General features: G+C 65.1%; 54 protein-coding genes (1 of these 54 only partly in view). 22 read left to right on the top strand and 32 right to left on the bottom strand.

Annotated elements, in window-relative coordinates:
* From ACP7BV_RS12585 to paaA, 11 genes are all read right to left on the bottom strand, one after another.
* Positions 1–283 carry the start of a phenylacetic acid degradation protein PaaY gene (locus ACP7BV_RS12585; RefSeq protein WP_426104168.1) on the bottom strand. It extends 314 nt beyond the left edge of the window, so only the first 283 of its 597 coding nucleotides appear in the window; it begins with the start codon at positions 281–283; the stop codon falls past the left edge of the window.
* 105 nt (positions 284–388) lie between these two features.
* On the bottom strand, positions 389–1,594 hold the full coding sequence (pcaF, locus tag ACP7BV_RS12580) for a 3-oxoadipyl-CoA thiolase (protein WP_426104305.1): 1,206 nt from the start codon (positions 1,592–1,594) through the stop codon (positions 389–391).
* Positions 1,595–1,611: 17 nt separating this feature from the next.
* On the bottom strand, positions 1,612–2,928 hold the full coding sequence (paaK, locus tag ACP7BV_RS12575; RefSeq protein ID WP_426104167.1) for a phenylacetate--CoA ligase PaaK: 1,317 nt from the start codon (positions 2,926–2,928) through the stop codon (positions 1,612–1,614).
* Positions 2,929–2,944: 16 nt separating this feature from the next.
* Positions 2,945–3,406, bottom strand: a complete 462-nt coding sequence (gene paaI, locus ACP7BV_RS12570) for a hydroxyphenylacetyl-CoA thioesterase PaaI (RefSeq protein ID WP_426104166.1) — start codon at positions 3,404–3,406, stop codon at positions 2,945–2,947.
* A complete protein-coding gene (gene paaH / locus ACP7BV_RS12565; RefSeq protein ID WP_426104165.1) occupies positions 3,399–4,955 on the bottom strand; it encodes a 3-hydroxyacyl-CoA dehydrogenase PaaH in 1,557 nt (518 codons plus the stop codon). Before paaH ends, paaI begins: the two co-directional genes overlap by 8 nt.
* 2 nt (positions 4,956–4,957) lie before the next feature.
* Complete coding sequence (gene paaG / locus ACP7BV_RS12560) at positions 4,958–5,749, bottom strand: 2-(1,2-epoxy-1,2-dihydrophenyl)acetyl-CoA isomerase PaaG (protein WP_426104164.1); 792 nt, start codon at positions 5,747–5,749, stop codon at positions 4,958–4,960.
* Positions 5,750–5,762: 13 nt separating this feature from the next.
* Complete coding sequence (paaE, locus tag ACP7BV_RS12555; RefSeq protein WP_426104163.1) at positions 5,763–6,839, bottom strand: 1,2-phenylacetyl-CoA epoxidase subunit PaaE; 1,077 nt, start codon at positions 6,837–6,839, stop codon at positions 5,763–5,765.
* A 10-nt stretch (positions 6,840–6,849) separates the two neighbouring features.
* Complete coding sequence (gene paaD / locus ACP7BV_RS12550) at positions 6,850–7,368, bottom strand: 1,2-phenylacetyl-CoA epoxidase subunit PaaD (RefSeq protein WP_426104162.1); 519 nt, start codon at positions 7,366–7,368, stop codon at positions 6,850–6,852.
* On the bottom strand, positions 7,368–8,123 hold the full coding sequence (gene paaC, locus ACP7BV_RS12545; protein ID WP_426104161.1) for a 1,2-phenylacetyl-CoA epoxidase subunit PaaC: 756 nt from the start codon (positions 8,121–8,123) through the stop codon (positions 7,368–7,370). The genes paaD and paaC overlap by 1 nt, the downstream gene beginning before the upstream one ends.
* A gap of 8 nt (positions 8,124–8,131) precedes the next feature.
* Positions 8,132–8,416 (bottom strand): 1,2-phenylacetyl-CoA epoxidase subunit PaaB, encoded by a 285-nt coding sequence (gene paaB, locus ACP7BV_RS12540; RefSeq protein WP_176652393.1) that lies wholly within the window; start codon positions 8,414–8,416, stop codon positions 8,132–8,134.
* Positions 8,417–8,549: 133 nt separating this feature from the next.
* Positions 8,550–9,536, bottom strand: a complete 987-nt coding sequence (gene paaA, locus ACP7BV_RS12535; protein WP_426104160.1) for a 1,2-phenylacetyl-CoA epoxidase subunit PaaA — start codon at positions 9,534–9,536, stop codon at positions 8,550–8,552.
* Between the two features lie 106 nt (positions 9,537–9,642).
* On the opposite strand from paaA, the gene paaX reads away from it, so the two are divergent.
* Positions 9,643–10,566 carry a phenylacetic acid degradation operon negative regulatory protein PaaX gene (paaX, locus tag ACP7BV_RS12530; protein ID WP_426104159.1) on the top strand — a complete coding sequence of 308 codons (924 nt, stop codon included), beginning with the start codon at positions 9,643–9,645 and terminating at the stop codon, positions 10,564–10,566.
* A gap of 91 nt (positions 10,567–10,657) precedes the next feature.
* Here the strand turns inward: paaX and ACP7BV_RS12525 are convergent, their stop codons facing one another.
* The 3 genes from ACP7BV_RS12525 to ACP7BV_RS12515 all read right to left on the bottom strand — a co-directional run bounded on the left by ACP7BV_RS12525 (position 10,658) and on the right by ACP7BV_RS12515 (position 12,903).
* Positions 10,658–11,401, bottom strand: a complete 744-nt coding sequence (locus tag ACP7BV_RS12525; protein ID WP_426104158.1) for a hypothetical protein — start codon at positions 11,399–11,401, stop codon at positions 10,658–10,660.
* Between the two features lie 40 nt (positions 11,402–11,441).
* Positions 11,442–11,687 (bottom strand): DUF2442 domain-containing protein, encoded by a 246-nt coding sequence (locus tag ACP7BV_RS12520; RefSeq protein WP_426104157.1) that lies wholly within the window; start codon positions 11,685–11,687, stop codon positions 11,442–11,444.
* A gap of 130 nt (positions 11,688–11,817) precedes the next feature.
* Positions 11,818–12,903 carry a TRAP transporter substrate-binding protein gene (locus tag ACP7BV_RS12515; protein WP_426104156.1) on the bottom strand — a complete coding sequence of 362 codons (1,086 nt, stop codon included), beginning with the start codon at positions 12,901–12,903 and terminating at the stop codon, positions 11,818–11,820.
* 272 nt (positions 12,904–13,175) lie between these two features.
* Here ACP7BV_RS12515 and ACP7BV_RS12510 point away from each other — a divergent pair, with 272 nt between their 5' ends.
* A complete protein-coding gene (locus ACP7BV_RS12510; protein WP_426104155.1) occupies positions 13,176–14,306 on the top strand; it encodes a M14 family metallopeptidase in 1,131 nt (376 codons plus the stop codon).
* Positions 14,307–14,355: 49 nt separating this feature from the next.
* Positions 14,356–16,470 (top strand): hybrid sensor histidine kinase/response regulator, encoded by a 2,115-nt coding sequence (locus ACP7BV_RS12505; protein ID WP_426104154.1) that lies wholly within the window; start codon positions 14,356–14,358, stop codon positions 16,468–16,470.
* 160 nt (positions 16,471–16,630) lie between these two features.
* Here ACP7BV_RS12505 and ACP7BV_RS12500 read toward each other — a convergent pair whose 3' ends face one another.
* Entirely contained in the window at positions 16,631–17,716 is a 1,086-nt protein-coding gene (locus tag ACP7BV_RS12500; RefSeq protein ID WP_426104153.1) for a TRAP transporter substrate-binding protein, read from the bottom strand.
* 69 nt (positions 17,717–17,785) lie between these two features.
* A complete protein-coding gene (gene pmbA / locus ACP7BV_RS12495) occupies positions 17,786–19,138 on the bottom strand; it encodes a metalloprotease PmbA (protein WP_426104152.1) in 1,353 nt (450 codons plus the stop codon).
* A gap of 91 nt (positions 19,139–19,229) precedes the next feature.
* On the opposite strand from pmbA, the gene yjgA reads away from it, so the two are divergent.
* The 8 genes from yjgA to ACP7BV_RS12455 all read left to right on the top strand — a co-directional run bounded on the left by yjgA (position 19,230) and on the right by ACP7BV_RS12455 (position 25,411).
* Positions 19,230–19,847, top strand: coding sequence for a ribosome biogenesis factor YjgA (gene yjgA, locus ACP7BV_RS12490; protein WP_426104151.1), 618 nt, complete (start codon positions 19,230–19,232; stop codon positions 19,845–19,847).
* Positions 19,840–20,490, top strand: coding sequence for a molybdopterin adenylyltransferase (gene mog / locus ACP7BV_RS12485; RefSeq protein ID WP_426104150.1), 651 nt, complete (start codon positions 19,840–19,842; stop codon positions 20,488–20,490). Before yjgA ends, mog begins: the two co-directional genes overlap by 8 nt.
* A 5-nt stretch (positions 20,491–20,495) precedes the next feature.
* Complete coding sequence (locus ACP7BV_RS12480; protein ID WP_426104149.1) at positions 20,496–21,167, top strand: alpha/beta hydrolase; 672 nt, start codon at positions 20,496–20,498, stop codon at positions 21,165–21,167.
* Between the two features lie 124 nt (positions 21,168–21,291).
* Positions 21,292–21,585: a hypothetical protein gene (locus tag ACP7BV_RS12475; protein WP_426104148.1), complete on the top strand. Its 294-nt coding sequence runs from the start codon at positions 21,292–21,294 to the stop codon at positions 21,583–21,585.
* A 7-nt stretch (positions 21,586–21,592) separates the two neighbouring features.
* The gene (locus ACP7BV_RS12470; protein ID WP_426104147.1) at positions 21,593–22,711 is read left to right on the top strand and encodes a saccharopine dehydrogenase family protein; all 1,119 of its coding nucleotides are present in this window, start codon (positions 21,593–21,595) and stop codon (positions 22,709–22,711) included.
* Position 22,712: 1 nt separating this feature from the next.
* Complete coding sequence (locus tag ACP7BV_RS12465) at positions 22,713–22,910, top strand: hypothetical protein (protein ID WP_426104146.1); 198 nt, start codon at positions 22,713–22,715, stop codon at positions 22,908–22,910.
* A 294-nt stretch (positions 22,911–23,204) separates the two neighbouring features.
* On the top strand, positions 23,205–24,557 hold the full coding sequence (locus tag ACP7BV_RS12460; protein WP_426104145.1) for an aspartate aminotransferase family protein: 1,353 nt from the start codon (positions 23,205–23,207) through the stop codon (positions 24,555–24,557).
* A gap of 164 nt (positions 24,558–24,721) precedes the next feature.
* On the top strand, positions 24,722–25,411 hold the full coding sequence (locus tag ACP7BV_RS12455) for a hypothetical protein (RefSeq protein WP_426104144.1): 690 nt from the start codon (positions 24,722–24,724) through the stop codon (positions 25,409–25,411).
* A 324-nt stretch (positions 25,412–25,735) separates the two neighbouring features.
* On the opposite strand, the gene ACP7BV_RS12450 is transcribed toward ACP7BV_RS12455, so the two are convergent.
* From ACP7BV_RS12450 to ACP7BV_RS12440, 3 genes are all read right to left on the bottom strand, one after another.
* A complete protein-coding gene (locus ACP7BV_RS12450) occupies positions 25,736–26,587 on the bottom strand; it encodes a fumarylacetoacetate hydrolase family protein (protein WP_426104143.1) in 852 nt (283 codons plus the stop codon).
* Between the two features lie 86 nt (positions 26,588–26,673).
* On the bottom strand, positions 26,674–28,011 hold the full coding sequence (locus ACP7BV_RS12445; protein ID WP_426104142.1) for a PQQ-dependent sugar dehydrogenase: 1,338 nt from the start codon (positions 28,009–28,011) through the stop codon (positions 26,674–26,676).
* An 82-nt stretch (positions 28,012–28,093) separates the two neighbouring features.
* Positions 28,094–29,446 (bottom strand): MFS transporter, encoded by a 1,353-nt coding sequence (locus ACP7BV_RS12440; protein WP_426104141.1) that lies wholly within the window; start codon positions 29,444–29,446, stop codon positions 28,094–28,096.
* Positions 29,447–29,672: 226 nt separating this feature from the next.
* Here ACP7BV_RS12440 and ACP7BV_RS12435 point away from each other — a divergent pair, with 226 nt between their 5' ends.
* Genes ACP7BV_RS12435 through ACP7BV_RS12425 form a run of 3 tightly spaced genes read left to right on the top strand, consistent with a single transcriptional unit; the run spans position 29,673 to position 32,350 of the window.
* Complete coding sequence (locus ACP7BV_RS12435) at positions 29,673–30,131, top strand: cache domain-containing protein (protein ID WP_426104140.1); 459 nt, start codon at positions 29,673–29,675, stop codon at positions 30,129–30,131.
* Positions 30,132–30,134: 3 nt separating this feature from the next.
* Positions 30,135–30,572 carry a cache domain-containing protein gene (locus ACP7BV_RS12430; protein WP_426104139.1) on the top strand — a complete coding sequence of 146 codons (438 nt, stop codon included), beginning with the start codon at positions 30,135–30,137 and terminating at the stop codon, positions 30,570–30,572.
* 56 nt (positions 30,573–30,628) lie between these two features.
* Positions 30,629–32,350, top strand: coding sequence for a methyl-accepting chemotaxis protein (locus ACP7BV_RS12425; RefSeq protein WP_426104138.1), 1,722 nt, complete (start codon positions 30,629–30,631; stop codon positions 32,348–32,350).
* 9 nt (positions 32,351–32,359) lie between these two features.
* Here the strand turns inward: ACP7BV_RS12425 and ACP7BV_RS12420 are convergent, their stop codons facing one another.
* Complete coding sequence (locus ACP7BV_RS12420) at positions 32,360–32,932, bottom strand: DNA-3-methyladenine glycosylase (RefSeq protein WP_426104137.1); 573 nt, start codon at positions 32,930–32,932, stop codon at positions 32,360–32,362.
* Positions 32,933–33,077: 145 nt separating this feature from the next.
* Here ACP7BV_RS12420 and ACP7BV_RS12415 point away from each other — a divergent pair, with 145 nt between their 5' ends.
* Both ACP7BV_RS12415 and ACP7BV_RS12410 read left to right on the top strand, forming a co-directional pair.
* On the top strand, positions 33,078–33,941 hold the full coding sequence (locus ACP7BV_RS12415; protein WP_426104136.1) for an HDOD domain-containing protein: 864 nt from the start codon (positions 33,078–33,080) through the stop codon (positions 33,939–33,941).
* Positions 33,942–34,006: 65 nt separating this feature from the next.
* Positions 34,007–34,906, top strand: a complete 900-nt coding sequence (locus ACP7BV_RS12410) for a tetratricopeptide repeat protein (protein WP_426104135.1) — start codon at positions 34,007–34,009, stop codon at positions 34,904–34,906.
* A 28-nt stretch (positions 34,907–34,934) separates the two neighbouring features.
* On the opposite strand, the gene ACP7BV_RS12405 is transcribed toward ACP7BV_RS12410, so the two are convergent.
* Together ACP7BV_RS12405 and ACP7BV_RS12400 are read right to left on the bottom strand one after the other, a co-directional pair.
* Positions 34,935–35,588 carry a glycine zipper 2TM domain-containing protein gene (locus ACP7BV_RS12405; RefSeq protein ID WP_426104134.1) on the bottom strand — a complete coding sequence of 218 codons (654 nt, stop codon included), beginning with the start codon at positions 35,586–35,588 and terminating at the stop codon, positions 34,935–34,937.
* Between the two features lie 129 nt (positions 35,589–35,717).
* Positions 35,718–36,206, bottom strand: a complete 489-nt coding sequence (locus ACP7BV_RS12400; RefSeq protein WP_426104133.1) for a DNA-deoxyinosine glycosylase — start codon at positions 36,204–36,206, stop codon at positions 35,718–35,720.
* 91 nt (positions 36,207–36,297) lie between these two features.
* Here ACP7BV_RS12400 and ACP7BV_RS12395 point away from each other — a divergent pair, with 91 nt between their 5' ends.
* Entirely contained in the window at positions 36,298–36,744 is a 447-nt protein-coding gene (locus tag ACP7BV_RS12395) for a DUF962 domain-containing protein (protein WP_426104132.1), read from the top strand.
* Positions 36,745–36,753: 9 nt separating this feature from the next.
* Here ACP7BV_RS12395 and ACP7BV_RS12390 read toward each other — a convergent pair whose 3' ends face one another.
* Positions 36,754–36,888, bottom strand: coding sequence for a hypothetical protein (locus ACP7BV_RS12390; protein ID WP_426104131.1), 135 nt, complete (start codon positions 36,886–36,888; stop codon positions 36,754–36,756).
* 153 nt (positions 36,889–37,041) lie between these two features.
* On the opposite strand from ACP7BV_RS12390, the gene ACP7BV_RS12385 reads away from it, so the two are divergent.
* Positions 37,042–37,980, top strand: coding sequence for a DMT family transporter (locus ACP7BV_RS12385; RefSeq protein WP_426104130.1), 939 nt, complete (start codon positions 37,042–37,044; stop codon positions 37,978–37,980).
* The gene (locus tag ACP7BV_RS12380) at positions 37,977–38,465 is read left to right on the top strand and encodes a GNAT family N-acetyltransferase (protein ID WP_426104129.1); all 489 of its coding nucleotides are present in this window, start codon (positions 37,977–37,979) and stop codon (positions 38,463–38,465) included. The genes ACP7BV_RS12385 and ACP7BV_RS12380 overlap by 4 nt, the downstream gene beginning before the upstream one ends.
* A 152-nt stretch (positions 38,466–38,617) precedes the next feature.
* On the opposite strand, the gene ACP7BV_RS12375 is transcribed toward ACP7BV_RS12380, so the two are convergent.
* The 8 genes from ACP7BV_RS12375 to ACP7BV_RS12340 form a co-directional block, all read right to left on the bottom strand.
* A complete protein-coding gene (locus tag ACP7BV_RS12375) occupies positions 38,618–40,093 on the bottom strand; it encodes a glycine betaine ABC transporter substrate-binding protein (protein ID WP_426104128.1) in 1,476 nt (491 codons plus the stop codon).
* Positions 40,094–40,110: 17 nt separating this feature from the next.
* The gene (gene hutI, locus ACP7BV_RS12370; protein WP_426104127.1) at positions 40,111–41,349 is read right to left on the bottom strand and encodes an imidazolonepropionase; all 1,239 of its coding nucleotides are present in this window, start codon (positions 41,347–41,349) and stop codon (positions 40,111–40,113) included.
* Positions 41,350–41,352: 3 nt separating this feature from the next.
* On the bottom strand, positions 41,353–41,937 hold the full coding sequence (locus ACP7BV_RS12365; protein WP_426104126.1) for a HutD/Ves family protein: 585 nt from the start codon (positions 41,935–41,937) through the stop codon (positions 41,353–41,355).
* Positions 41,934–43,316: a formimidoylglutamate deiminase gene (locus ACP7BV_RS12360; RefSeq protein ID WP_426104125.1), complete on the bottom strand. Its 1,383-nt coding sequence runs from the start codon at positions 43,314–43,316 to the stop codon at positions 41,934–41,936. The genes ACP7BV_RS12365 and ACP7BV_RS12360 overlap by 4 nt, the downstream gene beginning before the upstream one ends.
* Positions 43,313–44,101 carry an N-formylglutamate deformylase gene (gene hutG, locus ACP7BV_RS12355; protein WP_426104124.1) on the bottom strand — a complete coding sequence of 263 codons (789 nt, stop codon included), beginning with the start codon at positions 44,099–44,101 and terminating at the stop codon, positions 43,313–43,315. The genes ACP7BV_RS12360 and hutG overlap by 4 nt, the downstream gene beginning before the upstream one ends.
* 40 nt (positions 44,102–44,141) lie before the next feature.
* Positions 44,142–45,704 (bottom strand): histidine ammonia-lyase, encoded by a 1,563-nt coding sequence (hutH, locus tag ACP7BV_RS12350; protein WP_426104123.1) that lies wholly within the window; start codon positions 45,702–45,704, stop codon positions 44,142–44,144.
* Positions 45,701–47,416, bottom strand: a complete 1,716-nt coding sequence (gene hutU / locus ACP7BV_RS12345; protein WP_426104122.1) for a urocanate hydratase — start codon at positions 47,414–47,416, stop codon at positions 45,701–45,703. Before hutU ends, hutH begins: the two co-directional genes overlap by 4 nt.
* A gap of 103 nt (positions 47,417–47,519) precedes the next feature.
* On the bottom strand, positions 47,520–49,193 hold the full coding sequence (locus ACP7BV_RS12340; protein ID WP_426104121.1) for an amidohydrolase: 1,674 nt from the start codon (positions 49,191–49,193) through the stop codon (positions 47,520–47,522).
* A 193-nt stretch (positions 49,194–49,386) separates the two neighbouring features.
* Between ACP7BV_RS12340 and ACP7BV_RS12335 the strand changes: the two genes are divergently transcribed.
* A complete protein-coding gene (locus ACP7BV_RS12335; protein ID WP_426104120.1) occupies positions 49,387–50,070 on the top strand; it encodes a transposase in 684 nt (227 codons plus the stop codon).
* A 164-nt stretch (positions 50,071–50,234) separates the two neighbouring features.
* Here the strand turns inward: ACP7BV_RS12335 and ada are convergent, their stop codons facing one another.
* Complete coding sequence (gene ada / locus ACP7BV_RS12330; protein ID WP_426104119.1) at positions 50,235–51,326, bottom strand: bifunctional DNA-binding transcriptional regulator/O6-methylguanine-DNA methyltransferase Ada; 1,092 nt, start codon at positions 51,324–51,326, stop codon at positions 50,235–50,237.
* Between the two features lie 135 nt (positions 51,327–51,461).
* On the opposite strand from ada, the gene hutC reads away from it, so the two are divergent.
* Positions 51,462–52,184, top strand: a complete 723-nt coding sequence (gene hutC / locus ACP7BV_RS12325; RefSeq protein WP_426104118.1) for a histidine utilization repressor — start codon at positions 51,462–51,464, stop codon at positions 52,182–52,184.
* A 141-nt stretch (positions 52,185–52,325) separates the two neighbouring features.
* Positions 52,326–56,222, top strand: coding sequence for a PAS domain S-box protein (locus tag ACP7BV_RS12320; protein WP_426104117.1), 3,897 nt, complete (start codon positions 52,326–52,328; stop codon positions 56,220–56,222).
* Positions 56,223–56,589 lie beyond the last annotated feature (367 nt).

The following is a 56,589-nucleotide window of genomic DNA, read 5'->3' as shown; positions in this document are numbered from 1 at the left end:
TGCGCAGGATGCGGCAGCCATGCAGGATGGCGCCGTGACCGATATGGCCGTCCACGCCGACCACGGTGTCGTCGCCCGGGAAGCCGTGCATGACACAGCTGTCTTGCAGGTTGGCGCCTTCTTCCATGATCAGGCGGCCGAAGTCGCCGCGCAGGGACGCGAGCGGGCCGACGTAGCAGCGCGGGCCGACGATCACGTCGCCGATCAGGACTGCGGACGGGTGGATGTAGGCGGTGGGGTGGACTACTGGCCGCACGCCGTTGATTTCGTAAACTTTAACCATAGTAGGTACCGATCCATCCACACGTAGGGCGGAAAAGCGGAGCGCATTCCGCCACTGTGGCAAGCATGGCGGAATGCGCTCCGCTTTTCCGCCCTACGGACACGACTACACTCTTTCGACGATCAAGGCGATGCCTTGGCCGACGCCGATGCACATGGTGCACAGGGCATACCGTCCGCCCGTGCGGTGCAGCTGATTGACCGCCGCCATCACCAGCCGCGCACCCGAGGCACCGAGCGGGTGGCCGATCGCAATCGCACCGCCATTCGGGTTCACATGCGCGGCATCGTCGGCCAGCCCCAGATCGCGCGTCACCGCCAGCCCTTGGGCCGCAAACGCTTCGTTCAATTCAATCACATCCATCTGGCCAATCGTTAGCGCGGTCATCGCCAGCACCTTCCGGCTCGCCGGCGACGGCCCAAAACCCATGATCCGCGGCGCGAGACCGGCAGTTGCCATCCCGACGATGCGCGCACGCGGCGTCAAGCCAAACCGCCCCGCCGCATCGCTCGACGCAATCAGCATCGCACAGGCGCCATCATTCAAGCCTGACGCATTGCCCGCCGTGACCGTGCCATCCGGCGCCACCACGCCCTTGAGCCTGGCGAGCATCTCGAGACTGGTGTCGGGCCTTGCATGTTCGTCCGTATCGAACAGGCGCGACTCGCCCTTTTTCTGGTGAACCGTCACGCCCACGATCTCTTCCTTGAACACGCCCGCCGCATGCGCCGCGGCCCAGCGCTGCTGGCTGCGCAGCGCGAACGCGTCCTGGTCGGCGCGGCTGATGCCAAATTCCTTTGCTACGTTCTCGGCCGTCTCGGGCATTGAATCAATGCCGTACTTGGCCTTCATGAGCGGGTTGACAAAACGCCAGCCGAGCGTGGTGTCTTCGATCTTGGCGGCGCGCGTAAAGGCGCTGTCGGCCTTGCCCATCACGAACGGCGCGCGCGTCATGCTCTCGACGCCGCCGGCGATGATCAGCTGTGCTTCACCGGCCTTGATGGCGCGCGCGCCGATGCCCACAGCATCCAGGCTCGAGCCGCACAGGCGGTTGATGGTATTGGCCGGCACCTCGGGCGGCAAGCCGGCCAACAGCGCCGCCATACGGCCGATATTGCGGTTGTCTTCGCCGGCCTGGTTGGCGCAGCCGTAGTACAGATCGTCAACGGCTTGCCAGTCCACGTGCGGATTGCGCGCGATCAGGGCGGCGATCGGCAGCGCGGCCAGGTCGTCGGCGCGCACGCCCGACAGGGAGCCGCCGTAGCGGCCGAAAGGGGTGCGGATGGCGTCGCAAATAAAGGCGTCGTACATATTGGTCATGGCTGCTTTCAGGTTAATGTCGGGCGCTGGTCGATCACGCGCCTGGCCTTGCCGGTCAGCGTGCGTTCGATGCCTTCCGGGCCGACCAGCGTGACGCGCGTGGTCACGCCCACGTAGGTCTTGATATGGTGTTCAAGCTCGCGCGCCAGTGCCGCCATGGCGTCCTGCGACAGTGATGGGTCGCGCAGTTCGGCCTTGACGGCGAGCGTATCGAGGTGCCCTTCGCGCGCGACAATGAGCTGGTAGTGCGGCGCCAGAAGGGGCAGTTTGAGGATCAGTTCCTCGATCTGGCTGGGGAAGACATTCACGCCGCGGATGATCAGCATGTCGTCCGAGCGGCCGGTGATTTTGCCCATGCGGCGCATGGCGCGCGAGGTGGGCGGCAGCAAGCGCGTGAGGTCGCGCGTGCGGTAGCGGATGACCGGCAGCGCTTCCTTGGTCAGCGAGGTGAATACCAGCTCGCCTTCTGCGCCGTCGGGCAGCACGTCGCCGGTAATCGGATCGATCACCTCGGGGTAAAAATGGTCTTCCCAGACCACCGGGCCGTCCTTGCTTTCGATGCATTCGCTGGCCACGCCCGGGCCCATCACCTCGGACAGGCCGTAGATGTCGACGGCGTCGATGCCGGCGCGCTGTTCAATCTCGCGGCGCATCGCTTCGGTCCACGGCTCGGCCCCGAAGATGCCCACTTTCAGCGACGACTTGGCAGCATCCAGGCCCTGGCGCGTGAATTCCTCGACGATGTTGAGCATGTACGAGGGCGTGACCATGATGATCTCGGGCTTGAAGTCGCAGATCAGCTGCACCTGCTTTTCAGTCTGCCCGCCGGACATGGGGATGACGGTGCAGCCCAGGCGCTCGGCGCCATAATGGGCGCCCAGCCCGCCGGTGAACAGGCCGTAGCCGTAGGCGACGTGCACCATGTCGCCGGCCCGCCCGCCGGCCGCGCGGATCGAACGCGCCACCACGCCGGCCCAGGTGTCGATATCGTTTTGCGTGTAGCCGACCACGGTCGCCTTGCCGGTGGTGCCGGACGAGGCGTGAATGCGCACCACTTTCTCGCGCGGTACCGCGAACATGCCGAACGGGTAATTGTCGCGCAGGGTCTTTTTGTCGGTGAACGGGAATTTGGCGAGGTCGGCCAGCGAGCGCAGATCGTCCGGATGCACCCCCGCCGCGTCGAACGCCGCTTTGTAATGCGCCACGTTGTCGTAGGCGTGCCTGAGCGACCATTTCAGGCGCTGCAGCTGCAAAGCTTGCAGCTCGTCGGCGCTGGCAGTTTCGATCGGCTCCAGGTCGCCCGGTGCAGGTATGCGTTGAACCATGTTGTTGTCCCCAGCGTTAGCCGGCCACCATGCCGGCGACGCGATGCGATTTGCCGCGCAGCAGGGCGATGGTGCGTCCCTCCTGGTTGCTCACCTTGACGTCATACACGCCGGTCTTGCCGGCCAGCGCCTGCTCCACCGCTTCGGCGGTCAGCAGGTCGCCAAGGCGGCCAGGCGCCAGGTAGTCGATGGTGCAGCCTGCGCCAACCGTATTATGGTTATGCGAATTGCAGGCGAACGCAAAGGCGCTGTCGGCCAGCATGAAGATGTAGCCGCCGTGGCAGGTGGCGTGCCCGTTGAGCATGTCCGCGCGCACCGGCATGGTCATGCGCGCGTAGCCGGGGCGAATTTCGGACAGCTGCATGCCCAGCGCACCACTGGCATTATCGCGCTCGAACATGGTCTTGCCGGCCAGTTCGGCCAGCGCCAGAGCCTGAGCCTGAGCCTGAGCCTGAGCCAGCGTTGGCAGCTCATCCATGAAAGCGCGTTCCATTGGCCAGCTTGCGGCGCAGCAGCGGCGAGACGCGGTAGCGCTCTTCGCCGTAAGTGGCGGCCAGGTTCGACAGCACCGTCACCACGTGCGCGATGCCCACGCTGTCGGCCCACGCGAGCGGCCCGCGCGGATAGTTCACGCCTTTTTGCATGGCGATATCGACCGCGGCGGCCGAGCACACGCCCTGGTTGACGGCGTCGGCAGCTTCATTGGCGAGCATGGCAACCGTGCGCATGACGGCCATGCCCGGCACGTCGTCAAGGCGGGTGACGTGCAGGCCGGCCGCCTGGAACAGGCCGACGACGGCGCCATAGGCCGCGTCGCTGCACTGGTCCGAACGGGCCAGCGCAATGCGGGTGGCGCCGGCCGGGTCGCACTGCAGGTCGTACAGCACGGTGTCGGGATGGTTGTTGGCGTTGGCGCGTTCGGTCGCCGTGCGCCCGTCGGTCAGGAACACGGCGGCGCCGTTGCAATGAAAGCCCGGTGCTTCGTGCTGGCCGGCGCCCGGCAAGGGTTTGCGGTGCGCCACGCTAAAGCCGGCAGCGCGCAGACGCTGTTCGACCGGTTCGGTGACGGCGTTTTTCACGCCCGGTTCAATGCTCACGCCAACCGCCTCCGGCTTGGGCTGTGGCGCTTCAAGGCTGGCTGCCGCTTTCACCGCCTCGTCGCCGTACTGGTAAAAACCGCGGCCCGATTTGCGGCCCAAAAAGCCGGCGTTGACCATTTCTTGCTGCAGCACCGACGGCATGAAGCGCGGGTCGCCAAAGTACGCGTTAAAGACCGACTGCGTCACTGAAAAATTGACGTCATGGCCGATCAGGTCCATCAGTTCGAACGGGCCCATGCGAAAGCCACCCGCGTCGCGCAGCACGGCGTCGAGCGTGGCGGGGTCCGCGGCCTGTTCGGACAGCAGGCGCAGCGCCTCGGCGTAGAACGGACGGGCGACGCGGTTGACGATGAAGCCCGGCGTCGACTTGGCGTGCACGGGATTCTTTCCCCAGGCGGCAGCGGTGGCGAAGACGGTGCCAGCGACGACCGGCGATGTGGCCAGGCCGCTGATCACTTCGACCAGCGCCATCAGCGGCACCGGGTTGAAAAAGTGCATGCCCACCAGCCGCTCGGGGCGGCGCAGTTTGGCGCCGATCGCGGTCACGGAAATGGACGAGGTATTGGTGGCCAGGATGCAGTCGTCGGACACCACGTTTTCAAGGTCGGCAAACAGCATGCGCTTGACGTCCAGGTTTTCCACGATCGCTTCGATGACGAGCGCGCAGCCGGCCACCTCGTGCAGGTCGGCCACGCAGTGCAGGCGCGCATTCGCCGCTTGCGCGTCGGCGCCGCCCATGCGGCCTTTTTCCACCAGCTTGGCGTAGACCTTGCCGATGTCAAGAATGGCTTTTTGCACCGCCTCGGGACGGGTGTCGAACAGCTTGACCTCGTAGCCTGCGGCCGCGACCACCTGCGCGATGCCCGCGCCCATCGCGCCGCTGCCGATGACGGCAACCACGCTGCCTTTTTCCAGTGCCGTCGCCATGCTCACTCTCCCTTGAAATTTGGCGGGCGCTTGCCCATGAAGGCGGCTACGCCTTCCTTGTAGTCGGCCGTGTAGCCAAGTTCGCGCATCATCAAGCCTTCAAGCTGGAGCTGTTCGGGCAGCGTGTTGGCCGAACTGGCCAGCAGCGCCTGCTTGGTGTAGGCCAGGCCCTTGGTGGGTGCCGTCGAAAAGTGCACGGCCATGGCCATGGCCTGGTCCATCAGCGCTTCGTCGGGCACGCACTTCCAGATCAGGCCCCACTGCTCGGCCCTCTCGGCGGTGATTTTCTCGCCCAGCAGCGCCATGCCCATCGCGCGCGCATGGCCAACCAGGCGCGGAAGGTGCCAGGTGCCGCCGGTGTCGGGGATCAGGCCAAGTTTACAAAATACTTCGACAAAGCTGGCCGATTTACCGGCCAACACGATGTCGCAGGCCAGCGCCAGGTTGGCGCCGGCGCCGGCCGCCACGCCATTGACGGCGCAGATGACCGGCATCGGCAAGGCCTTCAAGGCCAGCACCAGCGGCGCGTACCAGGTTTCCACCGATTCGCCCAGGTCCACGCCCTCGGAACCCGGCTCGACGGCGCGATCGGACAAGTCCTGGCCGGCGCAAAAGCCGCGCCCGGCGCCGGTCAGCAGCAGCACGCGCGCGGTGGGCGACGTCTTGACCGCCACCAGCGCGGTGCGCACTTCCATGTGCATGGCCTGGGTGAAGCTGTTCAGTTTATCGGGGCGGTTCAGCGTGAGCACCGCGATGCCATTGTTCAGCGTGAATTTGATGTGTTCGAAGTTCATGGCTGTGCCCTTTTTATTCTGCTTGATCGAAGTCGACGACCACCTTGTCGGTGACCGGGAAGGCCTGGCAGCTGAGGACGAAACCACGGGCGATCTCGTAGTCTTCAAGCGCGTAGTTGGCGTCCATATCGACTTTGCCGTCGATCAGCTTGCAGCGGCAAGTAGAGCATACGCCGCCTTTGCAAGAATAGCGCATGTCGATGCCGGCGCGCAGGCCCGCGTCGAGAATCGATTCCTTGTCCTTGTCCATGGTGAAGCTGGTGTGGCTGCCATCCATGATGACGGTTACTTCCGTCTCGTGGCGCGCGCCGGCGTCCAGCGTGCGCGCCTGGTGCTGGTGCTTGGGAATGCTGGCGGCGAACAGTTCAATCTTGACGTGCTCCTTGGGCATGCCGGCTTCCTGCAAGGCGGCCGAGACGCCGTGCATCATGTCTTCAGGGCCGCAGATGAAGGCGACGTCGATGTCCTCCACGCGTATCCAGTGAGCGATGAACTGCTCGCACTTTTCCTTGGTGATGCGCCCGTTGAACAGCGCGATATCCTGCTGCTCGCGGCTCATGACGTAGGCCAGTGTCAAGCGCCCCATGTAGGTGTCCTTCAAGTCGGACAGCTCGTCCTTGAAGATCACCGCCGACGAGGCGCGGTTCCCGTAAAACAGCGTGAACCGGCTGTCAGGTTCGGCCAGCAGGGTGGTCTTGATGATCGACAGGATCGGCGTGATGCCGCTGCCGGCCGCAAAGGCGAGGTAGTGGCGCGCATTGTCGGCGTTCAGGGGCACGTTGAAGTGGCCCATGGGCGGCATGACGTCGAGCGTCATGCCGCTCTTTAGGTTATCGTTGGCCCAGCTGGAGAACAGGCCGCCTTGCGTGCGCTTGATGGCCACCCGCAGCAAGCCCTCCTGGACGGCCGAGCAGATCGAGTAGGAGCGGCGCACGTCTTCGCCGTCGATCAGCGCGCGCAGCGTCAAGTGCTGGCCCTGCTGGTAGAGAAAGCTTGGCGCCAGTTCGGGCGGCACGGCAAAGGTGACGACGATGGCGTCGCGCGTTTCGTGGCGCACCTGGGCGATGCGCAAGGGATGGAATTTGCTCATTGGGCTCGTCTTAATGGCACTTGAAGTAATCGAAGGGTTCGCGGCAATCCAGGCACTTGTACAGGGCCTTGCAGGGCGTGGAGCCGAACTGGCTGGTGAGCTGCGTGTGGGTGGACCCGCAATTGGGACAGGCAACGATCAACAGCGGCTCGGCGCGGCGCTTGACGCCTGCGTGCAAGCCGCTGATGTCGACCACTTGCTGGGCCGGCGGCGCAATGCCATAGCCTTTGAGGGCGGCCTTGCCGGCGTCGCTCATCCAGTCCGTGGTCCAGGCGGGCGAGAGCTGGTTGACCAGCCTGACGTTATGGACGCCGTGACCGTGCAGCGCTTCCTGCACCGATTCGGCGATCACCTGCATGGCCGGGCAGCCGGAGTAGGTGGGCGTGATCGTGACGACGCAGGCGTCGCCCTCGAAAGCGACGGCGCGCACGATGCCCAGGTCGACCACGGAGATGACCGGTATCTCCGGATCGGCCACGGCGGCCAGCCAGGTCCAGACCTGTTCGATGCTGGCGCTCTGCGCGTGCATTACCACTGTGCGCCGGGATAGGCGCGCTGCAGGAACTGCATTTCGGCCAGGATGAAGCCCAGGTGCTCGCTGTGGCGGCCGGTTTTGCCGCCGCGCTGCATCCAGGCTGCGGGGTCGGGCATGCTCAAGGTGGCTTCGGCCAGGATCTCGGACACGTGTTCGAGGAAGCTGGCGCGCAAGCCGTCAGCGGCGGGGGCCACGCCCAGCGCGACCATCGCTTCATCGACGGCGTCGTACAGGAACACTTCGCCGCTGTACATCCACAGGGCGTTCACGGCGGCCTGGGTCTTGACGTGGCTGTCGGGGGTGCCGTCGCCCATGCGCACCATCAGGTCGCCGCTGCGGCGCAGGTGGTAGGTCACTTCCTTGATCGACTTTTCGGCGATGTCGGCGATGCGCGGGTCGGTGGAGGCGGTCAAGCCTTGCATCAGGAAATAGTGCCAGGTGTCGAAGTAGAACTGGCGCACCATGGTGTCGGCGTAGTTACCATTCGGCTGCTCGACGATCAGGCAGTTGCGCAGGTCGTGGGCGTCGCGCAGGAAGCTCAGAGCGTCTTCATCGCGGCCGCGCCCTTCGAGTTCACCCGCGTAGGTGAGCCACATGCGCGTTTGCCCGAGCAGGTCGAGCGCGACGTTGGTCAGGGCCATGTCTTCTTCCAGCGCCGGGCCTTTGCCGCACAGCTTGGAGAGCTGCTGGGACAGGATCAGGGCGTTGTCGCCCTGGCGCAGCAGGTAGTCGAATTTTGGATCGGTCACGGCCGCGCTCACAGGTTCTTGACTTCTTCCGGCATCGGGAAGAAGGTCGGGTGGCGGTAGACTTTGCTGTTGGACGGCTCGAACAGCGCGCCTTTGTCGGATGGGCTGGAGGCGACGATGTCGGCCGCGCGCACGACCCAGATTGAGACGCCTTCGTTGCGGCGGGTGTAGACGTCGCGCGCGTTATTGACGGCCATTTCGGCGTCCGGGGCGTGCAGGCTGCCTACGTGTTTGTGGGCCAGGCCGTGCTGGCTGCGGATGAAGACTTCCCACAGGGGCCATTCTTTGCTCATTTTTTGTTCTCCGGTGTTTTGTTCTTGGCGGATCATGGCGGAATGCGCGCAACGCGCTTTTCCGCCCTACGATGCTGCGTCAGCTCCAATCGTAGGGCGGAAAAGCGCGTAGCGCGCATTCCGCCAATCTCAATTACGCGGCGGCGCGTACCGCTTTTTTGTCGGCGTACGCAACGAGCGCATCGCGAAACCATGCGCCGTCGTCATAGGCTTTGACACGCGTGGCCAAGCGCTCGCGGTTGCACGGCCCGTTCCCTTTCAAGACATTCTGGAACTCGCTCCAGTCAATCTCGCCAAACTCGTAATGCCCCGTCTCGGCATTGAACTTGAGGTCGGGATCGGGCACGGTCAAGCCCAAAAACTCGGCCTGCGGCACGGTCTGGTCCACCATGCGCTGGCGCAGTTCGTCGTTTGAGAACAGCTTGATGCGCCACTGCGCCGACTGCGCGCTGTTGACCGATTCGGCGTCGGACGGGCCGAACATCATCAGCGACGGCCACCACCAGCGGTTCAGCGTATCTTGCGCCATCGCCTTTTGCTCGGGCGTGCCTTTGGCAAGGCTCAGCATGATGTCGTAGCCCTGGCGCGCGTGGAACGATTCTTCCTTGCAGACGCGGATCATGGCGCGCGCGTACGGGCCGTACGAGCAGCGGCACAGCGGGATCTGGTTGATGATGGCCGAGCCATCGACCAGCCAGCCCACGGCGCCCATGTCGGCCCAGGACAGCGTGGGATAATTGAAGATGCTCGAGTACTTGGCCTTGCCGGAGTGGAGCGCGGCGAGCAGTTCGTCGCGCGAGACGCCCAGCGTTTCGGCCGCGCTGTACAGGTACAGGCCGTGGCCGGCTTCGTCCTGGATCTTGGCCAGCAAAATGGACTTGCGCTTGAGCGTGGGCGCGCGCGTGACCCAGTTCCCTTCGGGCAGCTGGCCGACGATCTCGGAGTGCGCGTGCTGGGAAATCTGGCGGATCAGCGTCTTGCGGTAAGCGTCGGGCATCCAGTCCTTCGCTTCGATCTTGATGCCGGCGTCGATGCGGGCCTGGAAGGCCAGCTCCTGCTCGCCCATGTCCTCGGCCGTCTGGACTTTTGTCAGGCCGGTTTCCACCAATTGTGCGTACATGGTTGTTGCTCCCGTTGCTAAGACTGGGAAACCATAATACGATACAAAAAACCCGAAGTATACCACTTTTTGTGGATCATATTGTTTTTCACGGTAAGATTCGCGTATGAAACTATTGACCCCGACCGAATGGATAGCCCAGTTCCTGGCCACCGACCCGCCGCGTTCCAAGTCGCTGGTGATGACGATCTTCGGCGACACCATCGCGCCCCATGGCGGCACCATCTGGCTGGGCAGCCTGATCGAGCTGCTGGCGAGCGTGGGCGTGTCGGACCGCTTGCTGCGCACCAGCGTGTTTCGCCTGGCGCAGGAGGGCTGGCTGGTGGCCAACCGCGACGGGCGCCGCAGTTCGTATGCGATCTTGCCGCAGGCGCTGCCGCGCTTTGAACGGGCCAACAGACGCATTTACGCGCCGCTGGCCACGCACTGGGACGGCAGCTGGACCATGCTGCTAGCGACCGGCAACAGTATCGACGCCCCTACCCGCGTCACGCTCAAGAAAGAGCTGGCGTGGGAAGGCTACGCGCAGATCGCGCCGGGCATGTTCGGCCATCCCGTGGCCAGGGCCGACGTGATCGCCGAACTGCTGCAGCGCCATGGCGTGCAGGGCAAGTTGCTGGTGCTGCGCGCCGGTGAACTGCCGGGCGTGGCGGGCCGTCCGCTGCGCGAGCTGGCCGCCGAGGGTTGGGATTTGTCGGCCGTGGTGCAGGGTTATCGCGGTTTCATCGACCAGTTTTCGGCCCTGCTGGCGCTGCTGGAAGCAAGCGCGCCGCTAGCGCCGGAGCAAGCCTTCGTGATCCGCACGCTGCTCATTCACGCTTACCGCCGGGTGCAGCTGCATGATCCAATGCTGCCGATTGAACTGCTGCCCGATCCGTGGCCGGGTTCAGCGGCATATGAACTGGCGCGCGCGCTGTACCGGATGACGCAGGCCGCAGCCGAGCAGCATGTGCTGGCCGCGCTGCGGCGCGAAGACGCGCAGGCGAGCGCCGCGGACGCTGCGTTTTACCAGCGCTTCGGGGGACTGTAAGCGGATTTGGGCTTGCTTGTGCTTACTTGTGCTTACTTGTGCTTACTTGTGCTTACTTCGATTACCTGCGGCTACCTGCGGCTACCTGCGGCTACCTGCGCAAGGGCGGCGGATTCTGGTTCAGGCGCCCGATCGTGTCCCACATGGTTTCCACGGCCGGGCCGTGCTCGGCATAAAACGCCTTGGTGACGACCAGAAAATAGGCCTGCTCGTACACGGGCAGCGCCAGCATTTCGATCTTGCCGGCGAATTCGGGCAGCGCCAGCAAGCGTTCGCCCTCATCCCAGACGCCGACTGCGGCGTCGCCCCGGCCGGCCAGCAGCTTGGACAGGTTGGCGTGCAGCGAGCGGCCCTGCTCATCCATCGGTGCGCCAATCTTGCGCAGCACGTCGATCATGGCCAGGCTGCCCGAGGGCACCAGCACCGGGCGCACCAAGCCCCCAACACGGCGCCCGTTCCAGGTGACCGGCCCGCCGCTGCGCTGGTACAGCATGATGCGCGCACGCATGGTGGCGCGCGCGGCATCGGGCACGCCGTGGCGCATCGGGTAGCGGGCATACGGCAGTACGTTGGGAATATAGGGCGTCATGGGAAACGCATGAACGACGTTCACTTCGGCTTCGGCGCGGCAGCGCGCCAGCGGCACGGCGTAAAATTCGAGCTCGAAACCGGCCGCACGGGCGCCCGCTTCGACCAGCTTGCCGACACTGCCGCCGCCGTCGGGCAGCAGGTAGGGTGCGTGCGGATGCACGTCGGTGCACACGCGCAGCTTTGCGGCCAGGCACAGGCCAGGACACAGCAAAACAATGGTAAAGAACAGCGAAAACGGCGACACGCTCACTCCCATGGAGGATGTGCCGCCATTCTACAGCTGTTTAGCAATCGTAGTGAAAGGTGCTGTCGGGAGACGAGAGCGGGTTGCGCAGCGATTCGAGCGTGAAGTCGACGTCCAGTTCAGGCCAGTGAATGCGGGTCGAGCTGACGTATTTGACGCGGCAGATTTGCGGGACGGTCGCGTGTTCGAAACAGGGAAACTCGACGAACGGCAAATACAATTCTTCATCGCCGCACTTGATCCAGAAGCCATGGCTGTTAATGCTGGTGACTTTTGCCGATTTCAAGAAAATGCCTAACATGTAAACCCCTCCAAAGCGAAACCCGACCACGCGGCGCGTACCGGTTACAAAAATTAACAGCTACGCCAGTGTGTGGTTTGACATAGAACAAACAACAAACAAACAAACTGAGCAGTTACTTGCGTCCGCTGGAGATCAGGTAATTTTGCATCTGTGCTTCGGAGACCGATGCCCACATGTTCTGGTCCTGGCGAAACCGCTTCCACGGCACGTAGATCTTGTTAAATTTGGCGTTCTTCGACGCCTCTTCCTCCATCACCTGGTTCGAAAACCGGTAGGCCGCATCCATGATGGGCTTGGAAAAATAATTCAGCTTGGCGCCGGCCTTGAGCAGGCGCGCGAGCGCTGCCGGATTCTTGGCGTCGTACTCGGCCTGCATGACGACGTGGGCTTCGTAGCTGGCCGCTTCAATGGCCGCCTTGTATTGCTTGGGCAGCTTTTCCCATTCCTTGATATTGACGTAGAACGACAGCTGCGGCCCCGCTTCCCACCAGCCCGGCGTGTAGTAATACGGCGCCACCTTGGCCAGGCCCAGCTTTTCATCGTCGTACGGGCCCACCCATTCGGCCGCGTCGATCGTGCCTTTTTCGAGCGCCGGGTAGACGTCGGCGCCGGCGATTTGCTGCGGCACCGCGCCCATGCGCTCCATCACGCGCCCAGCCAGGCCGGCGATGCGGATTTTGAGCCCCTTGACGTCGTCGAGCGTCTTGACGGGTTTGCGGTACCAGCCGCCCATCTGGGTTCCGGTATTGCCGCCCAGGAAATTGACGATGCCGTAGCCGCGGAAAAACTCACGCATCAGCTCACGCCCACCACCCTGGTTGAACCACGCTGTTTGCTGGCGCGACGTCAGCCCGAACGGCATGGCCGTATCAAACGAAAAACTGGCGTCCTTGCCGTAGTAATAGTAAGACGCGGTATGGCCCATTTCGACCGTGCCGGCCTGCACGGCGTCCATCACTTGCAGGCCCGGGACGATTTCGCCGCCGGCGAACACGCGGATCTGGAAGCGCCCACCGGTCAGCAGCGCCACGCGCCGGGTGAAGGTGTCGGCCGCGCCGAAAATCGTGTCCAGCGTTTTAGGAAAACTGGACGCCAAACGCCACTGGATGGTCGGCAGCGCCTGCGCCAGCGCCGGTGCGGCAACCACGCCCACGCCTGCCCCGGCGGCCGCCTTGGTAAGGAAAGAACGACGCTGCATCTGACCTCCAGCCAATGTTGTTAAATTTTCGTATTTACTAAAGGTGACAATTGTACCGTTAGTGAACAGGAAAGCGTACGCCTTATTTACTGCAACATTTATTGTCGAAAACCAATTGACACTTACCCAAGGGCGCAGCCCCCTGCGTCATCGAACTGTCACATGTTTGTCGGCACAAACTGTTGTTTTAATGTGCAAACGACAGCATCAAAGGCTATGATAATGCCTCGGCCATGCCGCATTTCCCCTTCCATCGACCCCAAGGACACACAATGTCTATCAAGATCAGCAGCCAGTTCGACGCCGGCGCCATCGACGTCGTCAGCGCCATCAGCGCCGGCGCCATCGACCTGAACATCCGCAAGGATTCGCACGCCGACATCACCCAGTGGTTTTATTTCCGCCTGCAAGGCGCGCAGGGCGAGGCGTGCACAATCCGCTTCCTGAACGCGGGCAAGACGGCCTATCCGGACGGCTGGAACGATTACCAGGCCATGGCCAGTTACGACCGCGTGAGCTGGTTCCGGGTCCCGACCAGCTTTGACGGCGAAGTCATGACGATTACCCACACGCCGGAAATGGACAGCGTCTACTACGCCTATTTCGAGCCGTATTCCTGGGAGCGCCACCTTGAACTGCTGGACCGCGCGCAACTCTCCGAGCAGGTGCGCATGCTCGACCTGGGCAGCACAGTCGACGGGCGCGACATCAATGCGCTGGTCATCGGCAACCCGCAGGCGGCGAAAAAAGTGTGGGTCATCGCGCGCCAGCACCCGGGCGAAACGATGGCCGAATGGTTCGTCGAAGGCATGCTCGACGCCCTGCTCGACCCGGCCGACGGCTATGGCCGCCAGTGCCTCAAGGAGGCGGTGTTTTACGTGGTGCCGAACATGAATCCGGACGGCTCGGTGCGCGGCAACCTGCGCACCAACGCCGCCGGCGCCAACCTGAACCGCGAGTGGAACACGCCGAGCATGGCGCGCAGCCCGGAAGTATTCGTGGTCAAGAACAAGATGCTCGAGACGGGTTGCGACCTGTTTCTCGACGTGCACGGCGACGAAGGCTTGCCGTATGTGTTTGTGGCCGGCAGCGCCGCCCTGCCCACCTTCACGTCCGAGCAGGCGGCGGCGGAAAAGCTGTTTTCCGACCTGTTCAAGGTCGCCAGTCCGGACTTCCAGGACCAGCACGGCTATGGCGACGCGCCCTACACGCCCGAAACCCTCACCATGGGCTCGCCGCACATCACGCACGCATTTGGCTGCCTGTCGCTCACGCTCGAGCTGCCGTTCAAGGACAACGCCAACGACCCGGATCCGCACTGCGGCTGGGATGGCGCGCGCAGCGCACGCCTGGGCGCGTCGGTATTGCAAGCCATCGTGCAGTTCCTTAAGGCAAACAAGTAATCGTAGGAAACGTACTGCGGCGAAAAGCTTATTCATGAGAAAATATTTCATGACCAATTTTTCGCACCAGTACAGCAACTTTGACGGCCCCGGCGCGGTGCGCGCCTGCTTGCGCAGCATCGACTGGCAAGCCTGCCCGCTTGGGCCGCCGGCAGCGTGGCCGAGCGAACTGTCGGCCGTCGTCAACCTCATGCTCAATTCGCGCTTTCCTATGTTTGTCGCGTGGGGGCCCGAACTGATTTTCCTCTACAACGACGACTACGCCACCATCATGGGCGACAAGCACCCGGGTGGCCTGGGCCAGCGTTTCGAGCAGGTGTGGGGCGAGATCTGGCCAGTCATCGCGCCGATTGCCGCCGACGCCATGGCCGGGCGCTCCAGCTACTTTGAAGACTTGCCGCTGATGATCAAGCGCGACGCCAGCGTGCAGCGTGCCTGGTTCACGTTCTCGTATTCGCCCGTGGCAGGTTCCGGCGGCGGGGTCGGAGGGATCTATTGCGCGGTGGTGGAAACGACCGCCAATGTCGAAGCGCGCCAGGTGCAAGCGTTCCAGCTGCACCTGTCCGACACCTTGCGCGCGCTCACCTCGAGCGAGGCGATTGTCGCTGCAGCCAGCGAAAGCCTGGGCCGCGCCACCCAGGTCGCGCGCGTGCTGTATGCCGAAGTGGACGACGAGCGCGGCACCTTTTATATCCGGCGCGACTGGCTGGCCAAGGGCGCGCTCAGCGTGGCGGGCGAAATCCGCCGGCTTGACGACTTCGGCCCGCAGGTGATCGCGCGCCTGCGCGCGGGCCACCCGATTGCCGTGGCCGACGTGTTCACCGATGTTTTCACCGCGCCTTTCGCCAGCGCCTATCGGGCGATGGGCGTTGGCGCCATGGTCTCGGTGCCGCTGGTCAAAGGGGGCAAACTGATTGCGATTTTGTCGATGCACAGCGACGTTGCGCGCGCCTGGCACGACAGCGACGTGCGGATGGCGCAAGAGATGGCCGAGCGCACTTGGTCGGCGGTTGAAAGCGCGCAGGCGCAAGGCCAACTGCGCGAGTCGAACCAGCGCAAGGATGAATTTTTGGCGATGCTCGCACACGAATTGCGCAACCCGCTCGCGCCCATTTCGGCCGCCGCCGAACTGATGGAACGCTCGCCCCAGGACGCGGAGCGCGTGCGCCGCACCAGCGCCGTGATCAGCCGCCAGGTGCGCCACATGACGGGGCTGGTAGACGACTTGCTCGACGTGTCGCGCGTGACGCGCGGCCAAGTCACGCTCAACCAGGCGCCGCAAGACATGAAGAACGTGGTGGCCAGCGCCGTGGAGCAGGTGCGCCCCTTGATCGGCGCGCGCAACCACCGGCTCACGCTGGAGCTGCCGCCGGAGACGGCGCAGGTGCTGGGCGACGAGACGCGGCTGGTCCAGGTGATCACCAATTTACTCAACAACGCGGCCAAGTACACGCCCGAGGGCGGCCACGTGCGCCTGACGATGGCGACCGAGCCGTCGCAGGTGATCGTGCGCGTCATCGACGACGGCATTGGCATTGCGCCCGAGCTGCAAACGCGCGTGTTCGACCTGTTCGCGCAGGCCGAGCGCACCTCCGACCGGTCGCAGGGCGGGTTGGGACTGGGACTGGCGCTGGTCAAGAGCCTGGTCGCGCTGCACGGCGGGCAGGTCAGCTGTTTTTCGGAAGGCGCCAACTGCGGCAGCAGTTTTTCGCTGCGCCTGCCGCGCTTTGAGGCCTTGCCCGAGCCGGTCGAGCGGCGCAAGCATCCGCGGCTGGAAGCGGCCGACGCGAATGAACGCATCATGATTGTTGACGACAATGCGGACGCGGCCACGATGCTGGGCATGCTGCTTGAAGCGTCGGGGCATGAGGTGATGGTGGAGAACAGGTCGCTGGCGGGACTGAAGCTGGCCACCGAGGCGCTGCCGGCGATCTGCATTCTCGACATCGGGCTGCCGGATATGGACGGTTATGAATTGGCGCGCCGTTTGCGCGAAGTGCGCGGGCTGGAGCGCGCGTTGCTGATCGCGGTGACCGGGTATGGTCAGGAAAGCGACCGCCAGCGCGCGTTCGCGGCGGGGTTCGATCATCACATGGTCAAGCCGGTCGATGCGCAAAAGCTGCTGCGCATCGTGGCCGGGCACAGTGTGTTGGCGGGAGTGTAGAAGGGGCAGCCGCGCCTCCACTACATCGTGATAGCAAAATGACCGGGTAGGTCGGAAAAGGGCGAAGCCCGCATTCCGACAAGCGCCGCCGAGACGCATGGCGGAATGCGGCCTACGGCCTTTTCCGCCCTACGTGACGAGGATCGCGGCGAGGTAAGGCTTATTTGCGGCCGGCGCTGATCAGGTATTGCTGCATGGTGGCTTCAGACACCGACGCCCACATGTTCTGATCTTGGCGGAAACGCTGCCACGGTTCGTACACTTTCTTGAACTTGGCGTTCTTGGCCGCTTCTTCAGCCATCACGTCGATTGCCGCCTTGTGGCAGCCAGCCATGATGTCTTTCGAGAACGTGCGCAGCTTGACGCCGTTTTTCAGCAGCCGCGCCAGCGCCGCCGGGTTCTTGGCGTCGTATTCAGCCTGCATCACGACGTGCGCTTCGTAGGTCGCCACTTCCAGCGCCGCCTGGTATTCCTTCGGCAGTTTTTCCCATTCCTTTACGCCCACGTAAAACGAGAAACTCGCGCCGGCTTCCCACCAGCCCGGCGCGTAGTAGTACGGCGCCACCTTGTACAGGCCCAGCTTTTCATCGTCGTACGGGCCGACCCACTCGGCCGCGTCGATGGTGCCTTTTTCCAGCGCCGGATAGATGTCGCCGCCCGCCAGCTGCTGCGGCACCAGGCCCAAACGTTCCATGACCTTGCCGGCAAAGCCGCCCACGCGCATCTTGGTGCCCTTCAGGTCGGCCACGGTCTTGATCTCCTTGCGGAACCAGCCACCCATCTGCGTGCCGGAATTGCCGCCCAAGAAGTTGACGATGCCGTAGCCCTTGAAAAAGTCGCGCATCAATTCCTTGCCGCCGCCCTGCTCGTACCACGCGGTATGCTGGCGCGACGTGAGGCCGAACGGCACCGCGCAATCGAAGGCGAACGTGGCGTCCTTGCCGAAATAGTAGTACGACGCGCTGTGGCCCATTTCCACCGTACCGGCCTGCACCGCATCCATCACTTGCAAGCCGGGGACGATTTCGCCCGCAGCGAACACACGGATGTTGAACTTGCCGCCGGTCAGTTGCGAGACGCGCTTGGTGAGCGTGTCCGACGCGCCGAAGATGGTGTCCAGCGTTTTGGGAAAGCTGCTGGCCAGGCGCCAGTTGATGGTGGGATTGGCTTGCGCAATGCTGGGGGCGGCGATGATGCCGGCCGAGGCGCCGACGGCAGCCTTGGTGATGAAGGAACGGCGTTGCATGTAGAAGTCTCCGTGTTGTTGTGGTTGCCCGGCCTAGTGTATGTTTGACTGGGCAACCATGCAACGTTTTTAACTCCCGCCGACCACCATCTTTTCGATCAGGATGGAACCGGTGACCTTGCTACCGCGCGTCAAAACGTCGTTGCCGACCGCAACGATCTGCTGGAACATGTCTTTCATGTTGCCGGCGATGGTGATTTCCTCGACCGGATACTGGATTTCGCCATTCTCGACCCAAAAGCCGGAGGCGCCGCGCGAGTAGTCGCCGGTGACGTAGTTGGTGCCCTGCCCCATCAGTTCGGTCACCAGCAGGCCGCGGCCCATCTTGCGCAGCATGCCGGCGAAGTCGTCGCTGCGTTTGGTGGCGGATGAGGACAGCGTGAGGCCATGCGCGCCGCCAGCGTTGCCGGTGGTTTGCATGCCCAGCTTGCGCGCCGAGTACGACGACAGGAAGTAACCTTGCACTACGCCGTCCTGGACCACATTGCGGCGCACGGTGCGCACGCCTTCTTCGTCAAACGGGGCGGCGCCCACGCCGCCAACAACATGCGGGTCTTCCAGGATCTGGATGTGGGGCGCAAAGGCGGCCGTGCCGAGCGAATCGAGCAGGAAGCTGGACTTGCGGTACAGCGAGCCGCCCGAGACCGCCTGCACAAAAGCGCCCAGCAAGCCGGTGGCCAGCGGCGCTTCGAACAGTACCGGGCAGGTGCGGGTGTCAAGTTTGCGCGCATTCAGGCGCGCCAGCGCGCGCTCGGCGGCATAGCGGCCCACGTGCTCCGGGTCGGCCATGTTGCGCGCGTCGCGCACCGAGGTGTACCAGTCGTCGCGCTGCATTTTTGCGCCCTTGCCGGCAATGGGCGCGACCGACAGGGTGTGGCGCGAGAACGGATAGCCGCCGATGAAGCCGCGCGAATTGGCCGCCACAAAATGGGACTGCTGCGCGTGCACGCTGGCGCCTTCGGAATTGGTGATGCGTTTGTCCACGCCAAAGGCGGCAGCTTCGGCGCGCTGGGCCAGCGCCACCGCCTGCTCGGTCGTCACTTGCCAGGGGTAGCACAGGCGCAGGTCGCGCGGGGCCATCTCGAGCATGTCGGCGTCGGCCAGGCCGGCGCAGTCGTCTTCGGCCGTGAAGCGGGCAATGTTGTAGGCCGCCTCCACTGTGGCGCGCAGGGCAGCGGTGGAAAAGTCGGAGGTGCTGGCATTGCCGCGCTTTTGGCCGCTGTAGACCGTCACGCCCATGCCCTTGTCCTTGTTTTGCTCGATCGTCTCGATCTGACCCTTGCGCACCGAGACCGACAGGCCGCTGCCTTCGCTGATTTCGACCGCGCAATCGGTGCCGCCGATCTGCCTGGCAAAGGCCAGCACGTCGCGCGCCAGCTCTCTGAGCTGATCCTGGGTATGGATGAAAACGGATTCGGTCATGGGTGTTTTCTTCGACTGTGCGGTTAAAAGGGTATGATAGCAGTCGTTTACAGTTTTCACCGGTCGGCCTTGCGCCTATCGGATCTATATCATGCCAAATCCTAATCGCGGTGCCTGCGGGTTCCAATCCTCCGAATTCGAACAAGAGTACGAGCGGCCTTCCAAGTCCGAACTCAAGCGCCAGATGAGCGACTTGCAAAAGCTGGGCGAAGAGCTGGTCGCCGAAGCGCGCGACCGCGTCAAGCGCGTACCGATGCCGGAGGACGTGCGCGATGCGATTCTGATGTGCCAGACGATTACCAATCACGAGGGCCGCCGGCGCCAGATGCAGTTCGTCGGCAAAAAAATGCGCACCCTCGACGAAGCTGAAATTGCCGTCATCCAGCAGACCATCGACAGCTGGAAAGGCATGTCCAAGGCCGACACCGCCGCCCTGCATGCGCTCGAGCGCCGCCGCGACAAGCTGCTGGCCGACGACAAGGCGCTCACCGTCTTGCTGGCCGAGCATCCGGAACTGGACGTGCAGCACCTGCGCACGCTGATCCGCAATGCACGCAAGGAGCAGGCCGAGAACAAGCCGCCCAAGGCCTATCGCGAAATTTACCAGATCCTCAAGGACCTGGCCAAGAAGGGCAAGGCCGGCGCAGCATCTGCGGCCGCAACCGACGCCGACGCCGAGCTTGACGATGACGAGTCCGGCGATGCCTGATTTGGCCGGCGGCGTGACGGCCGAACCGGTGGCCGAACTGGTGATCGGCCTGGTGTCGGTCTCGGACCGCGCCAGCGCCGGCGTCTATCAAGACCAGGGCTTGCCGGCGCTGGCCGACTGGCTGGCCGCCGCCCTCGCCTCGCCCTACCGCATCGAACAGCGCTTGATTGCCGACGAGCGCGCGCAGATCGAAGCGACGCTGATCGAACTGGTGGACGTGGCCCGGTGCGACCTGGTCTTGACCACCGGCGGCACCGGACCTTCGCGGCGCGACGTGACGCCCGAGGCGACGCTGGCCGTGGGGACGCGCGACATGCCCGGCTTCGGCGAGCAGATGCGCCAGATCAGCCTGCAGTTCGTGCCGACCGCGATCCTGTCGCGCCAGACGGCGGTGATCCGCGAGATCGACGGCCACGCGGCGCTGATCATGAATCTGCCCGGGCAGCCCAAGGCCATCAAGGAAACGCTTGAAGGTTCGAAGGACGCCGACGGCAAGCAAATCGTACCGGGCATTTTTGCCGCCGTGCCGTATTGCGTGGACCTGATCGGCGGTCCGTACATCGACACCCATGCTGCCGTGTGCAAGGCGTTCCGGCCCAAGTCGGCGCTGAAAGCGCAGATAAGCGCGCAGTCTACCAATTGAAAAACATGAGCCAACTACTCGACAATATTGAAGTGGAAAGCGCGCCCAATCCGACGGTCGCGATCATCTGGATGCACGGCCTGGGCGCCGATGGCAACGACTTCGTGCCGTTCGTCAAAGAGCTCGACCTGGCCGGTCTGCCGGCGATCCGTTTCGTGTTCCCGCATGCGCAGACCATGCCCGTGACGGTCAATGGCGGCTATGTGATGCGCGCCTGGTACGACATCATGGGGCAGGATCTGGTCAAGCGCGAAGATGAAAAGGGGCTGCGCGCGTCGCAATTGCAGGTCGAGGCGCTGATTGCGCGCGAGAAGGAACGCGGCATTCCAGCGGGCCGGATTATCCTGGCCGGGTTCTCGCAAGGTTGTGCGATGGCCTTGCAGACCGGCTTGCGCCACCCTGAAAAACTGGCCGGACTGATGTGCCTGTCGGGGTATGTGCCGCTCGCGGCCAACCTGTCCAATGAGCGGCATGACGCCAGCGTGGCCACCCCGATCTTCATGGTGCACGGCGTGCAGGATGGTGTGATTCCGATTGCCCGCGCCGAGCAGTCGCGCGACTTGCTCAAAGCGCTTGGCTACCAGGTCGAGTGGCACGAATACATGATGCAGCACTCGCTGTGCCAGGAAGAAGTCGACGATATCGGCGCCTGGCTTAAAAAAGTATTGTTGGCCTGATTAAAAACGTAGGGCGGAAAAGCGATCGCGCATTCCGCCATGCCGGCGTTACGAAGGCGCACCCGTCGGCGGAATGCGCTTCGCTTTTCCGCCCTACGATGAACACTTACACTGAAAGCAGCAAATGAAAAAAACCGGAATGGCAAAGAGCGACGCCAAAAAATTGATGGGCAAGATGGCAGCTCCCGGCGCCGCCGTATTTGGCAACGCGGGCAACGCCGGCAACGCCGGCAACGCCGACAACGCCGTCGTCGACCGCAAGGAATTGCGCGAGCGCGAACGCGCCCTGGGCCTGGTCCCATTTGCCGTCAAGCTCAATGCAGACCTGGTCAAGCAGCTGCAGGAACACGCCAAAACGGCCGGCGTCGACTTGAACGAAGCCGTTGCCAGCCTGCTCGTCAAAGGCCTGGCCTCGTAAGCCGCGCTTGAAAACCATCGTCCTTGGCGGCTATGGGAACTTTGGCAGCCGCATCTGCCGCGCGCTGGCCAACTGGCCGGGGATCGAGCTGGTCGTCGCCGGGCGCAGCGGCGTCAAGGCGGCCGCGCTGGCCGCCGAATGCGACGCCGCTTCGGCCGTCATCGACATCACCGACGAACACCTCGGGCGCACACTGACCGCGCTCGGCGCCGAGCTCGTCATCCATACCGCAGGTCCGTTCCAGGAACAAGGCTACGCCGTGGCGCTGGCCAGCGCTGCGGCGGGCGCCCATTACATTGACCTGGCCGACGGACGGCGTTTCGTGTGCGATTTTGCGGCCACGCTGGACCCATGGTTCCGGCGCCAGGGCCGCAAGGCCGTCACCGGCGCCAGCACCGTGCCCGCCCTGTCGTCGGCGGTCATCGATCACCTCACCCAGGGCTGGCGCAGCGTCAGCGAGATTGACTACTGCATCGCGCCGGCGCAAACGGCGCCGCGCGGGATCGCCACGATGGCCGGCGTGCTCAGTTACTGCGGTGCGCCAATCGAAGTCTGGCACGGCGGGCGATGGGAGACGCAGTACGGGTGGTGCGCACCGAGCCGGGTGCAGTTCGCGCGTCTCAAGCCGCGCATCGGGGCGCTGTGCGACATTCCGGACCTTGAGCTGTTCCCTGCGTATTACAAGGGCGTGCAGTCGGTGATGTTTCGGGCCGCGCTGGAAGTGGGCGTCAGCCAGCGGGCTCTAGCAGTCATCGGGGCCTTGCGGCGCTGGGGGGTGATTTCCCGGCCTGAAGGCCTGGCTGGCTTCATGGACCGCGCCGCCGATCTGCTGGACCCGTTCGGCAGCGCGCTGGGCGGCATGGTGGTGCGCGTGCGCGGGGTCGATGGCGCGGGCGTGGCCGCTTCCCTGGCATGGCACATTGCGGCCGACGACGACAACGGTCCCGAGATCCCGTGCATGCCGGCGATCCTGCTGGCGCGCCGGCTGGCGGCGGGGGCGCCGTTCGAGGCGGGTGCGTTCACCAGCATCAGCCAGCTGACGCTGGCCGAGTTTGAACCGGAGTTTGCAAAATGGAATATGGTGAGCGAGATTGTCGCCAATAACGATGCATTGAAAGGGGAATGAGATGGCCAAGAAAGAAGAACTGGACGAAGAAACACTGGCATTGATTCACTGGTGTATTGAGGTGGAAGGTTTTCTGGTGAAGGGCGGCGCCACGGTCAAGCAGGCGCAGGATCATATTGAAGAGCAGGTCGAGTGGTTTACCGACCAGTTTTATGATGGGTTGACGCCTGAGGAAGCGGCCAAGGAAGCGCTGGCTTAGCAGCGTCGTCCTCGCGGACGGCTTGGCACTGCGAAGGGCTGTACACCGTAGGCCGTAGGTCGGAAAAGCGCAGCGCATTCCGACATTGCCAGCGTCAATGTGACGCATGCAGTGTCGGAATGCGCTGCGCTTTTCCGACCTACGGGGTAGCTGACTTTTTTTCGATTGCCGGCAGATGGGGCGGCCCTTATAGGACTCCTCATCGATTATTTGCTTTCCACACGGGAAATATCAAAAGTCCCCGGTCCTTCTCAGATTATTGTCAACTGTCAATAATTTCGAGCGAGGAACGTCATGAGCCGCATCATGCACCGCAGGCTGGGGGACAAGCCGCCGGTCGCCATCAGCGCGCAGGGAATGCTGGTGCGCGACAGTCTCGGCAACACCTATATCGACGCTTGCGGCGGCGCGGCCGTCTCCACGCTCGGCCACGGCCACCCCGATATCCTGACCGCGATCCACCGCCAGATCGACCGCAACGCCTACGCCCATTCCGCCTTTTTCACTACCGACGTGGCCGAGGAACTGGCCGAGCGCCTGGTAGCGGGCGCCCCCGAGGGCTTGAGCGAAGTCTACCTGGTCTCCGGCGGCTCCGAGGCGATGGAGACCGCCCTCAAGCTGGCGCGCCAGTATTTTGTCGAGAGCGGTGCCAGCGAGCGCACCGTGTTCATCGCGCGCCGCCAGAGCTACCATGGCAATACGCTGGGCGCGCTGGCCGTGGGCGACAGCGCCTGGAGCCGCCACCAGTTCGCGCCGCTGCTGATGGACGTGCCGCGCGTGGCCCCGTGCTACGAATACCGCGACCGCGCCGAAGGCCAGTCGCGCGAGGATTACACGCTCGCGCTGCTGCAGGAACTCGAAGCGGCGATCCTGGCGGCCGGGCCGGGAAAGGTGATCGGCTTTTGCGCCGAGCCGGTGGTTGGCGCCACCGGCGGGGCGATCGCGCCCACGGCCGGCTACTTTCGCGGTGTGCGCACGCTGTGCGACAAGTACGGCATTTTGCTGATCGCCGACGAGGTCATGTGCGGCATGGGCCGCACCGGCACCATGCACGCGCTCGAACAAGATGGCATCTCGCCCGACATCGCCGTCATCGGCAATGGCCTGGGCGCCGGCTACCAGCCGATCGGCGCGGTGCTGGCACGCGGCGCGCTGGTCGAGCGTTTGCGCAGCGGCAGCGGCGTGTTCCAGAACGGCCACGCCTACACCGGCCATCCGGTGGCTGCGGCGGCGGCGCTGGCCGTGCAAAAGGTGATCGAACGCGACGACCTGCTGGCGGCCGTACGCCAGCGCGGCGAGGCGCTGCGCCGCATGCTGCGCGACGCCTTTGGCAGCCACGAGTACGTAGGCGATATTCGCGGCCGCGGCCTGTTCATGGCGCTCGAACTGGTGCGCGACCGGGTGTCGCAAGCGCCTTTCGATCCCGCGCTCAAGGTGCACGCGCTGATCAAAAAGCAGGCCATGGCGCGCGGCTTGATGGTGTATCCGGGCGGCGGCACGATCGATGGTCTGCATGGCGACCACGTCTTGATCGCGCCGCCTTTTATCGCCACCGATGCCGACCTGTCGGAGATCGTGTCGCGCCTCGCCGACGCGATCAACGCGGCGTTGCCGGGAGCTAAGCTTAAGCCGCAGCCGGGGTGGTAGCGTGCTCTGCGGCCCCCGCCGGCGGTGAGTCGACTACAATGCCTGTTCTTGTCGCGTGTGTGCATTCATCGCATTCGTCGCATTCGTCGCACTCGTCGCGTTCGTCGCCTGCAAGGCCCTTGCATGATCGAGCGCGATTGTCGACAAGACGAAAGCGCCCATTGATGTATCCCAAAGAGTATTTTGTTGAGCAATTCGCCGACCTCGACACCGAGGCCTTGCTTTTCAAACTGTCCGGTGACTTAGCCGATAACGCACGCGACGCCGTCGTGACATTGCTGGGACAACGCGGCATCACGGCAGGCCAGCTCGACGCCCGAACCAAGGCGACGCAAAAGGCCAACATCCGGCGTCCCCGGGGCACGATCGAGTGCGATTATTGCAGTAACAGTGCAAAGAAAAAACCACTTTTCGACCAGGGGCAACGGTTTTGCTCGGCAGACTGCCTGCATGCCGCGCGCATCAGCGAAGCGGCAGTCGACCTCAGCGCGGGGCAGATCGGCGCGCTGGCAATGCGCTCTGGTGCCTGCCCCGACTGCGGCTCATCCGAAAGCGTGATTGAAATTCGTTATCATTACCGCGTGGTGTCCGCCCTTTACTTCACCAGCTATCAACGGAAAAGCCGCTTTTGCTGCGTTGCCTGCGGGCGCAAACAGAATTTCAAGTCTTTCCTGTTTACCTTTTTCTTGGGGTGGTGGGGCGTGCCCTTCGGGCTGATCATGACGCCAACGTATTTGATCGCCAACCTTGGCGAGCTGTGGGAGCAGCGTTCGGGAGGAGAACCGTCCGAAGACCTTGTAAGGCTTGCCAAGTTCCAACTTGCGGAAAAAGCCTACCGCTTGAATTACCGCTGATCACGCCGCCCGTTCGCGCCCGAAAAATCACCGCGCCAATCTGGCGGCCCTGGCCTTGCATACGCGACAGTTCCTAATGCCAAGCTGTTGCAGCAGCAGCATGGCAGCGCCGCCGCAATCGCTCGTGCGTTTTGTCGAATCCAATGTCTCGTTTTGTCGCATCCGTCCCATGCAACGTCTTGTTTTCGCGTGCAGCGCAAAACGCGACAAGGCGACCGGCAAACTCGACAAAATGCGACATCAAACGAGACAAAACGCCCGAGGGCGCGCACAGGGCACTCCACCCCGGACACGCCCAACTTGCGGCTAATCTATTTTATATATTCAAGCCTTGCTGTACGCCAGCACCTCGGCCTGCTGCTCGCCCAGGCCGGCAATTCCCAGCCGCAGCTTGTCGCCTTTTTTCAGGAAGCGCTTGGGCGTGCGCGCATCGCCCACGCCCGGCGGGGTGCCGGTGGCGATGATGTCGCCCGGCTCGAGCGTCATGAAGCGCGACACATAGCTGACAATCTGCGCGACTGAAAAAATCATCGTCTCGGTGCAACCGGTCTGCATGCGCTTGCCGTTCAATTCCAGGTACAGGTCCAGGCGCTGGACGTCGATGACTTCGTCGCGGGTGACCAGCCACGGGCCGACCGGGCCGAAGGTGTCGCACCCCTTGCCCTTGTCCCATTGCGGGCCGCGCTCCTTCTGGTACTGCCGCTCCGAGACATCGTTGACGACGCAGTACCCGGCCACATACGCAAGCGCGTCTTCTTCGCTGACGTACTGCGCGCGCGTGCCGATCACCACCCCGAGTTCGACTTCCCAGTCGGTTTTTTTCGACCCCTGCGGCAGCATGACCGGGTCGTCCGGCCCGTTCAGGCACGTGATGGCCTTCATGAAGATGATCGGTTCGGTCGGAATCGGCGCGCCCGTCTCGGCCGCGTGATCGGCGTAATTGAGGCCGATGCCGATGAACTTGCGCACGCCCGCCACCGGCACGCCGAGGCGGGGATTGCCGCGCACCAGCGGCAGCGTCTTGTAGTCGACCTTGGCGAGCTTGCGCAGCGCCTTCTCCGACAGTAGCGATGGATCGATATCGGCGACGATGCCCGACAAGTCGCGCAGGCGACCTTCTTCGTCGAGCATGCCGGGTTTTTCTTTGCCAGGGCGGCCGTAGCGGACCAGTTTCATTGTGGGGTTTCCAATCGCGGTGCGTGAATATACTGTCGTGTACACATGGGCACTACCGTGCACGACCGCGATTGTAGCGTACCGGTCTACCTGGCGGGCGTGACGCGCCACACCGCGTTGCCCACGTCGTCGGCCACCAGCAGCGCGCCCGCCTTGTCGACTGCCACGCCGACCGGGCGTCCGTAGGCATCTCCAGCCTGGTTGACAAAGCCGGCCAGCAGCTCGATCGGCGCACCATTCGGCTTGCCGTTGGCGAACGGGACGAACACCACGTTGTAGCCATTGAGCGGCGTGCGGTTCCACGAGCCGTGCTGGCCGACAAAGGCGCCGCCGGCGAACTGCGGCGGGAACAGCGTGCCCTCGTAGAACACCATGCCCAGCGGCGCCACGTGGGTGCCCAGCGCGTAGTCGGGCGCGACGGCCTTGGCCACCAGGTCGGGGCGCGGCGGCTTGACGCGCTCGTCGACATGGTTGCCGTAGTAGGAGTACGGCCAGCCGTAGAAAGCACCGTCGCGCACCGACGTCAGGTAGTCGGGCACCAGGTCGCTGCCCAGTTCATCGCGTTCGTTCACCACTGTCCACAAGGCCCCGCTTTGCGGCTGCCAGCCCATGCCATTGGGGTTGCGCAGGCCGGACGCGAACAGGCGCGTGGCCTTGCTGGCCAGGTCGATTTCGACAATGGCGGCGCGCCCCTGTTCCTTGTCGATGCCGTTTTCGGCGACATTACTATTCGAGCCGACGGTGGCGTACAGCTTGGCGCCGTCCTTGCTGGCGATGATGTTCTTGGTCCAGTGGTGATTGAGCGTGCCGCCCGGCAGCGGGGCCACCGGCACCGGCACGGCGGAGATCGCGGTCTGCCCGGGCGTGTACGGGAACGCGACGACGGCGTCGGTGTTGGCCACATACAGCGTGGAGCCGACCAGCGCCATGCCGAACGGCGAATTGAGTCCCTTGATGAATTCAGTCTTCACTTCGGCCACGCCGTCATGGTCGGCGTCGCGCAGCAGTACGATGCGGTTCGGGCTGGGCACCGCCGCTCCCGCTTTTTTCATGACCTTTCCCATCACCCAGCCCTTGATGCCCTTGCCTTCGTCGGGGCGCGGCGGCGCGTTCGTTTCGGCCACCAGCACGTCGCCGTTGGGCAGTACGTACAGCCAGCGCGGATGGGTCAGGCCAGTGGCGAAAGCGGCCACCGCAAAGCCGCTGGCCGCGCGCGGCGTGACGCCGGCAGGCCAACCCTTGGCGGGCGCGATATCGACCGTGGGAATGAGGCTTTTAACGGGCTGGGGCAGCGCCGGCGCGGGCCCGGTGCTGGCCACCGGCGGCAGCATTGCCTTGTCGGCGCAGCCGGCCAGCGCCAGCAGAACAGACGACATCAGCAGCAGCGGGACTGGACGGGTGCGCAAGGTGAAAACGGTAGACATTGAAAACTCTCCTGGTAGGCATCTCTGCGGAGAATTCTAGACCATTTGCGCATTCGGCAACGCCGCCTACGGCGCGCCATCTTTACGCCGTACTTTGTTCGCGCCCGCGTCCTGCCAGCCCGGCAGGCATGCAGGGCAAGGCCTCGTCCGCGCAGGCCAGGTCCGCCAGCGGCTGCAGTTGCTGGCGAAAGCGGCGCAGGGCGAACAGCACCAGTCCTGGCACCTGCAGCGCAATCAGCACCACAAAGGCGGCCCGGTATGCCTGCGCCGGATAGTGGCCCAGCGCGTCCGGCGTCCAGCAGTTGAGGATCTGGCCAAAGCCGCCCTGCACCACGCAGGCGCCGGCGAAAATGAGCATGTTCAGGCAGGCGGAGGCGCGGCTGCTCAGCGCCGCCGGCATGCTTTGCGCGACCAGCGTGTATTCAATGCCGGTGATGGTGCCGATCAGCGCGAACAGCACCGCCAGCAGCGGAAAGCTGGGCGCAAAGCCGATCGCCATCGCCCCTTGCAGCAGCAAAAACAGGCCGACCCCGATGGCGGCCACGTCATGCGGGCCGATGCCGCGCCGCCCGGCCCATTCGGTGATGATGCCCACCCCGATGGCGCCGAAAATCACGGCCGCCATGGTCAGGTACAGCAGGAAGGCAACCGAGGAATTGGACATGTGGCCAACGTCGGCCAGCCAGCGTCCGATCCACAGTCCCTGCAAGCCCAGGAAGATCGTATGCGAGGCCAGCACCAGCGCGATCACCCGGCGAAAACTCGGATGGCGCCATACTTCGGCCAGCGCGCGCCCGGTTGGCAGCGCGGCCTGCGCCGGTTTGACGAAGGTGCGCGGCGTGACAAACCAGATCAGCAGCGCGACGGCGGCGGTGACGGCAGCGAGCAGCGTAAACAGCGCGCGCCAGTCGGTGTAGTCGAGCACCAGGCGCACCGGCAGCGTGGCCGAAGCCGCGCCCAGCCCGCCGGCCGCCATCAGGTAGCCGTGTAGCGAAGGCAGCTTGCTCGGCGGCAGCCACGGCGCGATCCCCTTGACCCCGGCCAGCAGCGTGCCGCCCACCCCGAAGCCCATGATGAAACGCGCCACCATCAGGTCTATGTAGGAGCGGCCATGCGCGAACATCAAGGTGCCGCAGGCGGCCAATAGCAGCAGCACCAGCAGCGTCTTGCGCGAGCCGTGGCGGTCGATGGCGGCGCCCACCGGCAACTGCGCCAGCACCACGGCAAAGTAAAAGGCGCTGGTCAGCATGCCCAGCTCGGCCGTGCCCAGACCAAGCGAATCGACCAGGTAGGGCGCCAGCACGGCGTTGGCGTTGCGCAGCAGCAGCGACAGGAAGTGGCCCAGCGCGAACGGCAGGAACACGTAGAAAAAGATGCCGAGGCCGGCGGGGCCGGCGCCTTTGTGCGACTCGGGAAACGCGGTGGGATCGGTCACGGTGAACTCCTGGGAAGTAGCGCCCTGGGGCGGTTTTTGAACAACGGGAAACCGACGTTGTGAATAGGGACGTTACTAGCTTTCAGGAAATTCTAATTGCTTGGAATCAACGTAAGTAGTAGCCGCAGTGCTCTTGCGTAACCGCAAGTTGCGTACAAGCAGCAAGCGTACATTGGGAATGCACCTGAGCAATATTGGGCCACATAAACTTACAAAGGACACTCACATGAAACAGCTCGTTCACTTTAGCGCCGCCTGCCTCTTGCTCGCGTCAAGCCTGGCCGGCGCCACCACCGATCCGACCCCGCGCGACGCTGTCGCGATGGTCGAAAAAGGCGCCGCCATGGTCAAGATCAAGGGCAAGGATGAAGTGATCCGGCGCATCGCAGCCAAGGACCCGACCTTCATCAACGGCTCGCTTTACCTGTACGTGCGCGACCTGAAAACCGGCGTCGTGCTGGCCCATCCGATCAACCGCACCATCGTTGGCAAGGACTTGACCGACGTGCCCGACACCAACGGCAAAACCTACCGGCGCGAAATCCTGCAGGTCGCCGCCAAGCAAGGCAAGGGCTGGGTCGACTACACGTACAAAAATCCCGAGACCGGCAAGATCGAGCCAAAAACCACCTACTTGCTGCGCGTGGACGACATCGTCCTCGAAGCCGGTATCTACAAGAAATAAGCCATGAAAACCCTGATCCTGGCCGCGATGCTCAGCCTGGCTGCGGCCGCCAGCATGGGCGCGAGCGCCCCGCCCGGCGCCGCGTCCCGCGCCAATCCGGCCTTCAAGGAGGAAGAGGCGCGCCTGTTGACCAAGCGCGCCGCCGTCATCGTCGACGCCATGGGCAAGGAAGAAATGATGATGCGCATTCACTCGGCCGATCCGGCCAAGGTGAAAGGCACGCTGGCGGTGACGATGCGCGACCTGTACACCGGCGTCGTGCTGGCCCACCCGCGCGGACCCAAGTTCACCGGCAGCGACAATGCCGGCCTTGACCCGGCCACGCGCTTTCATCCGCGCGACGTGATTGAGCTTGCCAAGTCCAGCGGCAAGGGGCGCGTGGGCGACACCTGGGTCGAGCGGGTCGGCGACGTGGTCCTCGAGGCCGGGATTCAGGACTGAGCACGCACTGACCACCCACGGACCACGGACCGGCCACGCAGCACCAGGGGAGCGCCATGCTGAACAAACTTCGGATCGGACCCAAGCTGCTGCTTGCCCCCGGCGTGGTGCTCGCCCTGCTGCTGCTGCTGGCGGGCCTGGCCTGGTACGGCATGGTGCGCCAGCATGCCTCGCTCGAGAACATGGTGCAGGTACGGGCCGCGCGCCTGAAGGCGGTCGCCGACATCGCGGCCGACGCCAGGCAGGCGCACGCCAGCACCTGGCAGCTGCTCGCGTGGATCAACGGCAGCTTTGCCCGCGAGCGCCTGGACGCGCTGCGCGCTGACATCGCGCGCCGCCACGCCGCGCTGGGCGGCGCGCTGGAGGCCCTGACGCACGTGGCCGCGCCGGCCGAGCGCGACATCGCCGCCGCCAGCGCGGCGGCCCTGGCTGCATACAGCGCCAGCACCGCCGAAGCGATCGAGTTGGCGCTGGCCGACCAGTCGCTGGCGGCGAACGCCATGCACAAGGCCGAACAGCAGTTCGGTGCGCTCGAAGCCAGCGTCGGGCAACTGGCGGCACTCGAAAAAAAACTGAGCGAAGAAGGCTACCAGGTCGCGGAACGGGAATTTCGCCAGCTGGTGCTGGGCATGGCGCTGCTGGTGCTGGCCTCGATTGCGCTCTCGCTGCTGGTGACGGTGCAGGTGCGGCGCGCCATGCTGGACGATATCGGCGCCATTGCCGACACGGTCGACGCCTTGGCGCAGGGGCGCCTGGCCGCCGGCGCGGCGCGCGCCGGGCGCGATGAAATCGGCGACACGGCGCGCGCCCTCAACCGCACCATTGAGCGCCTGGGCGGCACGCTGCGCGCCATCCTGGACGGCGTGCATGCGATCGACAGCGCCGCGCACGATATCGCCGGCGGCAACCACGACCTGTCGGCGCGCACCGAGCTGCAGGCCGGTTCGCTCGAAGAAACGGCCGGCGCGCTGCAGGCGCTGACCGGCGCGGTGACCGACAACGCAGCCAGTGCGCGCCGCGCCAGCGACCTGGCCGCGCGCGCCGCGCTGCTGGCCGAAGGCGGCGGCGGCGCCGTGCAGCAGGCGGTTATCACGATGGACCAGCTGAAAGCCAGTTCGCACAAGATTGTCGAGATCATCGGCGTGATGGACGCGATTGCGTTCCAGACCAGTCTCCTGGCGCTGAATGCGGGCGTGGAAGCGGCGCGCGCGGGCGCCCATGGTCGCGGCTTTGCGGTGGTGGCGACCGAGGTGCGCACGCTGGCGCAGCGTTCGGTGGCGGCGGCCGGACAGATCAAGACCTTGCTGGCCGCCTCGGTGGCCAGCATCGACGCCGGCAACGCGGCGGTCAACGCGGCCGGCGCCGGCATGGGCGAGGTGGTGGCGTCGGTGCGGCAGGTGAACGACATTATCGGCGCCATCAGCGCGGCCAGCGCCCAACAGGCGGCCGGCATTGCCGAGGTTAATCTGGCGCTGGTGCAGATGGACGGCATGACGCAGCAAAACGCGGCATTGGTCGAACAGGCCGCTGCCGCTGCCGCCAGCTTGCACGAGCAGACGGCGAACCTGGCGCACGCGGTGTCGGTGTTTCGGATTGGCGAGGCCGAGACCGGGCCAAACTGCCATCCTGAAAACCCCACTGAGGCAAGGGGCAAAGCGCCCCCGGCACGCACCGCACCGGAACGGCGCGCGAGCGCCAGTCCGATGCGCGAGCGCACCGCGCGCGGCCTGCCCTACCGTCCCGGCCTGGACCAACCGTCCGGCCGCCACGAAGCTTGAACGCGCGCGTCAGCGAAACGGGCGGCTCATGAAACGCGAGCCGGCCAGCCCGAAGCGCCAGGGCACCTCGAGCGCCTTGGAAATGCCGATCCGCGGACCGGCCACCACCAGCGCGGCGCCTTCGCCCTCGTGCGCCACCAGCGAAAACGGCGCCTGCGACAAGGCCGCGCCGTTCAGCGCCCGCGTCACCCCCAGGGCTTGACACAGCTTGCCCGGCCCCGAGCACAGCAAGCCGACCGCGTCCACCCCGCGCCGTTCGCGCATCAGATCGAGCCCGGCCAAAGGTTCAAGCGCGCGGATCAGCACCCCGGCCCCGTGGCCTGCTTCGCGGCAGACGAAATTGAGGCACCAGTGGATGCCGTACGAGCGGTAGACATAGGCGTGGCCAGGCGCGCCGAACATGGCGCCGTTGCGCTCGGTCGGCCCGGCAAAGGTGTGCGAGGCGGGGTCGCTCTGGTCGTAGGCCTCGGTTTCGACGATGCGCCCGCCCACGCCATCGACCAGCACCACGGCGCCGATCAGCTGGCGCGCCACGGTCTGCGCGTCGCGCGAGAAATCGATTCCAGCAATGAGCTTGTTCATGGGCCAATTCTAGCCAAAAAGCAGCATTGCCCGCCGCACAAGAAGCCAGGCGCGTTCCCGCAAAAAACTATTTTGCCTTAGTGCAACTTTGACGGGAGTAGTTTATAGTCGGCTTCTGCGCGTTTTCATGCAAAGCCAAAACCCAATGAGCAACCTAGCCGTTTGCGCAAGTTCGACCGCCGACCCGGTCGACGCGCTGATCAAGTCGATCCGGATTCCGCCCCGTCCCAGCCTGCTGTGCGACCTGCAGCGCGAACTGGGCGCCGACGAGCCTGACCCGCTCGCCATCGGGCGCATTATCGGGCGCGACGTCGGCATGTCCGGCGCCCTGCTCAAACTGGCCAATTCCTCGTTTTATGGCGGCAAGCGCCAAGCCAAGTCGGTCGACCAGGCCATCATATTGCTCGGCATCAACCAGGTCGCGGCCTTGATGACGGGCCTGCTGGCGCGCCAGGCGATCGGCGCCGACAATGCCGCGCTGGCCAGCTTCTGGGACCTGTCGACCCGGCGCGCGCAAGCGATGGTGATGTTGGCGCGCCGCCTGCGCATCGGCGCACCGGACGTGGCGCATACCTTCGGCCTGTTTTGCGACACCGGCGTGCCGCTGCTGATGGCACGCTTTCCCGACTACGCAGCCACCTTCGCCGAAGCGGCGCGCGACCCGCTGCGAGCGTTGACCGCGCTCGAGGACGAGCGCCACAGCACCAACCACGCCGCCATCGGTTGCCTGCTGGCGCGCAACTGGGGCTTGTCGACCGAGGTCTCCTGGGCCATCTTGCACCACCAGGATTACGCGGTGCTGGAAGACACGGCCACCGACGACGGCGTGCGTTCGCTGGTGGCGCTGTCGCTGCTGGCCGAAAGCGCGATCCAGCAATACCAGGGCATGCCCGGTTCGCTCGAATGGGACAAGGGAGGCGCGCGCGCCTGCCGCTACCTCGGCTTGTCGAGCGGGGAAACGGCCGATCTGCTCGACGAACTGCACGACTGCTTTCATGGCGAACACTAACAACCCATTTGACATCGCCGGCAAGCGGGACAATACTGGACTGATGCACATGTGGAGGGCTCGACATGCACATTTTGACCCGCACCCTGATGGCCAGCCTGGCTTGCCTGCTGGGCGGCCGCGCCAGCGCTCCCGAGGCGCCGCCCGCACCCGGCCCAAGCGCGCTGGCCGACCTGTTAACCGATGCGCGCGTGGCGCCAGCGTCGGCCCCGGCCACGGCGGCGGGCCTGTTCGCCATGAGCGGACCGATGCTGGAATTTTTCAACAGCAAGCAATTCCAGGACGCGCTGCACGCGCGCGGGCCTGAATTGGGTTTGGTCGACGCCCTGTACGCGAAGAAAAGTTTAAAGCTCGAGTATGACGACAGCACCACGCGCGACGCCGTCGCCACCTTCGCCGGCCGGCGCGGCAATTGCCTGTCGCTGGTGATCATGACCGCCGCCTTCGCCAAGGCGCTCGAGCTGGAAGGGCCGCGCGCGGCCGTGCTGCAAGAGCCTGGCTTTACCGCCGCCCACAACACGCTGAGCGTTGTGTATTACACGCGCGGCGACAGTGCCATGTCTGAACGGGTGTTCCGGCGCGCACTCGCGCGCACACCGGCCGACCCGATGCTGATGAAAAATCTGGTGCCGGTGCTCGACCGGCTGGGCAAGGTGGCCGAAGCGCGCGCCCTGGCAGCGCAGCTGGCCGCACGCGATCCGGAGCCGCCCCTGTATTTCTTCGAGGCGGGGATCAAGGCGATGGAAACGGGCGACTTCGCCGCAGCGAAAAAGCTGTTCGCGCGCGAAACGACGCGCTCGCCCTTCAACCATAAGTTGCATTACTGGCTGGGCCTTGCCCACATGCGCCTGGGCGAGACGCTCGCCGCGCGCAAGGAAATGGCGACCGCCTTATCCTACGGCAGCGGCGCCCAGGACAAGCGCCGCTATTTCGCCAAGCTGGCCCACCTGCGCTCGCTCAATTAGTGCTGTTTGGGCACAATGCTGTTTGTGCTCAGCGCTGCTGGTAGCGGTTGGCCATCTCGTTGCCGAGGTAGCCGCCGCCGATGATGCCGGCCACCGTCGCGAGCTTCTTGCCATTACCCCCGCCCACCTGGTTGCCGAGCAGGCCGCCAATAACGGCGCCGGTACCGATGCCCACATAGTTAGGCTGGCGCGGCTGCGGCGCCGGTGCCTGAGCCTGGTAGCTCGGGCTGTTGCTGTAGTGACGGGTACGCTGCGGCGCGTCGCGGTACACCACGCGGGTACGCTGGGGTGCATCGCGATAGACCACACGGGTCTTGGGCGCTGCCGCGTGGACGCGCGGCGTCGGCTCGGCCAGCACTGCCGATGCAGGCGCCACCAGCGTGTTGACCGGTACTGCCAAGGGCTGCGCGGCGAGTTGGCGCTGCGCTGCCAGGGCCTGCTGGGCTGCCAGCAATTGCTGGGCTTCGAGCAATTGCTGCGCTGGCGTGGCGGTGACGACGGCTGGCGCCGACTGCAACTGCGCCGATTGGAACTGGGTCGGTTGCAGCTGGGCAGTCTGGGCCTGCGAATTGGGCAACCAGCCGGCGATCGCTGCAGTGCCGACGGCGCTGATGGTGATGACGGACAACGCCGCGGCTGCCATCAATGGGTGAATCCGGCTTGCTGTGGTGATCTTTTCCATGGTCTGCTCCTGTGCTGTGAATGTGTCTGCATGACCACCTTAACGGCGCGCTGCACGCAAGGCTAGGGCGATGCTGTATCAATCGTAAGCAGATGTAATCGATAAAAGACTCAAGGCAACTGCTGCAGTTCACAGCAACTGCTGCCAGCGTTCCAGTTTTTGCTCGAACGACATGGCGGCCAGCGCAGGCGAGGTCGATGGCAGGATCAGCGTGCGGTAGCCGGCGGCGGCAAACTGGGGCGCAAACTTGCCCGAGGTCTGGCCATTAAAGCCGACCACGGCCAGCTGCGGACACAGCGCGCGCAGCCGCGTAAAATCGTTGGCGGCCGGATGGCGGATGCGCGCATCGAGACTGCCCTGCCGCTCGCACGCCCCCAGCACGTCCCACAGGCCGACACCGTGCTTTAGCAGGCGCGCCAGACGCTCGGCGTACGGCAGCGCCGCCAGCGGTTCGCCGGTCAGCGCCGCCAGGATCGGCCACAGCGCATTGCGCGGGTGCGCGTAGTACTGGCCCGCGGCCAGCGAAGCGGCGCCGGGAAAGCTGCCCAGGATCAGGATGCGGGTGTGGGCATCGATGACGGGCGCCAGGCCGGTGAGCGCGGTGGGAGGGATGATCATGGCGCCGATTCTAACTTCCGGCGCCCCGCCCCGGTGTAAAATCGGCAAGCAACCCTACAACAAAAATGCCCAGTTCGGAGACCCGCTCACCATGACCACCACCGTACAGCCGCGCACCATCGACACCCTGTTGGCCCAATACGGCGAAAGCCACTTGAACCATACCAACGAGCTGATCCACTTCGTGTGCGTACCCGTGATCGTCTTCACACTGCTCGGCATGATCTGGGCCTTTCACCCGCTGGCGGCGGTGACGGTGGCGGTCATCGCGCTGGCCTACTATGTCCAGCTTTCCAGGCCTTTCGCGCTGGGCATGCTGGTGATGTCGGGCCTGATGCTCGGTTTGCTCAGCCTGATGCCGCGCCAGACCGTGCTGCCGCTGTCGATCGGGATCTTCATGCTGGCTTGGATCGGCCAGTTCATCGGCCACAAGATCGAAGGCAAGAAGCCATCCTTCCTGGAAGACCTGCGGTTTTTGCTGATCGGACCGCTGTTCGTGCTCAGCTTCCTGTACCGGCGCCTGCATCTGGCGTGGTAGCACCTGATCCTACTCACCGAACCCGTGCGCCTGTGGCGCTGCGTGCAGCGCCGGATCGGCCTGCATCAAATCGAGGACCAGGTGCGCGCACAGTGCCACGTAGGCGACCAGCACGGCGGTTTTCAGGTGCAGCAGCGGTTTCATGATCATTCCCCAAGAGAGCAACCAGCGTAGCGCCTTTCGCCTGGCGCACGCGCGGGAACGGCGCCGTATTGACGATGGTCAAGGCCGGAACGGCGCACTGTCGCTTTCGCGCAATGTTCAGCAGGAAACATCGAATCACCGTATACTTTCGCGATGTCCTCTCCCCTTCTTTTTGCGATTGCCTCCCTGATCTGGGGCTCCACCTTTTTTGCCATCACCTACCAGCTGGGCGAAGTCGCCCCTGCCGTGTCGGTGGTGTACCGCTTTGCGCTGGCTTCGGCTGCGCTGTTTGCCTGGTGCCTGCTGCGCGGGCAGAGCCTGCGCCTGCCGCGCCCGGCCGTGCGCTGGGTGCTGCTGCAAGGTTTGTTCACCTTCGCGCTGTCGTATGTGTGCACCTATACGTCTGAGCAATACCTGGTCTCGGCGCTGGTGGCGGTGCTGTTCGCGCTGATGGTGTTTTGGAACCCGCTGTGCAGCCGCCTCGCCTTTGGCACCCCGGTCGCGTGGCGCACCTGGGCCGCCGGCATGGTCGCCGTCAGCGGCGTGACCATGCTGTTCTTCCACGCCATCGCCGACGGCTGGGGCGAGATCGTGCGCGGCGGCGCCGGCACTTTTTTGTTCGGCCTGGCGCTCGCCGTCACGGCCACCATCGCCAGCTCGGCCGGCAACGTGGTGGTCAGCAAGATCCGCGAGCAGTCGTCGAACTTATTCCTGACCATGGCTTGGTCGATGTTCTCCGGCACTGTCATGGTGGCACTGTACGCCCTGGCGACGGGCCAGCATTTCACGCTACCCCAGGCGCCGCGTTACTGGGCCGCGCTGCTGTATTTGTCGCTGTTCGGCTCCGTGATTGCGTTTGCCGCCTACTTCACGCTGATCAACCGGATCGGTTCGCAAAAGGCTGTGTATATCGGCGTCGTCACGCCGGTCATCTCGCTGCTGCTGTCGATGCAGCTCGAACATTACCGCCCCGGTCCGCTCGAGTTTTCCGGCATGTTCGTGTGCCTGGCCAGCGTGGCCTGGGCCGTGCGCACGCCCTCGCCTACCCTCCAAGCAGCAATCAACCTGACCACCTACCCCGAGGTACCATGACTACCAACACTTTTACGATCCGCCCGGCCCAGCCAGCCGACGTTGCCCACATTCACGCCATGATCGTCGAACTGGCCGTGTTCGAAAAACTCGAACACCTCGTCATCGCCACCGAAGCCATGCTGCACGAAGGCTTGTTTGGCGCGCGCCCGGCGTGCGAAGCCATCATGGGCGAAGAAAACGGCGAGATCGTCACCTTCGCCCTGTTTTTCCATAATTTTTCAACTTTCCTCACCCGCAAGGGACTGTATCTGGAAGACCTGTACGTCAAGCAAGACCATCGCGGCAAGGGTTATGGCCGCCAGATGCTCGTGGCGCTGGCGCAGCTGGCCGTCGAACGCAATTGCGGCCGCTTCGAATGGTCGGTACTGGACTGGAACGAACCGGCGATCAATTTTTATAAAGGGATGGGCGCCGAGCTGCTGCCTGACTGGCGCATCTGCCGCGTGGCCGGTGATGCGCTGGACGTACTGGCCAAAGGCTAAAAAGAAAAAACCCACGGGCATGCAATGCGCCGTGGGTGAACCCATGTGTTTAAGATGGGGAGGGGAGATAGAGGCTGGTCTACGTCTTCTTGCTCGTCCCAGTAATAATTACCCATCCGAAAAACGGTCCTTTGTTATTGCGCAAAGGTGCCTCATGCGCGGCGCATTGCAAGGCGTTCCACCCCTTCAAACAAAGCTTGCGTCAGCAAGGCCAGCAGCGCCGCCGGAATCGCACCCGCCAGCAACATGGCGTTGTCGTTGAGCGCCAGGCCGATCGTGATGCGCTCGCCATAGCCGCCGGCCCCGATAAAGGCGGCAATCGTTGCCGTCCCCACGCTCATGACCGCCGCCGTCTTGACGCCCGCCAAGATCACCGGCAGCGCCAGCGGCAACTCCACATGCAGCAGGCGCTGACCAGGGGAAAGCCCGAGCGCCTGGGCCGCCAGCCGCATGCCGGCCGGCACGCCCAGGATGCCGGTGCAGGTATTGCGCACCACCGGCAGCAGCGCATACACGACCAGCGCAATGAGCGCCGGCACGCTGCCTATCTTGCCCAGCAAGGAAATCAATATCGCCAGCAAGGCCAGCGACGGCACGGTCTGCAGCACGCCCGCCGCGCCCAGCACAACCTGGCGCAGGCGCGGCGCCAGTGCGGCCAGGATGCCCAGCGGAATGCCGATCAGGCAGGCCAGCACCACGGCCGCGGCCACCAGCAGCAAGTGCTGGCGCGTCAACGTCCACAGGTCGGGGCCGAACAGTTTATCCATCAGGCCGGCGCGCACGGCACTGTTCGTGGCGACGGTCGGCGCCAGCCACGCAGCCGCGACGCTGGCAAAGCTCTTGCCTTCCAGTTCGACCGCCGCGTTCATCGCGATCATCCGGTCCGCCGTCATCCGCCCTTCCAGGGCGCTGATGGCGCGCCAGGCTGCGGGAAAGCGGGCCGGCGCATCGAGCCGGTACAGCAGCACGGCGTCGTAGCGCGGAAAGTACGCCAGGTCGTCCTTCAGCACGCGCAGCTTGTAGCGCGCGATTTTTGCGTCGGTGGCGTAGATGTCGATCACGTCGACCTGGCGCTGGTCCAGCGCTTCGTAGGCGATGCCGTGATCGAGCCCGCGCGGCTGCTGGCGCAAGCCGTAGCGCTGCGCCAGGCCCGGCCAGCCGTCGGCGCGGCCGATGAATTCGTGCGACAGGCCAAAGCGCAGCGGCTGGCCCGCCAGTTGCGACAGCGTTGTGACGGTGCTGTCGGCGCGCACGGCCAGTGCGTACGTGTTGTTAAAGCCCAGCGGCACCGCCACGCCCAGGCCCCACGGCGCCAGTGCCGCGCGCATCGCCGCCAATGAAGTCGGCTTCGGGTTTTTTAATATCTCCAGGTCGATCGTGCCCAGGTATTCCGGATACACGTCGATGCTGCCGGCGCGCAGCGCGGCCAACACGATGGCCGTATTACCCAAGCCCTGGCGATGCTCGGCCTTGCCATGCGCGGCGGCGGTCTGGGTCAGCACCTCGCCCAGCACGTAAGACTCGGTAAAGCGCTTGGAGCCCACGTGCAGCACGTCGTCGGCATGGGCCGAAGCGAGGCCGAGCCAGCCAAGCAGGCACAGAGCGATAAAAGTGATTGTGGCGCGCACGCACGCTCCCGGAAAAATTAACCGGGCAAGCTTACCACCGGATCGCGCAGCACGCCGGCGCTGACGACGCCGCGGCACGGGTTCAGGCCGATCGCGTACGACAGGTCGGCCGGCCGCGCAATGTCCCACAGCGCAAAGTCGGCGCGCTTGCCCACTTCCAGCGAGCCGATGTCCGCCGCGCGCCCGAGCGCGCGCGCCGCGTGGATGGTGGCGCCGGCCAGCGCCTCCTGGGGCGTCAGGCGCCACAGGGTGCAAGCCATGTTCATCGCCAGCAGCAGCGACGTCATGGGCGAGGTGCCCGGATTGCAGTCGGTGGCCACCGCCATCGGCACCCCGGCCGCGCGCAGCGCGGCAATCGGCGGCGGCGTGGTGTCGCGCAAAAAATAGTAAGCGCCCGGCAGCAGCACGGCTACCGTGCCGGCAGCGGCCATCGCGGCAATGCCATCTTCGCCCAGGTGCTCCAGGTGGTCGGCCGACAGGCCCTTGAAGCGCGCCACCAGTTCGGCCCCGCCCTGGTCGGACAGCTGTTCGGCATGCAGCTTGACCGGCAAGCCGTGTGCGCGCGCCGCCTCGAATACGCGCCCAGTCTGGGCGTTGGAAAAGCCGATGCGTTCGCAAAACGCGTCGACCGCGTCGACCAGCCCGGCCGCGGCGAGCTGCGGCAGCATGTGCTCGCAAATATGGGCCACGTAGTCGTCGGCGCGGCCGGCAAATTCGGGCGGCAGCGCGTGCGCGCCAAGGAAGGTGGTAACCACGTTCACGGGCAGCACCTGCCCGACGCGGCGCGCCACGCGCAGCATTTTCGCTTCGGCCTTGATCGTCAAACCGTAGCCGGACTTGATTTCAAGCGTGGTCACGCCTTCGGCCAGCAAGCTGGCAATGCGCGGCAAGCTTTGGCGCAGCAGGTCCTCGTCGCTGGCCGCGCGCGTGGCGCGCACGGTGGACATGATGCCCCCGCCCGCGCGCGCAATGTCCTCGTAGGTGGCGCCGTTCAGGCGCGCTTCGAATTCATCGCTGCGGTTGCCGGCATGGACAATATGGGTGTGGCAATCGATGAGACCGGGCGTGAGCCAGCACCCACGCCCGTCGTGCACCACGGCCGCAGGCGGCGCTGCAGCCCCCAGGCCGATCCAGGCAATGCGCCCGTCGCTTACGCCAATGGCGCCGTCGCGCAGTTCGCCATAGCCGCCGGCCATGGTTGCCAGCTGCACGTTGGTGAACAGGCTGTCCAAGCCGGTCTCGAACGGCCGCGCCATCGCTTACGCCTGGTTGAGGAAGATGTCGACCACGAACACGGTGGCCTGCCCCGCTTCGAGCGTCCAGATGGTGTTGGTGTCGAAAATGATGGCGTCGTACCGGACCAGGCCGATGCGTTCGGAATCGCTGCACACGGACAGGCTGTCGCCTTCGGCCAGGAACAGGATCGAGACGTCGCCGCGCGGCGCGAACTGGGACACGCCGTCCAGCACGCGCCGGCCCAGCTTGTGGTGGCAACGCTCGCGCCGGGTCATGACGTTGAAGTCGGTGCTCGGGCCACCGTTGAGCGTGGCGAGCACGTGCGATTCGCCCGCGAACTCGACCAGTGGCGCGTCGTAGTCGAGCGCGAAACGGCCCTCCTCGTCAATGTCGAGGAACACGCCCGGCCCGTCGACCAGCGCCAGCGACCGGTCCACGCCCCCAAACAGCGAAAACGGCCCGTCCGCGCCGATCGTCGCCAGGCTGATGCGCCAGTCGAACTTGTCGAGACTGGCGCCCGGCGGCGCGATCGCCAGTTCGGTGGTACTGCCGCCGCCGTTTTTCCAGGGGGCGGGCTCAAGGCCGGCAAAGGGGATCAGGAGTGTCATGCTCGCAGTGTACGCAATTGTGCGATGGTGTGCATGTATCGCTGTGCGATCGCCGCCTGCGCCACGTGGCTTTGATCGCGCACCACCCACTGCCCGCCGACCATCACGTCGCGCACCAGGTTGTCGTTGCCGCAGAAAACCAAGGCGCTCAGCAAGTCGGCCGGCGCCACGTCGAACAGGTTCGGATGGTCGCTGTCGAGCACCAGCAGGTCGGCCCGCTTGCCCGGGGCCAGCGCGCCCACGGGGCGGCCAGCAGCCAGCGCGCCACCGGCAAGGGCGCCCTGCCACAAAAAGTCGCCCACCCGCCGCTCGCCCGGGGAGGCGGCCACGTTGCGCTGCTGGTGCAGCAGGCGCTGGCCGTACTCAAGCCAGCGCAGCTCTTCCACGGGCGACTGCGACACGTGGCTGTCGCTGCCGATACCAAAGCGCCCGCCTGCGGCCAGGAACGGCGCCAGCGGGAACAGACCGTCGCCCAGATTTGCCTCCGTGGTCGGGCACAGACCGGCAACCGCGCCGCTCGCGGCCAGCGCCGCGGTCTCGCCCGCATCGAGGTGGGTCGCGTGCACCAGGCACCAGCGTTGCGTCAGCTCGAACTGCTCCATCAGGTAGCGCACCGGGCGCATGCCGGTGGCGACGATCGACTGCGCCACTTCGCCCTGCTGTTCGGCGATATGGATGTGCACCGGACGCGCCGGCGGCAGGCTGGCCAGCACCTCGGCAATCTGGGCGCCGGCGGCGGCGCGCAGCGAATGCGGCGCCACGCCCACTTCCACCTGCGGCCCGCGCAGCGGCTCGAGCGCGGCGATAATGTCCACCACGTCGCGTGGCCCGGTTTTGAAGCGCTGTTGTTCAATGCTGAGCGGCTGGTCGCCGAAACCGGCGTAACTGTACAACACCGGCAGCATCGTCACCCCGATGCCGGCCAGCGCCGCGGCGGCCACGATGCGCTCAGCCGTTTCGGCCGGGCGCGCATACATGGCGCCCTGCTGGTCGCGCTGCACGTAATGAAATTCGCACACCGACGTATAACCATGGCGCAGGCACTCCGAGAACAGCTGCGCGGCGATCGCCTCGATATGCTCGGGAGTGATGTTGCGGGCAAAGCGATACATCAGGTCGCGCCAGGTCCAGAAGCTGTCCGGCCCCTCGCCCGCCTTCTCGGTCAGGCCGCCCAGCGCGCGCTGAAAGGCATGCGAATGCAGGTTGACCATGCCGGGCAAGACCAGGCCGGCCTGCGCTTCGCCGGGCAGGAAGGTGGCGCCCGCAGTGACCGCGGTCAAGTTGCCGGCGCCATCCCATTGCATGCGCACGTCGTCCCGCCAGCCGTCCGGCAGCAAGGCGTGTCGCGCGAACAGCGACTGCGTCAGACCCGGATTCATTCGCCAGGCCAATCGACTGCCGCCGTGACGAGCTGGCGCAGCAAGGGCTGGACGCGCGCCGCCACGTCCGGACGGTAGGCGAACGGTGCGCTTTCATCCATGTACAGGCACTGGCACATTTCAAGCTGGATCGCGTGCACCTTGCGTGCCGGCTGGCCGTAGTGGCGCGTGATGTAGCCGCCCTTGAAGCGACCATTCACGGCCACCGAAAACGCCTGTTGCGCACGCGCGACGCCGACCACTGCCGCTTCCATCTGCGGCGCGCAGGTCGTCCCGTTGGCGGTGCCGAAATTCAGGTCGGGCAGGCGACCGTCGAAAAAGCGCGGCACCCGGGACGCGATCGAGTGCGCATCCCACAGGGCCACGCGGGGGTGGATGGCCAGCAGGCGATCGAGTTCGGCGCGCAGCTGGCGGTGATACGGCTCCCAGTAACGGACCAGCCGGGCGCGCACTTCCTGCTCGTTCGGGGCGTCGCCGCCGCAGTACAGCGGTTCGCTGGCAAAGGTGTCGACCGGGCACAGGCCCGTCGTCGACAGGCCCGGATACAGATTGCTGTCGTCATGCGGGCGATTCAGGTCGATCACGTAGCGCGACCAGCGCGCCGAGATCACGGATGCGCCCATCTCGCCCAGAAAGCCATACAACTGCTTGAGATGCCAGTCGGTATCGGCGCGCGCGCTGGCGCACGGCGCCAGGCGCAGTGCGATGTCGTCCGGGATGTCGGTGCCCACGTGGGGCATGGACACCAGCAGGGGAATGCGGCCTTCCGTGAACTCGAAATCCATCAGTGCTCCGTCGCGTTAATCGTCAAACTACACCGTAAAATTACATATACAGGCCTGCGAACAGCGCCTTGCACGAAGCGCTCAATTCGCCGCCAACCACCATCTGCCTGGCCGCCTCGATATCGGGCGCAAAGAAACGGTCGGCGTCATAGAACGGCACGCGGGCGCGCAGCTGCGAATGCACGTGTTCGAGCTGCGGCGAGGACTTGAGCGGCCGGTGAAAGTCGATCCCCTGGGCTGCGGCCAGCAGTTCGATGCCGACGATGACAGCCGTATTTTGCGCCATATCGTCCAGCCGGCGCGCCGCGAAGGTCGCCATGCTGACGTGGTCTTCCTGGTTGGCCGACGTGGGCAGGCTGTCGACGCTGGCCGGATGGGCCAGCGACTTGTTTTCGGACGCCAGCGCGGCGGCCGTGACGTGGGCGATCATGAAGCCCGAATTGATGCCCGGCTCGCGCACCAGGAACGGCGGCAGGCCTGACAAGGTAGCGTCGATCAGCAGTGCAATGCGGCGCTCGGCCAGGCCGCCGATTTCCGCGATCGCCAGCGCCAGCGTATCGGCCGCAAAGGCGACCGGCTCGGCGTGGAAGTTACCGCCCGAGATAATTTCGCCGCCCTCGGGCGAGCCGGCGTCGGGAAAAATGAGCGGGTTGTCGGTGACGGCATTCGCCTCGATCAGCAGCGTGCGCGAGACATTGACGATCAGGTCGATGATCGCGCCCATCACCTGCGGCTGGCAGCGCAGGCTGTAAGGATCTTGCACGCGCTCGTCGCCCACCAGGTGCGAGGCGCGGATCGCGCTGGCGGCCACCAGCTCGCGATAGATGGCGGCCGCGGCGATCTGGCCCGGCTGGCCGCGCACTGCGTGCACGCGCGCGTCAAACGGCGCGTCGCTGCCCTTGGCCGCGTCTAGCGATAGCGCGCCAGCCACCATCGCAGCTTCCAGCAGGCGCTCGGTCATGAACAAGCCATGCAGCGCCAGCGCGCTGGAGACCTGGGTGCCGTTGATCAGCGCCAGGCCCTCCTTGGCCGCCAGCACCACCGGCTTGATGCCGGCCGCCTGCAGCGCGTCGATCGCTTCGACCAGCTTGCCGTCGTGGCGCACCTGGCCCACGCCCAGCATCGCCAGCGTCATGTGCGCCAGCGGCGCCAGGTCGCCCGAAGCGCCGACCGAGCCCTTGGCGGGAATGGCCGGCACGATGCCCGCATTGTAGATGGCGATAAGGGTGTCGACGATCAGGGGGCGCACGCCCGAATAGCCGCGCGCCAGGCTGCCGATTTTCATCAGCATGATCAGGCGCACCACCGCGTCCGACAGCAGTTCGCCGGTGCCGACCGAATGCGACAAGATCAGGTTGCGCTGCAGTTCCTCGAGCTTTTCGTCGGGGATGCGCGTCTTGGCCAGGATGCCGAAACCGGTGTTGATGCCGTAGGCGGCGTCGCCCTTGGCCACGATGGCCTCGACCGCCGCCGCTGACGCCAGGATGGCCGGATAGGCGTTTGGCGTGAGCGTCAGCCTGGCCGGCGCGGCCCAGACGGCGCGCAGGTCGTCCATCGCCAGCGCGCCCGGCGTCAATGTCCAGCCTTGTTGGGTGTTTTTCATTGAGGGACCATAGGAAGATTGAGGTGGTTGCGCTTGGCGCAGGCAATTGCGGTTTCATAGCCGGCGTCGGCATGGCGCATGACGCCCGAGCCGCTGTCGTTGACCAGCACGCGCGCCAGGCGCCGGGCGGCGGCGTCGGTGCCGTCGGCCACGATCACCACGCCCGAATGCTGCGAGTACCCCATGCCCACGCCGCCGCCGTGGTGCAGCGAGACCCAGGTGGCGCCGCCGGCGGTGTTGAGCATGGCGTTGAGCAGCGGCCAGTCGGAAACGGCATCGGTCCCGTCGCGCATGCTCTCGGTTTCGCGATTCGGGCTGGCCACCGAGCCGGTATCGAGGTGGTCGCGCCCGATCACGATGGGCGCCTTCAGTTCACCCGTGCGCACCATCTCGTTAAAGGCCAGGCCCGCGATGTGGCGCTCGCCCAGCCCCAGCCAGCAGATGCGCGCCGGCAGGCCCTGGAAAGCGATGCGCGCGCGCGCCATGTCGAGCCAGTGGTGGACCTGCTTCTGGTCGGGGAACAGCTGCTTGATCTTGGCGTCGGTCTTGTAGATATCTTCCGGGTCGCCCGACAGCGCCACCCAGCGAAACGGGCCGCGCCCTTCGCAGAACTGGGGACGGATGTAGGCCGGCACAAAGCCCGGGAAGGCAAAGGCATTTTCGACACCCTGGTCCTTGGCCACCTGGCGGATGTTGTTGCCATAGTCGACCGCCTTCACGCCCATTGCATGCAAGTCGAGGATTGCCTGCACATGCACCGCGCATGACTGGGCGGCGGCGGCAGTCAGGCGCGCGTGCTGGGACGGATCCTGTTGCGCGGCCTTCCACTGGTCCACGCTCCAGCCGAGCGGCAGGTAGCCGTTGATCAGGTCATGCGCGGAGGTCTGGTCGGTCACCATGTCGGGCACCAGGCCGCCGGCTTTGGCGCGCCGCACCAGCTCGGGCAGCACCTCGGCCGCATTGCCGAGCAGGGCGATCGAGACCGCTTCGCGCAGGCCCGTGTGGTGCTTGATGAGCGCGATGGCGTCGTCGATGTCCGTGGCCTGCTTGTCCACGTACTTGGTGCGCAGGCGAAAATCGATGCTGGACTGCTGGCACTCGATGGTGAGCGACACCGCGCCGGCAAAAGAGGCGGCCAGTGGCTGCGCGCCGCCCATCCCGCCCAGGCCCGCGGTGAGAATCCAGCGCCCGCCCCAGTCGCCGCCGAAATGCTGGCGGCCCGCTTCGGCGAAGGTTTCGTAGGTGCCCTGCACAATGCCCTGGGTGCCGATGTAAATCCAGCTGCCGGCCGTCATCTGGCCATACATGAACAAGCCCTTGCGATCGAGTTCATTGAAGTGCTCCCAGTTGGCCCACTTGGGCACCAGGTTCGAGTTTGCGATCAGCACGCGCGGCGCGTCCGGGTGGGTCTGGAACACGCCCACCGGTTTGCCGGACTGGATCAGCAAGGTCTGGTCGTCCTCCAGTTCGCGCAGGGACGCGAGGATCTGGTCGTAGCAAGCCCAATTCCGCGCGGCGCGCCCGATGCCGCCGTAGACCACCAGGTGCTTGGGGTTTTCCGCCACTTCCGCATCCAGGTTATTCTGGATCATGCGGTAGGCCGCCTCGGTCAGCCAGCTTTTGCAGGCCAGGTCGGTGCCACGCGGGGCGCGAATCTCGCGCGTGGCGTCAAAGCGGGGGTCAATGCCCATCTGGTTGATCTCAAGCGTCATGGCAGCTCCTGTGCGTGGTGCTCTCTGGCGCGGCGACACCGCACGCGCCTCGTGCAATGAACAAAGTTTAGGTTGTATAGACAACCCAGTCAACCGATTTAATTTAGTCGATCGGTTTGGCGCTGCCTGCGTACACCATGCGTCCCGCGACCCAGGTCTGGCGCACGGCCAGTTTGTACAGGTCGGCCGGCGGGATCGCAAACAGGTCGCGGTCGATGACGATAAAGTCGGCCCACTTGCCTTTTTCGAGCGAGCCGACCACGTTTTCCTGGTGCGCCGCGTAGGCCGCGTCGAGCGTGAAGCAGCGCAGCGCCTCGGTCAGCGTCATCGCCTGGTCCGGGTGCCAGCCGGCGGCGGGCTGGCCGGCGGCGTCCTGGCGCGTGACGGCCGCGTGGATGCCGAAGAACGGATTGGGCGACTCGACCGGAAAGTCGGAACCACAGGCGATGCGCGAGCCCTGCTTGAGGAAGGTGCGCCAGGCGTAGGCGCCCTTGATGCGCTGCGCGCCCACGCGTTGTTCGGCCATGTTCATGTCGGACGTGGCGTGGGTCGGCTGCATCGACGGGATGATCCCGATCGACTTGAAGCGCGCGATATCGGCCAGGTCCACCACCTGGGCATGCTCCATGCGGTGGCGCTGGGCGACGCTGGCGGTCTTTTTCACCAGCTGCTGGTAGGCGTCGAGCACCTGGCGGTTGCCGGCGTCGCCAATGGCGTGCACATTGACCTGGTAGCCGCGCTGCATCGCCTTGTCCATGGCTGCGGCGATGTCGGCGTTGGACCGGAACAGCAAGCCGTGCGACTTGGGTTCATCCGAATACGGCGCGATCAGGGCGGCGCCGCGGCTGCCCAGCGCGCCGTCCGCGTACAGCTTGACGGCGCGCAGCGCGTACAGGTCGCCCGCGTAGGACTTGAGCGGGCCGGCCTTGGAGAGCTGGTCGAAGTCTTCGCCCGTGTCGCCGATCATGCCGTACACGCGCGTGGTGAGCTTGCCGGCGTCGGCGTACTGGCGATACAGCGCATCGGCGGCCACGTTCAAGCCCGCATCGTGCACGCTGGTCAGGCCCATCGCCGCGATTTGCTGCAGCGAGCGATCGAGGATCGCGCGGGCCTGGGCATTGGTATGGCGCGGCAGGATTTTGGTGACCAGGTCCTGGGCCGCATCGACGAACAGGCCGGTGGCCTCGCCCTGCGCGTCGCGCACGATCTTGCCGCCGGCCGGGTCGGGCGTGTCGCGCGTGATGCCTGCCAGTTGCATGGCGCGCGTATTGGCCCAGGCTGCGTGGCCATCGACGCGCGAGAGCCACACGGGGCGGTCGGCAACGGCGCCATCGAGTTCGGCGGCGGTGGGAAAGCGGCCCAGTTTCCAGATCTCCTGGTTCCAGCCGCGCCCGACCAGCCAGGCGTGCTGCGGATTGACCGCCGCGTAGGTGGACGTGGCCGCGAGCGCGGCGGCCAGCGAAGCGCTGCCGGTCAAATCGAGCTGGGTCAGCTGCTCGCCCAGGCCAAAGACATGGCCGTGCGCGTCGATCAGTCCCGGCAGCACCGTCTGCCCATGCAGATCGATATGCTTGGCGCCCGGCGCCTTGGCCTTGGCCAGCGCGGACGAACCGACGGCCAGGATGCGTCCGTTCTGATCGAAGGCCATGGACGAGAAGCGCAAGAGCTTGCCCTTGCTGTCGAGCGTGTAGCCGTTGGCGTTATCGATGACGGTATTGGCGTGGGCCAGGGCCCCGACTGCCAGCAGAACCAGAACAGAAGAATGAATCAAGCGCATCAGCCACCCCCAAAAATGAACGAATTCAGAGTGTAGCGCGCAACCCCGGGGTCAGACCTCAATTTTGAAATAGTTTTTTAACTGGGGTCAGGCCTCCGATTTCTGGAAACTTCGCGCTCGATTGAGCGATGCTTGGTGGGCAGCTACAGGCCGCGCTAAGTTTGAAGGCAATTCCACGATTCCAGGAGGTACCATGAGCCGCTATCGCCGCCCCGTTTTTGCCAATGTCCCGCTCCACATCGTGCAGCGCGGGAACAATCGGAATCCCTGTTTTTTTTGCAAGGGCGATTACCAGGTTTTTCTTGGCATGATGGAAGACGCCCTTGCAGAGTTCGACTGTACCCTTCACGCATACGTGCTGATGCCAAATCACGTGCATCTGCTAGCGTCCCCCGTGGACACTACCGCGCCCGCTTCCCTCATGCAACGAGTAGGACAGCGGTACACGCAATACGTCAATCGCAGGTATCGCCGGTATGGCACCTTATGGCAGGGACGCTACCACTCCAGCCTGGTGGATAACGAAGGCTACTTCCTGACGTGCCAACGCTACATTGAGCTTAACCCCGTCAGAGCCGGCATTGTCGCCCATCCGGTGGACTACGATTGGTCGAGCTATCGCGTGCATGCGCACGGCGAACAGAGTGACATCGTGGTGCCCCACGATCTTTACCATGCGATCGACGCCGAAAAGCGCGCGAGAGAATCTTCCTACCGCGCGTTATTTGCGCAGGCGTTGCCAGAACCGCTGCTGGACCAGGTACGGCAAGCGACACAAAGCAACGGGATATATGGATCAGCGCAGTTTTCGGAACAGATCAGCGTCGCTTTGGGCCGGGATTTTTCCCGACAGACTGCGGGTCGCAGGCCCTTCTGATTCCGCAAAAAACATTGCACAAATGTCGAGGTCTGACCCCAATTAAAAAACATTTCACGCGGCACAGTACCTTTGCCGCAGAGACAACAAAGCGCCAGATTTCTAGCCATAGGAGAAACAGTTGCACAAATTCGGAGGTCTGACCCCAATTAAAAAACATTTGCTTAATCGTGGTCTGACCCCGGTGGAGGGGTGCTTTCTCGCGCCAGCAGGGCGCGCTTGCGCTCGACGCCCCAGCGGTAGCCCGACAGCGCGCCGTCGTTGCGCACGACCCGGTGACAAGGGATCGCGACCGCCACCGGATTGGCCGCGCACGCGCCCGCCACCGCGCGCGCTCCCGACGGCAGGCCAATGCGCGCCGCCAGCTCGGCATAGCTGACCGTGGACCCGCTCGGCACTTGCCGCAACGCTTCCCATACGCGCTGCTGGAACACCGTGCCACGTACGTCCAGCGGCAAGTCAAAGCCGATTCCCGGCGCTTCGACAAAACCGACCACCGTCGCCACCGCCGCTTCAAAGCCGGCGTCCGCGCCCACCAGCTCGGCCGCCGGGAAGCGGTCCTGCAGCTCGCGCGCCAGCTGGCCGGCGTCGTCGCCCATCAGGATGGCGCAAATGCCGACCTCGGTCGCGGCCACCAAGATGGCGCCCAGCGTGCACTGCCCGATCGCAAAGCGGATCGTCGCGCCACTGCCCCCGGCACGGTAACGGGAAGGCAGCATGCCCAGCCTGTCGGGGGCGCCGGCATAAAAGCGCCCGCTCGAGCCAAAGCCAGCCGCGTAAATGGCGTCGGTGACGCTGGTCGCGCCGGCCAGCGCCTGCGCCAGGCGCGCGGCGCGCCCGGCCGCGGCGTACGCCTTGGGCGTGATGCCGGTGTGCGCCTTGAAGACCCGGTGGAAGTGAAAGCGGCTCATGCCGCACGCTTGCGCCAGCGTGTCCAGGTCCAGCGCTGCCTCGCTGGCGTCGATCAGCCGGCACGCGCGCTCGACGGCGTCGCCATGACGCTCGGCCAGCGGCGGCAAGTCTGGCTTGCAGCGCAGGCAGGGCCGAAAGCCGGCTGCCTCGGCGTCGGCCCGGCTGGCATGGAAGGTGACGTTGCGCTCAAGCGCCGGGCGCGCCGCGCACGAGGGCTTGCAGTACACGCCGGTGCTTTTGACGGCATACCAGAACAGGCCGTCGGCGCCGCCATCGCGCGCCTTCACGGCCGCCCAGCGCGCCGCGTCGCTGGCATAGGGTGCCGCCATGGTCTCAAGTTTCATGCTGCGCTCCGCTTTGTATTTACCTGGCGCTATCGTAGCGCGTACGGCCATCCGCAACACTCCCATTCTTGCTTTTGAATCGGGCCGCACGCGCGGTGCTAGAATCCATCCTCGGCCCGCCCTTCGGAGAGTAGTTTGGAACACCAGATTGCGCAAGACAGCACGCCCATTTTCCAGCGCATCAAGGACTATCTGATGAGCGAAATCGCCGCCGGCCGCTGGAAGGAGGGCGACGTGGTCCCGTCCGAACAGGCGCTGGTGCGCCAGTTCGGCGTCTCGCGCATGACGGTCAATCGCGCGGTGCGCGAACTGACGGCCGAACACGTGCTCACGCGCCGCCAGGGTTCGGGCACCTACGTGGCCCCGCAAAAGTACCAGGCCACGCTGGTCGAGATCCGCAGCATCGCCGACGAAATCCGCGCCCGCGGTCACCGCCACCACAGCAGCTTGCACCTGCTCGAACAGGCGCGCGCCACCGACCTGCTGGCGCTGCAGTTCGAGCTGGCGCCCGGCGTGCCGCTGTTCCATTCGGTGATCGTGCACTTCGAGAACGAGGCTCCGATCCAGGTCGAGGACCGCTGGGTCAATCCGGCCTGCGCACCCGATTACCTGACCCAGGACTTCGCCGCCGTCACGCCCAACGAACACCTGATGCAGGCCGCGCCGCTGCAAAGCGCCACCTACAGCATCGAAGCGCTGCACAGCCCGCGCGAAGTGGCCGAGATGCTGGCCATCGAGCCGCGCCAGTGCTGCCTGGTCCTCAAGCGCCGCACCCGCGCGCTGGGCCAGATCGCGTCGGTGGTGACGATGTGGCATCCAGGCCAGCTGTACCAGTTCACCGGCAGCGTCGGGCAATAATATTTCATGAAACGCCTTCGTGTGTAATATTATTTCACACGAAGACCTGAAAGATTATTCACGGCTATCTTTACAGCGCATTTAGAATGGGTCCATGCTCCCTTCCCGCCCCTGCTTGATCACTCTGCTGGATCACTCTGCTTGATCACTCTGCTTGATCACTTTTTAGCCGCCGCCGACACCATGCCCCTGCTCCGCCGCAGCCGCCACGCCCCTGCCCGCCTGCGCCTGAGCGCGCTGGTGGCGCTGGCGCTCATGGCCGGCGACGTTGTGGCGCTTGAAAAGGTCACGCTGCAGCTCAACGGCAAGCACCAGTTCCAGTATGCCGGGGTGTATGCGGCCCAGGAAAAAGGGTTTTACCGCGAGGCGGCGCTGGAAGTGCAGCTGCGCGAACTGGCCGCTCTTGACCCCGCCCAGCCGGTGCTGGCCGGGGAAGCGACCTACGGCATCGGCGACAGTACCTTGCTGCTTGCGCGCAGCCGCGGCGAGCCGGTGGTGGTGCTGGCCTCGATCTTCCAGCATTCTCCGGCGGTACTGATGGTGCGCACCGGCCCGGATGGCCAGGTTGCACTGCCCGACATCCGGCGCGTGATGCTGGCGCCGCGCAGCATCGAGCTGCTCGCGTACCTGAAAAAAAGCGGGGTACAGCTCGAGCGTCTGCAGCAGCTGACGCACAGCGCCAACCCGGACGACCTGGCCGCCGGCCGGGTCGACGCCATGTCGGCCTTCATCACCGATCCACCGGTGCTGACCGTCGCTGGCACCGCCGGCACCACCGGCACCACCGGCGCCGCCAGCTTCGACCTGCTCTCGCCGCGCACGGCCGGGATTGACTTTTACGGCGACGTGCTGTTTACCACCGAAGCCGAACTGCGCGAGCATCCGGCGCGCGCCGCGGCGATCCGCGCAGCCACCCTGCGCGGCTGGAGCTACGCGCTGACCCACCAGGCCGAGATCGTGGACCTGATCCGGGCGCGCTACCCGCAGCGCCTGGGACGCGAACACTTGCTGTACCAGGCCGGCCAGATGGCGGCGCTGATGGAGACCGACGTCATCGAAGCGGGCTACTCGAACCCGGAGCGCTGGCGCGCCATCGCCAGCATCTACGCCGCGCTCGGCCTGCTGCCGGCCGACTTTGCGCTGGACGGTTTTTTGTACAAGGCGCAGACACTGGACGTGCACATGCTGTACATCACGCTGTCGGCGGCGCTGTTCCTGCTGGTGGCGGCGGGCGCCGTGGCGTGGCGCTTCGCGCAGCTGACGGCATCGCTGCGCGCCGAGCGGCGCGCCTTGCGCGCGACCCAGGAGCAGCTCACCAGCGCCGAAAACCTGTGGGGCTTTGCGCTCGAAGGCTCGGGCGAAGGCATGTGGCAACTGACCCAGCCGGGCGGCGAATTGAGCCTGTCGCCGCGCTACAAGGAGCTGCTCGGCTACGGGCCGGACGAATTCGAGCTGCGCTTTAACGAGTGGCTGATGCACCTGCATCCGGACGACCTGGGCACGTTCCGCTCGGAGGCGAAAATTTTTACGCGCCGGGTGCCGGACGGCGACCGTACCAGCCTGTCGGTGGAGTTTCGGATCCGCTCCAAGGATGGCCAGTGGAAGTGGATGCTGGGGCGCGGCATCGTGGTGGCGCGCGACGCCGACGGCCTGCCGCTGCGCATGACCGGCACCATGGCCGACATCAGCGGTCGCAAGGAGGCCGACGAGGCGCGCGTGCGCGCCGTGCTCGAAGCCTCGCCCGAGGCGATGCTGGTGCTCACAGCCGAAGGGCGCATCCGCTACGCCAACGCGCTGTGCGCCAGCGGCTTTGGCTACACGCTCGACGAACTGACCGGGATGCAGGCCACGCGCTTGGCGCCCGGCATGCAAAATGCGGGCGCACCGAACCAGGTGCTGACGGCCTGGCGGCGCGACGGCAGCAGCTTTCCGGCCGAAGTGAACCTGACACCGATGCAGGCGCAGGGCCAGCCGGTGTGGATCGTGTCGCTGCGCGACATCAGCGAGCGCGAACGGGCCGAGGTGGCCTTGAAAGCGCTGGCGGCGCGCCTGCACGAGATCATCCAGATGATGCCGATCGGGCTATTCATCAAGGACCCGGAAGGACGCGTCACCCTGGTCAACAGCGCCTGCGAGAGCCAGTTCGCGCTCGCCGTCGAACAGCTCGCCGGCGACGCTTCGCACGACCGCCAGGCCTTCGAGGGCGGCGCCATGGTGGACTACGTCGAGTCTGCGTTCAACGCCGCCAGCGGGCGCATGCAGTTCATCCGCACCATCAAAAAGCCCGTCTTCAATGAGCAGGGCGAGCCCGAATACCTGATCGGCATGATGGTCGACATCAGCGACTCGATCCAGTCCGAGCGCCAGCTGCGCGAACTGAACGAACACCTCGAGGAACGCGTCGGCCAGCGCACCGTGCAGCTGGACCTGGCCAAGCAGGTGGCCGAGGAAGCCAGCCAGGCCAAGGGCCAGTTCCTGGCCAACATGAGCCATGAAATCCGCACCCCGATGAACGGCGTGATCGGCATGGCTTACCTGGCGCTCAAGACCGACCTCGATGCGCGCCAGCGCGACTACATCGAAAAGATCCGCTTCGCCGGCGAACACCTGCTGGGCATCATCGACGACATTCTCGATTTTTCCAAGATCGAGGCGGGCATGCTCGATATCGAGAACGTCGCCTTTACGCTCGCGCATGTGCTGGAAACCTTGACCACGGTGGTGGCGCCCAAGGCTGCCAGCAAGGACCTGGCGCTGCAGTTCGAGATCGATCCGGCGCTGCCGGCGGTGATGCAGGGCGACCCGCTGCGCCTGGGCCAGGTCTTGATCAACTACACCAACAATGCGATCAAGTTCAGCCACAGCGGCGCCATCATGGTGCGCATCATGATGATCGAGGAGCAGCTTGCCGACTGCCTGCTGCGCTTCGAGGTGCGCGACAACGGGATTGGCCTTTCGCCCGAAGAAGCGGGCAAGCTGTTCCAGTCGTTCCAGCAGGCTGACACCTCGACCACGCGCGAATACGGCGGCACCGGCCTGGGCCTGGCGATCTGCAAGCAGCTGGCGCACCTGATGGACGGCGACGTGGGCGTGGAGAGCGAACCTGGCGCGGGCAGCAATTTCTGGTTTACGGCGCGCGTGGGCAAGCTCTCCGCCGGCGCACTGGCCGAGCGCCACGGCCGTGGCGCGGGCGCAGCCGTCGGAGCGGTCCATCCCTCGCTGGAAGGCGCGCGCATCCTGCTGGTTGAAGACAATACGTTCAACCAGCAAATTGCGCTCGAGATGCTGGAAGAAGCCGGCTGCACCGTGTGCCTGGCGCAGAACGGCCTCGAAGCGCTCGACCTGCTGGCTAAGGCCAGCTTCGACTGCGTGCTGATGGACGTGCAGATGCCGGTCATGGACGGCTTGCACGCCACGCGCTTGATCCGGCTCGACGCGCGCCTGCAGGGCTTGCGCGTGCTGGCCATGACGGCCACGGCCACCAGCGAAGACCGCGAGCGCTGCATGGCCGCCGGCATGGATGACTTTATCAGTAAGCCGATCCAGCCGGCGCTGCTGTGCCAAACGGTGGCGCGCTGGCTGCCCGCGCGCCACTGTCTGGCGCAGCAGGCTACAGCGGCGAGCGGGCCGGCGCAGACGGCCCCCGGCAGCGGCTTTCGCACGATTCTGGCGGGCGACCCGGACGTGATCGACCTGACGATCCTGGCCAAGCTGCTCAGCTACGACCAGGACAAAGTGCGCAAGTTCGCCTTCAAATTCTTGCACAGCACCCAGAGCGGCCTGGATGACATGGAAGCGTCGCTCAGGGATGGCAACGTCATGCGGGTGCGCGAACTGGGACACCGCATCAAGTCGGCCGCGCGCACGGTCGGGGCGCTGGGCATGGCCGAGATGTGCCAGCGCCTGGAAGATTTGCCGTTTGGCACGGCGCAGCTGGAACAGGCCGAGGCGGCCGCGATGGTGGCCGGGTTGTGGCCGCTGCTGGAAAAAATTACCGAGCACATCATGCAGAACACGACCTTCGCCAGCGACACCTAACCTGAATGTTTCATAAACTGCCACTGCGTGTCCGGCTGGCCGAAGCAGTGCCTCATCGGCAGCAATTTCAATGTTGCGAGCAATAGCTTCCCTACCCATTTAAACGGGACATTAATGAAGCTGCATAGGGTTGATGGTTGGCGGCGGGGTGGTCAGTTCTCGGCAGACCGGACGTGACTTACTCAGGACGAGTTAAATGACCTGGCCGGTGTCGGCAGATACAGTCGCTCGGTCAACGTGTGCAGCAGATGTTTGACTGGACAGGCGCTCGGCAGGTGAAGGACGATCTTGTTTTTGTACTGCCTGACCTGCACCGCGATCTTGAACAATTTTGAGATGACTGTCGATGGCTGCGCCTGCGACAGCG

Origin of the sequence: Massilia sp. TSP1-1-2 (assembly GCF_049896185.1) — a bacterium.
Taxonomy (GTDB): domain Bacteria; phylum Pseudomonadota; class Gammaproteobacteria; order Burkholderiales; family Burkholderiaceae_D; genus Telluria_A.
This window is presented reverse-complemented; position numbering and strand designations above follow the sequence as displayed.

Coding starts and splice junctions, on each gene's coding strand:
- pcaF (WP_426104305.1), bottom strand. CDS start 1,594: ATGTACGACGCCTTTATTTGCGACGCCATCCGCACCCCTTTCGGCCGC.
- paaI (WP_426104166.1), bottom strand. CDS start 3,406: ATGGATGAGCTGCCAACGCTGGCTCAGGCTCAGGCTCAGGCTCAGGCT.
- ACP7BV_RS12410 (WP_426104135.1), top strand. CDS start 34,007: ATGCACATTTTGACCCGCACCCTGATGGCCAGCCTGGCTTGCCTGCTG.
- paaH (WP_426104165.1), bottom strand. CDS start 4,955: ATGGCGACGGCACTGGAAAAAGGCAGCGTGGTTGCCGTCATCGGCAGC.
- yjgA (WP_426104151.1), top strand. CDS start 19,230: ATGCCAAATCCTAATCGCGGTGCCTGCGGGTTCCAATCCTCCGAATTC.
- ACP7BV_RS12430 (WP_426104139.1), top strand. CDS start 30,135: ATGAAAACCCTGATCCTGGCCGCGATGCTCAGCCTGGCTGCGGCCGCC.
- paaG (WP_426104164.1), bottom strand. CDS start 5,749: ATGAACTTCGAACACATCAAATTCACGCTGAACAATGGCATCGCGGTG.
- paaE (WP_426104163.1), bottom strand. CDS start 6,839: ATGAGCAAATTCCATCCCTTGCGCATCGCCCAGGTGCGCCACGAAACG.
- ACP7BV_RS12505 (WP_426104154.1), top strand. CDS start 14,356: ATGACCAATTTTTCGCACCAGTACAGCAACTTTGACGGCCCCGGCGCG.
- ACP7BV_RS12465 (WP_426104146.1), top strand. CDS start 22,713: ATGGCCAAGAAAGAAGAACTGGACGAAGAAACACTGGCATTGATTCAC.
- ACP7BV_RS12500 (WP_426104153.1), bottom strand. CDS start 17,716: ATGCAACGCCGTTCCTTCATCACCAAGGCTGCCGTCGGCGCCTCGGCC.
- ACP7BV_RS12425 (WP_426104138.1), top strand. CDS start 30,629: ATGCTGAACAAACTTCGGATCGGACCCAAGCTGCTGCTTGCCCCCGGC.
- ACP7BV_RS12400 (WP_426104133.1), bottom strand. CDS start 36,206: ATGATCATCCCTCCCACCGCGCTCACCGGCCTGGCGCCCGTCATCGAT.
- mog (WP_426104150.1), top strand. CDS start 19,840: ATGCCTGATTTGGCCGGCGGCGTGACGGCCGAACCGGTGGCCGAACTG.
- ACP7BV_RS12390 (WP_426104131.1), bottom strand. CDS start 36,888: ATGAAACCGCTGCTGCACCTGAAAACCGCCGTGCTGGTCGCCTACGTG.
- ACP7BV_RS12450 (WP_426104143.1), bottom strand. CDS start 26,587: ATGAAACTGGTCCGCTACGGCCGCCCTGGCAAAGAAAAACCCGGCATG.
- paaA (WP_426104160.1), bottom strand. CDS start 9,536: ATGTACGCACAATTGGTGGAAACCGGCCTGACAAAAGTCCAGACGGCC.
- ACP7BV_RS12340 (WP_426104121.1), bottom strand. CDS start 49,193: ATGCGCTTGATTCATTCTTCTGTTCTGGTTCTGCTGGCAGTCGGGGCC.
- ACP7BV_RS12475 (WP_426104148.1), top strand. CDS start 21,292: ATGAAAAAAACCGGAATGGCAAAGAGCGACGCCAAAAAATTGATGGGC.
- hutI (WP_426104127.1), bottom strand. CDS start 41,349: ATGGCGCGGCCGTTCGAGACCGGCTTGGACAGCCTGTTCACCAACGTG.
- ACP7BV_RS12385 (WP_426104130.1), top strand. CDS start 37,042: ATGTCCTCTCCCCTTCTTTTTGCGATTGCCTCCCTGATCTGGGGCTCC.
- ACP7BV_RS12380 (WP_426104129.1), top strand. CDS start 37,977: ATGACTACCAACACTTTTACGATCCGCCCGGCCCAGCCAGCCGACGTT.
- paaD (WP_426104162.1), bottom strand. CDS start 7,368: ATGCACGCGCAGAGCGCCAGCATCGAACAGGTCTGGACCTGGCTGGCC.
- hutU (WP_426104122.1), bottom strand. CDS start 47,416: ATGACGCTTGAGATCAACCAGATGGGCATTGACCCCCGCTTTGACGCC.
- paaB (WP_176652393.1), bottom strand. CDS start 8,416: ATGAGCAAAGAATGGCCCCTGTGGGAAGTCTTCATCCGCAGCCAGCAC.
- ACP7BV_RS12405 (WP_426104134.1), bottom strand. CDS start 35,588: ATGGAAAAGATCACCACAGCAAGCCGGATTCACCCATTGATGGCAGCC.
- ACP7BV_RS12510 (WP_426104155.1), top strand. CDS start 13,176: ATGTCTATCAAGATCAGCAGCCAGTTCGACGCCGGCGCCATCGACGTC.
- ACP7BV_RS12365 (WP_426104126.1), bottom strand. CDS start 41,937: ATGACACTCCTGATCCCCTTTGCCGGCCTTGAGCCCGCCCCCTGGAAA.
- ACP7BV_RS12420 (WP_426104137.1), bottom strand. CDS start 32,932: ATGAACAAGCTCATTGCTGGAATCGATTTCTCGCGCGACGCGCAGACC.
- paaX (WP_426104159.1), top strand. CDS start 9,643: ATGAAACTATTGACCCCGACCGAATGGATAGCCCAGTTCCTGGCCACC.
- ada (WP_426104119.1), bottom strand. CDS start 51,326: ATGAAACTTGAGACCATGGCGGCACCCTATGCCAGCGACGCGGCGCGC.
- ACP7BV_RS12360 (WP_426104125.1), bottom strand. CDS start 43,316: ATGAATCCGGGTCTGACGCAGTCGCTGTTCGCGCGACACGCCTTGCTG.
- ACP7BV_RS12480 (WP_426104149.1), top strand. CDS start 20,496: ATGAGCCAACTACTCGACAATATTGAAGTGGAAAGCGCGCCCAATCCG.
- ACP7BV_RS12435 (WP_426104140.1), top strand. CDS start 29,673: ATGAAACAGCTCGTTCACTTTAGCGCCGCCTGCCTCTTGCTCGCGTCA.
- ACP7BV_RS12415 (WP_426104136.1), top strand. CDS start 33,078: ATGAGCAACCTAGCCGTTTGCGCAAGTTCGACCGCCGACCCGGTCGAC.
- paaK (WP_426104167.1), bottom strand. CDS start 2,928: ATGGTTCAACGCATACCTGCACCGGGCGACCTGGAGCCGATCGAAACT.
- hutG (WP_426104124.1), bottom strand. CDS start 44,101: ATGGATTTCGAGTTCACGGAAGGCCGCATTCCCCTGCTGGTGTCCATG.
- ACP7BV_RS12335 (WP_426104120.1), top strand. CDS start 49,387: ATGAGCCGCTATCGCCGCCCCGTTTTTGCCAATGTCCCGCTCCACATC.
- ACP7BV_RS12515 (WP_426104156.1), bottom strand. CDS start 12,903: ATGCAGCGTCGTTCTTTCCTTACCAAGGCGGCCGCCGGGGCAGGCGTG.
- hutH (WP_426104123.1), bottom strand. CDS start 45,704: ATGAAAAACACCCAACAAGGCTGGACATTGACGCCGGGCGCGCTGGCG.
- pmbA (WP_426104152.1), bottom strand. CDS start 19,138: ATGACCGAATCCGTTTTCATCCATACCCAGGATCAGCTCAGAGAGCTG.
- ACP7BV_RS12445 (WP_426104142.1), bottom strand. CDS start 28,011: ATGTCTACCGTTTTCACCTTGCGCACCCGTCCAGTCCCGCTGCTGCTG.
- ACP7BV_RS12455 (WP_426104144.1), top strand. CDS start 24,722: ATGTATCCCAAAGAGTATTTTGTTGAGCAATTCGCCGACCTCGACACC.
- ACP7BV_RS12460 (WP_426104145.1), top strand. CDS start 23,205: ATGAGCCGCATCATGCACCGCAGGCTGGGGGACAAGCCGCCGGTCGCC.
- ACP7BV_RS12395 (WP_426104132.1), top strand. CDS start 36,298: ATGACCACCACCGTACAGCCGCGCACCATCGACACCCTGTTGGCCCAA.